A 56,430-nucleotide genomic window follows, 5' to 3' on the forward strand; every position below is an offset into this window, starting at 1 on the left:
AAATAGCTAGAATATTCTAGCTATTTTTCTTATTTCCAGAAATCATCAAAAATTGTGATTGGAAGATGACGTTTATGTTGACCCTTATACCACCAATTTTCAATGATCCCTCGAGACTTGTCCGAAACTACCTTCCCTTCAAGATAAGCATCAATTTCTTGGTAGGTTACTCCAAGTGCTATTTCATCAGCGATTCCTGGTTTATTTTCTTCTAAATCTGCGGTTGGAATCTTTTCGTACAAGGCTTTATCAGCACCAAGTTCAGCTAATAACTGTTTTCCCTGACTTTTATTAAGTCTAAAGAGAGGTAATAAATCAGCACCTCCATCACCAAATTTGGTGAAAAAACCTGTAATATTTTCTGCAGCATGATCAGTACCAATAACCGCTCCAGCATATTGACCTGCAACTGCATATTGACTAATCATTCTTTGACGAGCTTTAATATTTCCTTTATTAAAGTCTGTAATCTCTACTCCTGCTGCATTAAGAGCTCTAACTTGGCCATCAACAGCTTCTTTAATATTAATAGTCAAAGCAATATCTGGCTTGATAAAATCTAATGCTTTTTGTGCATCTTCTTCATCGGCCTGAATGCCATATGGTAAACGAATAGCTATAAATTGATAGTTTTCCCCTGTATCAGCACGCAACTCTTCAACTGCTAGTTGAGCTAGACGTCCTGCTAAAGTTGAATCTTGCCCCCCTGAAATACCCAGTACATAGGTCTTTAGAAAACTATGTTTTAATAGATAGTCTTTTAAAAATTCTACGGAACGACGGATTTCTTGACTTGGATTAATAACAGGTTTTACACCGAGTTCTTTGATAATTTGATCTTGCAAAGTCATCTTACTTCTCCTTTTGCCAAAGCTTCTTTACGGATACGATCAATCAGGTCCATTTTATTTTGCCAAACATCGCGTGCCAAATCAACTGGGTAATCCTGTGGATTCAGAACACGTTTATACTCATCCCAAAGCTGATCAAATTCTTTGCGTCCGTACTCTTGAATTTCTTGAAGACTTGGTAATTGATAAACTAATTTCCCTTTGTCAAAGATATCTACCAGTAAGGGTACTGCGTCAAAATCACGGACTGTTTTATTGATATAAGTATAAGTTGGATGAAACATTTCAATTTCATCTAATTGTGTCACATCAGTGTCTGCAAATGTGATGTAATCACCCTCAGATTTCCCTTTAGCTCGACTGGTGATACGCCAAACTTGCTTTTTCCCAGGTGTTGATACTTTTTCAGCATTGTTTGATAGTTTAATTGTATCTCGCATACTACCGTTGTCAGTCTCAATAGAAACAATTTTATAAACAGCACCTAGCGCAGGCTGATCATAGGCTGTAATTAATTTTGTTCCGACACCCCAAACATCAATTTTAGCTTTTTGCATTTTTAGGTTGAGGATTGTATTTTCATCTAGATCATTCGAAGCATAAATCTTTGCATTAGGAAAACCGGCGTCATCTAACTGCTGACGAACTTTCTTAGACAAATAAGCTAAATCACCTGAATCAAGGCGAACTCCCAAGAAGTTAATCTTTTCGCCCATCTCTTTTGCAACTCGAATAGCATTAGGCACACCTACACGAAGGGTATCATAAGTATCCACTAAAAAGACGCAATCTTTATGAGTTTCTGCGTAAGCTTTAAATGCCTGGTAATCATCGCCATAAGTTTGAACTAAAGCATGTGCATGCGTTCCTGATACTGGAATATTAAAGATTTTACCAGCACGAACATTGCTTGTTGCGTTAGCACCACCAATAATCGCTGCCCTAGTACCCCAAATGGCTGCATCCATTTCTTGAGCACGTCGTGTCCCAAACTCTAATAGCGGTTCATCTTCAATAACAGAACGAATACGAGCTGCTTTTGTAGCAACAAGTGTCTGGTAGTTGATGATATTTAAAATCGCTGTCTCTACTAACTGACATTGTGCTAAAGGACCTTCAATTTGAACTAATGGTTCATTAGCAAATACAAGGTCACCTTCCTTAGCTGATTTGACAGTCAGTTCCATTTTTAAATTTTTTAAGTAATCTAAAAATTCTTCAGGATAACCTAACTCTTCTAAATAGGATAAATCACTATCAGAAAAGCTCAGATTTTCTAAATAACGAACAATACGCTCTAAACCTGCAAAAACAGCATAACCATTTTCAAATGGAACCTTGCGAAAGTAAGCTTCAAACACCGCTTTTTTATTGTGAATACCTTTATTAAAATAAACTTGCATCATATTGATTTGATATAAATCAGTATGTAGTGTTAAACTATCGTCTTTATACATCAGACAATCTCCTTTTAATCATGAGCCTAGGATAAGGCTATATGTCTAACATTATAGCATATTTCTATCTCGGTAGTTCAGTTTATCACCTTACTTTCATGAAAATAAAAAGAAAGACTAATCGTTTTTCGATAGTCTTTTCTACTTTTAGTATTTCTTAGAAATGCTCAGTTATATAGTTATAGACACCCTGTCCAGCGATAGCACCTTCACCAACAGCAGTCGCAATCTGACGTAGATCTTTTTGACGAACATCCCCAATAGCATATAGTCCTGGAATTGATGTTTTCATATTTGTATCAGTTAAGACCCAGCCAGTCTCGTCCGTAATACCTAATTCTGAGACCATGCTAGAATGTGGTTTCAAACCAACGTAAATGAAAGCACCTCCGAAAGTCATCTCTGAGATTTCTCCAGTCTTTAGATTTTCAACAGTTACACCAGATACTTTAATCTCATTTCCTTTAATCTCTTTGACCACTGAATCCCATACAAATTTTATTTTTTCGTTAGCAAAAGCTCGGTCTTGAAGTACTTTTTGAGCTCTCAATTGATCACGTCGGTGAATAATAGTAACACTTTTAGCAAATTGAGTTAAGAAGACAGCTTCTTCAACAGCAGAATCACCGCCACCCACAACTAAAAGATCCTGATCACGGAAAAATGCACCATCACAAACCGCACAGTAAGAAACGCCACGGCTAGTATATTCCTCTTCACCCGGAACTCCTAAAAGGCTGTTTTTAGCTCCAGTAGCAAGGATTACTGTTTTGGCTTCATACGATTCATCTTCGGTGATAACACGCTTTACATCACCATCGTTCTCAACTCTTTGAACTATACCATAAATATGCTCTACTTCAAATTTTTCCAACGGCTCATACATCTTCATTGATAATTCTGGACCTGAGATATGATCGTAGCCTGGATAGTTCTCAATTTCAGCAGTATTATTCATCTGTCCACCTGGAGCACCTTGTTCAATTAACCCAACTTTAAGGTTTGAACGTGCAGCGTAAAGCGCTGCTGTCATACCACCAGGACCTGAACCTATTATTAAAGTATCATACATTACTATTTCTCCTTTGAATCTTATGGTTTTATTCTATAGCAAAGCGTCTATATTTCCAACTAATCTGACTAAGCTTTTATCATTAAAATGATAGCTACAAATGCAAAGGCAAGTATTGGAGCTGTCATAAGAGCTATCAGAAGAACGTCATAAAGAACAGATTGGCGTTCTCTAGCTGTTTTATCTATATTTTTCTTGGCACGCCAAAAGACCCAAATTATACCAACTAAAATAACAGTTATGCTGGCAAGCCCTAAACCTTGTAAATAAACTTTTGCTATTTCTAAAAACATCCCTATCCAACAAGCGATTGTCAAAACATATCGCAGCTTTCTTATATACTTAGCCTAACTCAAGAATAATTAAAAATGAAGATTAGACATTCTAACCTTCATTATATCAAAATATTTTAGCTTATAGGTACGATTTGTTATAACTAGCGAAGAATTCTTTTGTACGTTCTTCTAAAGGATGGTTAAATAATTGTTCAGGCGTCCCAGACTCTAAAATACGACCTTTTTCCAAAAATAAAACTTTATCTGCTACTTGGTAAACAAAATTCATATCATGACTAACAAGTACCATGGTTTGCCCCTGCTTAGCAGCATCTGCAATAGATTTTTCAACTTCTCCAACTAATTCTGGATCAAGTGCTGATGTCGGTTCGTCTAAAAGAAGAACATCAGGTTTCATGGCTAATGCGCGTGCCAAAGCAACACGTTGTTTCTGTCCACCTGATAAATGTCTTGGATAATATTTTTCACGATCTGCAAGTCCGACCTTTGCCAGTTCGTCTCTTGCAATCCGTGTTGCCTCTTGATCTGACATCTTTTTGACAATTTTCAAACCTTCTTTTACATTATCCAAAGCTGTACGACGCTCAAATAGATTGAATTGTTGAAAAACCATGGCTAACTTACGGCGTAATGTTAGTATGTCATCTTTACTGATTGATTTAAAATCAACTTTAAAATCATCAATTTCAATTGTTCCATAATCAGGCTCTTCTAAATAATTCATACTACGAAGAAAGGTTGATTTTCCTGCACCTGAAGCACCTACTAGAGCAACAACTTGACCTTTTTCAATATCTAAATCAAGTTTATCTAACACTTTTTGACCAGAAAATGATTTAGTCAATTGTCTCAATTTTATCATTAGCGTACTCCTCCTGGAATCTCATCAGTTAAATGGCGTGGAGCCTTAATTGCCATTTTTCGTTCAATAGCATTTCCCAATTGTTCAATTAAGAAACTAACCGCCCAGTAAACAAGTGCCACAGAGATATAACGTTCAAAATAGCGATAATCGCTACCACCCATAATTTGTGCTTGGGCAAACATTTCAACAATACCAGCATTAAAAGCTAAAGAGGTTCCCTTAGTTAGACCAATTAACGTGTTTATCAAAGTAGGTGTTGCGACTACTGCTGCGTTTGGAATAATAACACGACGATAAACTTGCGCTGAGGTCATCCCTAAACTACGTGCTGCCTCAATTTCACCTTGATCAACCGACAAAATCGCCGCTCGTATAGTTTCACTTGTATAAGCCGCTTCATTAAAAGCAAATGCAGTAATAGCAAATACAGAAGCCGGTATAGCATTAATGTTCCAATCAAAACCATATTGTTGGTTTAAAAATTTCAAGAAAAGTGGAATTCCATAATAACTCAGCATTAATTGAACAAGTATTGGAGTCCCACGTAAAAAACTAACAAATAAAGCTTGAATCGGATATAAAATTTTGACACGGTTAATTTTCACTACTGCAAAAATCAAAGCTAAAATGAGTCCAAATAAGGCTCCTGCTACTGTCAATAATAGTGTTATGGGTAATCGCTCTAAAATTGAGGGTATTGCATCTAAAACAGCCTTCCAACTAAATAATTTCCCCGCTGGAACCTGACTAACCAAATTATTATACCAAGGCCATCCCCCCGTCAAGATAAATTGATTCATTCCTTCTACTTTCCTTTTCTAAACTTTCTTATCTCCGTTATTCTATCACGCAAACTCTCACATGTAAAAAGATAAAACTTATAGTCTCACTGATTTATTTATCAATGTTTGAAACGTAATCTCCACCGAAATATTGTTTACTTAAACGTGCCAAAGTACCATCTTCTTTCAAAACTTTAATACGCTTATTTATAAATTTCTGTAGAGTTTTACCTTTTTTATCTTTTGGTAAAAGGAGGTATTCTAATCCATCCTTATTATTACCAATTTTACCTTTCAAAGGAGAAACGCTTAAGTTTAATGATTGATCTTTTACAATATAGTCAGATGAAATGGCATCATATAGGATAAAGTCAATTTTCCCACTCTCAATATTTTTTAATCTGCTAGTAACACCAGTTGTCCCAGAAACATATTTGATTTTTATTGGTTTTTTATTAGGATGATTTTTATTCCAATTTTCTAGAACCTGTGCATAGTTAACGCCAGATAAAACTTCTGTTGATTTTCCAGAGAGGTCACTTAATGATTTGTAATGGCTCCCCTTCTTCCCTACTACGGCATAATTTGAACGGGATATAGGATCTGAGAAGAGGTATTTTTCTGCTCTTTCTTTATTATATGAAAAATCATTAGCTGATAAATCAAATTTTCCTGCATCAATACCTGTTGAAATAGTATCAAAAGGAACTGTCTTGAAAGTTACTTTGTACTTACTACCTTTAAAAACAGCTTTGACAACATCAACGTCATAACCTTTGAATTTCCCGTCTTTTTGATAAGTAAATGGTGCCGTGTCAGAATCTGTAGCTACTTTAAGTTCTACTTTCTCTGACGCCTGAACTGATACTGCTAGGCTGGCGGTTGCGGCTATAGTTGCAATAGATAATATTATTTTTTTAAACATAAGAATTCTCCTAAAATATCATATTACTAGTCTAACACTCTAAAATCTATCTGTATAATAGTATTTCCTTATCAGGTGATAAAGATTTTATATCAATAAAAAAGCCTGAAACGAGCTGATTTCAGACTTTAATAATTTTAAAAACTTTGTTTTTTAGCTTTGCGCTCCGCACGCCCCTTAGCACGATTACTTGCTCTACGCTCTTTACGACGCTTTTCATCAACTTTCCATTGAATTTTTTTCTTGTAACCTGGTTTTATTTTTTCTTTTCTTTTTCACAAGTCCAATCATTTCTGTATCTAATTTTTGATAGGACTTTTCACGGTTATTACGACGATCACGGTCGTATGTATCTTGAAATTCACCGTTTTTAATGACTTTAGGAATAAAATTAATACCTAGTTTTTCAAGTTCACGAATATCAGAATCGTCACTTGGCTGATATAAAGTTATAGCAGTACCAGATAAGCCATTGCGACCTGTGCGACCGACACGGTGGACAAAGAAAGATAGGTCTTGAGGGATGGCATCATTGATAACATGGCTAACACCTTCAATATCAATACCACGCGCTGCTAAATCTGTTGCAACGATATATTCAAATTCGAGGTTTTTAACCTGATTCATAATACGTTTACGTTCACGAGGTGCAATCCCACCATGAATTTTAGCTACTTTTAATCCATTACTAGAAAGATACGAGTGTAATTCGTCTGCACGCTCTTTCGTATTAACAAATATCATTGCAAGATAGGGCTGCATTAGTTTAGAGAGTTCCAAAATTTGTGCATTTTTATCACGTCCTTTAGTGGACAAAAGCCAGTTATCGATGGTATCAGCGATAACTGTTGCTGTTTTGATTTTTTCCATTAGAGGATTGGTCAAATATTTCTTTAAAAATGGCTGTAATTTTTGTGGAATCGTTGCTGAAAAAACTAAAATTTGGACATCCTTGGGTAAAGACCCTGCAATCTTATCAACGGTATCAAGGAATCCCATATCCAGAGTCATATCTGCTTCATCAACAACAAAAGTATGCGCCTTATGAATAGCTAAATCACCTGACTTCACCAAATCATAAATACGTCCTGGGGTTCCAATGACAATATGAGGTTGGCTTACTTTCAACTTTTCAATTTGACGTAATTTGTCAGTACCACCAACATAGTTAACCACCCGTACTTCTTGCTCTGAATGCTCAGCAATTTGTTTAGTTGCCTGATAAATTTGTGTTGCCAACTCTCTACTTGGTGCAGTAATAACAACTTGAACATCATCACTACTTTCATCTAGCTTCTCAAAAATAGGAAGTAAAAAGGTGTGGGTTTTACCAGAACCAGTTTTCGATTCCCCCACAAGATCGCGGCCTGAACGAACAACTGGAATCAATTTAGCTTGAACATCAGTTGGATCGACGAATTTTAACTCATCAAGAGCACTCTGAATGTATGGTTTAAAATTAAAATCTTTAAATGACATGTCTATTTCCTTACTATTATTATGTTCATTATACCATTAAAGGCTACAAGAAAGCAAAAGGGAATCTGGCAGTCCATACCACATCCCCTAATAAAGTTTAAAGATATAAAATAGCAAGTGTAACAGCGCTCGTGAAAATACCAATAGCCCATAAAAAAGCATCTACTTTCCATTCGCTCCATTTATTACCTTTACCAGACACACCACCTAATTCTAAATGGTGATGAAATGGTGTCATTCGGAAGATACGTTTCCCAACACCAGTTTTCTTCTTAGTATACTTAAAGTATGCTACTTGCAACATCACTGAAGACGTCTCAAAAACATAGACAAAGCCGATAAAAAGCAAGGTCCATTCCTGACGTAAGGTAATTGAAATGGCTGCTAACATAGCACCCAATGCAAGTGAACCAACATCTCCCATAAAGACTTTAGCTGGTTTATGATTAAAGACAAAAAAGCCAAGTAAAGCACCAATCATGATAACGATAATCAATAAAATATCAAATTGCGTTTGATTATAAGCAATGATTCCATAAGTAATCAAACTGATAACAACCGAAATAGAAGCTAGACCATCAATTCCATCTGTTAGGTTCACAGCATTTGAAAAACCAACAACCCAGAAAAGAACAAAAAAAGCGTATAAGTATCCTACTTCAAGGTTAAAACCAAAAATATTTATCGCAGATGTACCACTTGGTAACACATGGACAAAATAAAAAATTAGACCCGCAATTAGTTGGAGCGACATTTTTTGCTTTGGAGTCAAGCCCTCATTGATTTGTTTAAAAATTTTCAAAAAATCATCTAAAAAACCAATAATCCCATAGATAAGAACAACAGATAAAATACCAAAAGTTGCACCTAAATTACCACTATTTTCTTTAGATAAAATAATACTAAAAATAAGTGAGACAAGAAGAGCAACAACCAAAAATACCGTTCCTCCCATTGTCGGCGTACCTGCTTTGGCTAGATGTTGTTTGACATCTTCATGCATTTGTTGCCCGCCAATTTTCTTCAATTGGTAAAACTTAATGAAGCGTGGAATGGCAATAACTGTCAGGACAAATGCTATGACACTTGCCATTATACTTAAAAACATGTTAATCTCCTATTGTAATTTTGATTTTTTTAATTTTATTGATGGATTTTCCAACATCAATACTTTGTTTTCTTACTTTACCTGAGGTTGAACCTTTATAGGTCACTTTTATACCTGTCCATTTAGCAAACTGTTCAACGTTTGCTCTAGACCAACCATACATATCAGGTAATTCAGTCAGTTTATTTGTTAATACTAGTAGCTGTTCATTCTCAGCAAGATTAGCTCCTGGTCTTTTAGATACTTTAGAAACTTTACTACCATTTCCTAAAATAATTGGCTGAACCAGATTACGACGTAATTCTTCCGCTACATGACCTGGATTTTCACCAACTATTTTTGATAGTTTATATTTTGTCTGATGTTCTGAGTCATTCAATCCCGGTTTTAATATCGTTTCTTTCATTGCTGTTGCTTGTTCTAAAACAGGATTAACAACATCTTTCCAGAATGTGATACTAAATTTTTCGGGTTGTTGGATGGTAACATACATGATGAAGTCAGGATTTTCCGATGGCACCATAGCCACAACTGAGTTAATAGTATCATTTTTTCCTTGCAGATAACCACCACCACCTTCCTGGGCTATTTGGGCAGTACCAGATTTTACTGCAACTGATTGATTCCCCACCTGAATAACTGGGGCACCTGCTGCGTATAATGTACCATAATAAGGATCTGTCCCAACAGTAACCATATAATCACGTGTTTTACTAGCTGCTTCTTTGGAAACTGGTTTTCCAACGACTTCTTTTCGTGCTGTACGAGAAGTCCCTGTATTTGGATCATAAATACTGCTAATAAACTGTGGTTGTAACATAACACCATCATTCGAGATAGACGTAAATGCGCGCAACATTTGAACTTGCGTTACACCAATACCTTGACCAAATGAGCTCATAGCGATAGTTACTTCATTGTCAGATGGGAACAAACCTCCACTTTCATGAAGCATCCCAAAACGTGTTGGGTAACCAAATTTAAACTTAGAAAGATAGTTTAACCATTTATCTCGTCCCATTTTTTGTTCCAAGGTTACCATACCAACGTTACTGGAATGTGCAAACCCTTGTGGAAAAGTCATATAACTACCAGATGATAACCCTTCATTGACATCCCAATCTCGAATAACCGCATCTGCAATTTTATATTGTGCACTATTATACACTTCAGTAGAGTTAAAATGCTTAGAATCAATTGCAGAGGCTAGAGTCATTACCTTCATTGTTGAACCAGGTTCAAAAAAGTTATCATATAGTAGTGTGTTATAGGTACCCAAATTTTTCTTATCGTAACCTTTAAGGGTAGAAGGATTATAAGTAGGACGCTGACTCGTTGCTAGAATTTCTCCTGTTTTAGCGTTGACAACTGTAGCACTCGCAAATTTTCCTTTGGTTTTTTCTGCGAAAACATCCATCTGAGTCTCTAAAACAGTCTGAATAGGCTCTGATAAAGTTGTGTAGATATCCTTACCATTAACCGCCCTACGTTCTGTTGTTGCAGTACCTAAAAGAACATTCCCACTACGGTCTTTTTCGTATGTTACTTTACCATCAGTACCTGATAATACCTTGTTAAGTGCCGCTTCAAGGCCTGTATTACCAACTAATTTTTTTCCATCTCCATCATCCTGAGGAAGAGTAAATCCTATAAATTGTGAAGCAAATATCCCATTTGGATAAATACGCCCCGGACTGGTAGAAAAACCAATTCCTTTGATATCTGACTTTTCCATCGTTTTCTTGATGTCAGCCATCTTGGTATAAGACAATCCTGAACCTGAACTTCCAAAGGAAACTTGAAACAATTTCTTTTGATTGAGTTGTTTTAGGACAAGATTTTTCTTCATGCCCAATTTATTCTCTAAGATACTAGCTACTTTTTCATACTGAGAAGGTTGTACATATAGTTTTTGACCTGTAGCTGTCGTATAGTTCTTTGAGATAATAGCGTAGAGACTATAGGTCGTAGCATCCTCAGCGATAGGATTTCCATTACGGTCGTAAATTGTCCCACGCTTCGCCTGTACTGTCATACTTTGTTGATAGACTTTCTTGGCTTCCTTGGATAAATTAACCCCAAATTTACTATCTGTACCAACGATGATGACAAAGTTGATGATAAAAATGAAAAATAGGAAAATGGTTAAAATCATCAGATTTTGACCTACTCTTTCCCTATTTTTCTGCGGCGAACGCCTATCTCTTATATGGATCACATAATCAAGGAAGATTTTTTTTAGCTTTTTAAAAAAAGTCACAGACTAGTCCACCTTCCGATAAATATTGTCGTTTTGAATTGTTAAACCAGCATCTTTAGCAATTTTAGTAATTCGATCACGATTAGAAAGCTCATTTACTTCTTGTTTAGCATTGTCAAATTCTGTCTGTTTATCGTTGATTTTACTATTTAATTGATTTACTTCTTGTTTAACTTGTAAACTATTACTTTGCAAGTAAATAATACCGACTGCCATGATAATAGCAGTAATTACAATAGCGCCATAAAAAGCTTTCTCAATGCGAGAGAAAGTCTTGATGTGACGTTGTAAAGTTTGTGTTACTGCTTCAGTTCGTTTTTCATTTGTCATAAGTTTCTTTCTTATTATCGAATACGGCGCGCTACTCTCAATTTCGCTGAATGGGCACGATTGTTCGCTTCTAGTTCTTCTTGACTTGGTAAGATGGGTTTACGATTAACGAGCTCCATCTTAGGTTGTAAATCATCTGGTATAAAAGGAAGACCTTTAGGTACTTCTACTGTTGATGCTTCTTTAAAAAGTTGCTTAGTAAGACGATCTTCTAAAGAATGAAAAGTGATGACAGATATACGACCATCAACAGCTAATAAGTCCATTGCTTGTTGTATAGATTCATCTGCAGCTCCTAGTTCGTCATTGACTTCAATACGAATAGCTTGAAAAATTTGTTTAGCTGGGTGACCTTTTTTCTTCAGTTCTTTGGCAGATTTAGACGATTTGATAATCTCAGCCAATTCTGTTGTTGTAGATATTGGTTTTTCAGCTCGTACTTGCTCAATTTTTCGAGCAATTTGTTTTGAAAATTTATCTTCGCCATACTTAAAGAAAATCCTTACTAAATCATGATAACTATAAGTGTTCACAACGTCATAAGCTGTAAGGCTCTGCTCTCTATTCATCCGCATATCAAGGGGGGCATCTTGTTTATATGAGAAACCGCGTTCACGCTCGTCCAGCTGTGGGCTTGATACACCTAAATCATAACAAATACCATTAATTTCCGACACTCCTAATGCTTTTAAGTTAGAAGATAGATTTCTGAAATTATCTTTGATAAAGGTTACTTGACCGGTATCCACATATTTCTTTAAACGTATATGAGCATTGTCAATAGCCTTCTGGTCTTGGTCAAATGCGTAAAGGTGCCCATCTGGGCCTAATTGTGAAAGAAGATATTCGCTGTGTCCTGCTCCACCTAAAGTAGCATCTACATAGATACCATCCGGCTTAATATCAAGCATATCCACAGTCTCGTGCAAAAGCACAGTAATATGATGAAAATCGTTTGTCATAACTTTAATTGTACCATAAATCCTAAACTTTAGAAAAGTAAAAGAGAGACCGATAAATGCAATCTCTCCTATTATAGGTCAACTATTCCCTTACTTGACCAGTTCCATTAATATAGTATTTTGTACTTGTTAAAGCTTCTAATCCCATCGGTCCACGTGCGTGTAATTTTTGAGTCGAAATACCAATCTCTGCTCCGAGTCCAAAAACGAAACCATCTGTAAAACGTGTTGAAGCATTAACATAAACTGCCGCTGCATCTACCATATCCTGAAAAATTTCTGCCCTACTGATATTATTAGTAATGATAGCTTCTGAGTGATGACTACTGTATTTATTAATCCAGCTAATTGCTTGTTCAAAAGAATCTACTACTTTTACTGACATAATATAGTCTAAAAATTCAGTAGCATAATCAGACTCACTTGCAGCAACAGCATTTTCTAAAAGTTGTAAAGCTTCCTCATCGGCACGAAATTCAACTGACTGGTTCGATTCTTTGAGCATTTTCTCCAATTGAGATAAAAATCCCTTAGCAATAGCTTGATGAACAACTAACCCTTCAGCAGCATTACAGACACTAGGGCGTTGGGTTTTAGCATTAATAACAATCTTAGCTGCCATATCTAAATCTGCAAATTCATCAATATAGATATGAACATTTCCAACACCTGTTTCGATAACAGGAATCTTTGACTTTTCCTTCACCGTCTGAATTAATTTTGCACCACCTCTTGGAATTAAGACGTCCACGTAGTCTGTTGCCTGCATTAACTCCTCTGCTACAACATGACTAGTATCTTCAACTAATTGTACTATATCTGGGTTGTGTCCTGTATCTTGCAATGTTTGGCGCATACAATTAACCAAGGCAGTATTTGAAAAAATAGATCTTTACCACCACGTAAAATAATAGCGTTCCCTGTTTTAAAAGCTAAACTAAAGGCATCCACCGATACATTGGGACGACTTTCAAATATCATTGCAATAACCCCTAAAGGCACTCTTTTTTTAAGGATTTTTAAACCATCTAAATTTGTATAACCACTAACAACTTGACCAATCGGATCTGCCAAATCTGCTACCTGATAAATACCGTTTGCTATCGCCTGTATGCGGTCTTTGTTTAGTCGTAGACGGTCCACCATAATTTCTGAGATACCATTATCTTTTGCCTTAGCAACATCGCGAGCATTCTCAGTCAAAATGGTTTCAGTATCAGCCACTATGTTTCTCGCTAAGTCCCTGAGTATCTCATTTTTACTAGCTGTACTTAATCGTGCTACTGATTGACTAGCTTTTTTAGCATTTTGCCCTAATATTTCAATATACGTCATAACTCAATCTCACTTTCCTTGAGCAAAATAAGTTCCAATATTATGCCCATCTAACACCTTTAAAATATCACGAGGATTGGCGCCATTCATCAATATCATTTGTCCATTGTTATCAAACACCATTTGTGCACTTTTAATTTTACTAAGCATGCCACCAGTACCAAACTTACTTCCTGCTCCTCCAGCTGACTTAATGATGTCATCGGTGACCTCAGAAACATGACTACGTAAAACAGCATCATCATAAATATTAGGATTTTTATCAAAAAGACCATCAATATCTGACAGCATAATTAATAAATCTGCTTTAGTAATTTTAGCAACGACAGCAGAGAGACGGTCATTGTCCCCAAACTTCGTTTTATGATCCATCTCATCCACGCTGACAGCATCATTCTCATTGACGATTGGCAAAATTCCCATAGAGAGCAGACTCTCAAAAGAGTTTGTTACATTTTGCAAACTCTCTGGAAAAACCACAACGTCACGTGTTAATAAAATTTGGGAAACATGAGTTTGATAGTGCGAAAATATCTGAGAATAAAGACTCATCATGGCTACTTGTCCTACGCTAGAAACTGCTTGTTGTTGTGATATTTCTTGAGGACGCTTATCCATTTTCAAAATGTCTAAACCAAACCCCATAGCTCCAGATGATACTAAAATCACCTCCATACCTTTATTCATAAGACTAGAAATAACAAATGCTAAATGGTCTATTTTACTTAAATTAATTTTCCCACTTGTCTGTACGAGGGAACTGGTTCCTACTTTAATAACAATTCTTCTAGTTGTCTCAAAATGTCTTTTCATAAAAAAATTATATCATAGGCCCTTTAGGAATGCTATCTGAAAACATCATTGAAAATTCACAAGCATTTCCAAGTGTTTTCTTTTATTACTATGCTATAATCTAGAATCGGAAAACGTTTTATAAGTATTAAGGAGATATTATGTCTAGAGAATACATCACCTTGTCAAAAAATATCATCAAACACCTTGGTGGGCAAAATAATATTAACAATGTTTACCATTGTCAAACACGCCTTCGCTTTAGTCTCAATGATCCGACGAAAGTAAACCTTGAGCAATTAAAAACTTTAAAAGAGGTAAAAACTGTCGTTATCAGCGGAGGGCAACATCAGATAGTGATCGGGACTCATGTCGCAAAAGTGTTTGAAGAAATTAACTCCCTCATTGAAACTAACTCAACGACTAAAACAGAACAAACCAAAAAAGCCAAAGCAGTTAGTCGAATTATTGATTTTGTTTCTGGGACTTTCCAACCGATTTTACCAGCTCTATCAGGCGCTGGTATGATTAAGGCATTGCTAGCTTTATTACTAGTATTCAAAATCTTGACACCGTTATCTCAAACATATATATTACTAAATCTTTTTGCAGATGGTGTTTTCTATTTTTTACCTATCTTAATCGCCATCACAGCTGCTCAAAAATTGAAGGCTAATCCTATTTTAGCTTTGGGAACTGTTGTCATGCTCCTTCACCCTAATTGGGCTAATTTAGTAGCTTCTGGTAAACCAGTATCCTTATTCCATACGATCCCATTCACACTTACTAACTATGCATCAAGTGTCATTCCCATTATTCTAATTATTTGTGTTCAGGCTTATATAGAAAAATATTTAAATCAAATTATTCCTAAATCACTACGTTTAGTGCTTGTTCCTATGTTAATATTTCTCAGCATGGGAATTTTGTCGTTCTCTATATTGGGACCAATGGGTACTATCGCTGGCCAATATTTAGCTGTTATTTTTACTTTTTTATCCAAATACGCCAGTTGGGCACCTGCTTTTCTAGTAGGAGCATTTGCTCCTATCCTAATCATGTTTGGTGTTCATAGTGGAATTGCTGCATTAGGAATCATACAACTAGCGAAATTAGGGGTTGATTCTATTTTTGGACCAGGCATGCTCTGCTCAAATATCGCACAAGCAACTGCAGGTACAGTGGTGACTCTTATAACAAAAGAAAAAAAGCTTAAAGAAATTGCTGGACCTGCTGCCATAACAGCTTATATGGGAATCACCGAACCTATCTTATATGGTGTCAACCTTCCGAAACGTTATCCTCTAATAGCCTCACTTATTGGTGGTGGTCTTGGAGGACTCTATGCCGGTATAATGAACGCTCACCGCTTCGCTGTAGGCTCTTCTGGTCTACCAGGTCTGTTTCTTTATATCAGTCATACTTCAACACATCTTTTTATTACCATGCTTATTGCAGTTATCATTACTGTAAGCACAACTGCTATATTGACATTCATTCTAGCACAATATTACGAAAAACAAGTTAGCATCAGACAAAGAGACTAGGTTATCCCTAGTCTCTTTGTCTGATAAGATATAATAGATAGCAATAAAAATCAAATATTTTAGAGCTAAAACTAGCGTTATTAAACAAAGGATTACAGTGGCTGCCTTCCAACCGTAAAGTCCACAACAAGCCTTTATTTTATCCGCTATAACTATCTCAGTTATTAAGCATTATTCTTACTGTATGATTTTTCTAAAATCTTTTTACTAAACAAGCTTCTTCCAAAAATTTTTTAGCAGTAAGTATTGGCAAATTGATAATATGAGCAACCCAATGATAAGGATTATGATATTGACAGCTACAGTATTCCATACCATTGACCAAAAAATACTTATTCCAATAAGAAAACTACCTATTATCATCATTCCAAACAATGAACCAACTAACAGCCATTGGCCTAACCCTCTATTAAATAGTTGCGTAACCTCTTGCCAATTCAAGAACAAATGTTTATAGTCACGTCTATAAATAAACTGGCCTTCGATAAGTCCCATGAAGACTAGACCTAAAATGAAGCTCAATAAAACGAGGATTGATAGTTTAAGTAGAAAGAATCCTACCAAGAAATAAATAAAAGTAGGAACTGCAAGTTGTAATGTTATCAAAGTTACAAATTTATGCTTTAAGAAATACGAAAATGATATAGGCAAACTTTTTATAAAGTAGAAATTACTTTTTTCTAAAGAAATACCTACCCCTACAATGCTAGCTGGCATCACACATAAACTACCTATTAATATTCCTGCTAGAAAAGCTATCCCAAAATAATTTTCATTAAAAAATCGACCAATCTCTTTACCATTATTCAAAATTGGAACAATGAACATTGCTAGATATAATAGTGGCATTAAAAATGTATTTGTCAATAATGTCGCATTTTGTAAACTTGATAAATGGTGTTTAACAAGAGTTTTATTAATTGACTCACGTTTACTAAAATCGATTTGACGATGGACTTTTCTCTGCTTGACCTGTCCATACAACAACTCCTGATAGTAGCGTGGCATAACCCATTTATAAATAGCACCTATCAAGAATAAAATGATTAAGAGCGGGAGATAATAGTTGAGAAGACTCTCCATACTAAACGGCGCTGTAACAATATCATAATAACCTCTGACATAAGGGATTGGAGCGATATCTTGTAATTTCCCTTGTACCATCTTTTGACTCGTCATATTCACAAATAATAAGGGAACTATTGCTCCAAATGTAGCTAGTGAAATTAATATAGTAGAAATAAGTTTCCGATTAGCACTTCGAATAATGGCACGGCCTATTAAACTATTAATATACAATGAAATCACCGTTACCGATAAAAATAAAATAGCAAAATTTATGATTGCTAGGAGGACCGCAAGTGGGCCACCTATTATACGCCAATAAGCCACAATCATTAAGGTTAGGATTGGCATTAGAAAAGTTACAGACATCCCAAATGTTGCAAAAATTTTAGCAACATAGAGCTCTTCAGATTTAATAGGCAAATAAGCATATTGTTTAACATCGTCACTCTCATAGAAAACACTGTACATCGCAATAAAAGAGTAGATAATGGATACTAGTGTAAAGATACCAATGTAGAACGTGAAATAGCCCGGATATTCTTTAAAATCAAGTGATACAAAGAGAAATACATAAATTATTGAAAAGAGCAAAATCTGAAATAACTGATTTCTAAACATGAATTTATAAGCTGAAAATTCTTTTTTAGGATGCTTTTCTTGCTTTTTTCTTAGTGCCGATAGAGTCTGAGGGTTTGAATAAAGGATATTAATTTTTACGAGTTCCCAGATACGTGACCAATTCATACTTTATCCCTCCCTATTAGCTTGACGTCCTGCTAATTCCAAATAGATAGTTTCCAAATCTTTATCTGGATATTGCATTTTTAACTCACCTAAGCTACCGACAAAGATTAATTTCCCTTGTTTCAAAATACCTATTCTGTCGCATAATTGTTCTGCAACTGCTAAGACATGTGTTGAAAAAATAACTGTTTTTCCATTTTTAGCATGTTCTTTCATCATTTCTTTCAAATCAAAAGAAGCTTGAGGATCTAAACCAGTTAATGGCTCATCTAGAATCCAAATGTCAGGATTTGGAAGAAGGGCACCTATAACAATGACTTTTTGACGCATACCATGTGAAAAACTTTCAATAGGATTATAGCGCTGCTCCTCTAGTTCAAATATGTCTACCAATTTTGTGATACGTGCTTCAATATCTTCTGGGGCAACATCATAAATTTTAGCTAAAAAGTACCAGTATTCCTCTGCGGTTAAATTTAAGAAAATATCTGGCGAGTCCGGTACATAACCTATTTTTTTCTTAATTTGGTCACGATGTTCTGTCAAAAGTAGGTCATCAATATAGACTTGGCCATAAGTTGCATCAATAATAGATGTTAGAATACTAATTGTCGTTGTTTTTCCTGCTCCATTGTGACCGATTAATCCAAAAATCTCACCATCTTTAATAGAGAGGGTTAAATCACTGAGAGCTTCTTTTTCCCCGTATACTTTCGAAACATGTTCAAACTTAATCATAAAAATCTCCTTTTATCTCCTAATGATTCCCAAATACTTTAGAAAGCAATCCCGTTGTTACCTTATTTTGCTCATATCTCTCAGACAATTTTTTAGCAGATTGTTTCAATTCCTTAACTGTAGCTAATGACTCGAAAGATTTTTCTATCTCATTATTTTCCAATTGCTGAGTTAACTCATAAGCAACACGAGGTACATCGCTAGTTTTTATCAAACCATTCGATGCTGATAATAGTATTGATGATAGCACTGCATCTTCACGGACAGATATATCATTGTAAGTATGCTGTATCTGCCGATAAAAATCACGACACTCCTTCTTCATAAACAAACCTTTCTAAAAAGATAATTAATAATAGTTGTATTATTTTATATATACAATAGTTTTATCAATTATACTGCGCTATGGAATGTTTGTCAAACGTTTTCAAAAAAGAGTGCTTTCCATCACTTATCAGTCTATCAAAACTATTCTCAAATCCATCCTATATCTTACAAAAAAGAAGTTGAGGTATTTTTCCCAACTTCTTCATGCTCTTAAAGTTCTTTATATAGCGATACAGCATTCTCAACTGTAAAGCCATACTCTTCGAAAATTCTGTTACCTGGTGCTGATGCTCCCCAAGTATCAATAGTAAGTGTTAGCCCATTTAAACCAACATATTTACCCCAACCGAAGCTTGATCCTGCCTCAATAGCAAGACGTTTTGTAACAGCTGATGGAAGCACTTGCTCTTGATATGAAGCCTCTTGTTCATCAAAAATGTTTTGTGCTGGCATAGATACGACGCGAACATGGATGCCCTCTGACTCAAGTTTGTCTTGAGTATCTAAAGCTAATTTAACTTCTGAACCTGTTGCAATGATGATACCATCAAGTTCACCTTTAGCTTCTGATAAAATATAAGCACCTTTATTAACCCCTTCTTGGGCTAATTCTGATGTTCCTTCAAGAACTGGTAAGTTTTGACGTGTTAAAACAAGCATCGTTGGTCGATCTGTCTCTGATACAGCTCGTTGCCATGCAGCGTTTGTTTCATTACCGTCTGCGGGACGGATAACGTTCAAATTAGGCATTGAGCGTACTGATGCTAATTGTTCTATTGGCTCATGAGTTGGCCCATCTTCTCCAACAGCAATAGAATCATGTGTCATAACATAGACAGTTGGCAAGTTTTGAAGTGCAGCCATACGTACTGCTGGTAACAAGTAGTTTGAGAAGACAAAGAACGTACCCCCATAAACACGAGTCCCACCGTGAAGCGCAATTCCATTCATTGCAGCAGCCATTGCAAATTCACGTACACCAAACCAAATGTTACGCCCAGCGTAGTTACTTGCTTGGAAATCTGTTTCTGCTGCTACCATTGTGTTATTAGAAGCTGAGAGGTCTGCTGAACCTCCCCAGAGGTTTGGTAATTGAGTCGATAATTGTTGAATAGCTTGTTGGCTTGAAACACGACTAGCCACTGATGAACCTAGGTCATGAGCTTTTAATTCAACTGTCTCAGCTTGGCCAGCAAAAGCTTCTTTGTATTCAGCTGCTAATTCTGGATACTCAACTTCATATTTAGCAAAAAGATCATTCCATGCCTCTTCTGCCTTCGCACCACGCGCTTGAAGATCTGAGGCAAATCGAGCTGCAACTTCAGCAGGAACAGTAAAGTCTGGATATTCCCATCCATAAGCCTTCTTGGCAAAAGTAATACCTTCTGCACCAAGTGGCGCTCCATGAACTGAAGATGTTCCCTGTTTCTCTGCGCCAAATCCAATAATAGTTTTAACTTCAATAATGGTTGGTTTATCAGTTTCAGCTTTAGCAGCTTCAATTGCTGCAGCAATCGCTTCTAAATCATTACCATCTTTAACTAAGATATGTTGCCAACCATATGATTCAAAACGCCCTTTAACATCTTCTGTAAATGATTGAGACGTTGGACCATCAAGTGAGATATCATTTGAATCATAAAGAAGGACCAATTTACCAAGTTTTAAGTGTCCAGCAAGACTGGCAGCTTCTTGGCTAACACCCTCCATCAAACAACCATCACCATGAAGTGTATAAGTGTAATGATCAACTAAATCAAAGCCTGGTTTATTAAATTTAGCAGCCAAATGAGCTTCAGCCATTGCCATACCAACAGCATTAGCAATACCTTGCCCTAAAGGTCCAGTTGTTGCTTCTACACCATCAGTATGGTTAACTTCTGGATGTCCAGGTGTTTTTGATCCCCATTGGCGGAATTGTTTTAAATCATCAATTGATAAATCATAGCCAGCTAAATGAAGTAGGCTATAAAGAAGAGCTGAACCATGCCCAGCTGATAGCACAAAACGGTCACGGTTTGTCCAATTGCGACTTGTTTTTGGGTTTACATTTAAGAATTTATTCCAAAGCACATAAGCCATAGGCGCAGCTCCCATAGGAAGACCTGGGTGCCCAGAATTTGCTGCTTGGATAGCATCAATAGAAAGCGTGCGGACTGTATTAACCGCTAATTGATCAATGGTGTCAAATGTCATGATAAAACCTTTCTGTTTTTAACAACTAAATTTAAAATTGTTCGTCTTTGATATTATAACATAAAATACGTAAACGTTTTAACAATTTCTGGAGGGATTAAAACCATTCAATTAAGTAATGGGATTAATTGTCATAAATAAGTGAATCTATTTCCTGTAGTTCTCGCTCTGAAGCTCCTTTATTAAGGCAATAGGTTAGTTTGGCTTTATAAGGTCTTGAACGACTCTGATAAATAACCATATCAAATCCCTTTCCTTCGTCATAAGGTTCGACTTGAATAGAATTATTACCAGAGAAATGTTGTCGAATGCGATATTCCAACAATGACTGTTCCACAGCATTACCTGTCATATCTAGACCAATCCTAAAGGGCATTTTTTGACTATTTTTCGAGAAAATAAGCAATTCCAACAAATGTAAAGTCAGCAAAGAACAACCATCTTCTGTTAAAGGTCTAATTCGATTAACATTTGCAATAATCTTCTTTGAAATATGATGCAACTTATCCCTCATATTATGATCAATAAGTCGATACGTTTGTTCTAAATCAGGTTGTTCAACTAAAATATGACCTTTAAAGAAATAATAATGGCTATATAACTGACCAAGTTGGTAAATAACCTGATCTGATGTCTCGTCAGCTAAAATACTCTCCTTTTTAAAGTAGATGATTGTTTCGGTTACACAATCAATAATCGGGCCTCCAAATCCCATGATGTATTCCATTGTATTGATTGGTAAAATATTTTGTGAATGTAGAAAAGCAAAAGTTGCCAGAACTTCTCCTTCCCTATACTCAAGAGCAAAACGACTCATATACAAAACTAAGGCTGCGTCTAACCGTTTATAAAAAGCATTGCATTGATAATGTTCCACAATGGGCTTGAGATTATCAGATATTTTTTCCATAGCAAGGAGACGATGATGACAAATACTAAACCAAAGTCCCAGATTTTGCTGAGCTTCTCGAGTTAAAGTATGTTGAGCCAAGCGCTCTATTAATAGAATTAATGAGTCTAAGTCTAATTTCTTTATCATATTTTGGCACTTGTCATAAGACCATAGTTGCTTGAATAATTCATAATAAAAATAACGCCATTGCAATTCATCACCAATCTGTTTTCCTTGTGAAATAGCAATATCAAATTCCGCTAACAATTCATTGAGATGAGCAAGATGACGATTTAAAGTAGCCTCACTAACCATCAATTCTTGAGAAAGACCAACGATTGTGAACTGACGCTGATTAAATAAAGATATTAAGATAGTGTATTTAATACTATCTTTCATCAGAGCTTTCAACACTTCTTGATTGGATAAGTTATAATCCTCTTCTAAAAATAACTTATCCTTATAATAAACGATTCGACAATTAACTTTTTCTTGTTCAAAGTAGCTATTAAGATTATTGATATATTTAAGCAAAGTTGCTCGACTTAAACCAGTTTCTAATAAAGCTAACTTTAGTGCTATTGCCTGAGGAGAGCCTCTTAAAAAAGAAAGTAGCCGATATTGAACACGCCTTTCTTTTTCCATTAGAGCTTCTATTCGCATAGCCCAATCCTCTTTTCATAAAGGTTGATAGCTGCTTGATGCAACATATAAGCCATCTCAGATTCTCTAGCTGTATAAATGAAATCTTGAAAAGCCAAATCAAAATCTGTCATATCACACGATATAGCTTGAACAAGCTGATTGGCAGTAGCCAAACAATTTTCCTTTGAGATTAATTGAGCCCCCAATAAATGGCCCGTTTTTTGATTAGCAATCAATTTTATCCTTAAATCATACTGTTCTTTAGGGAAATAAGTAACACTAACGGTATCCTCGTAAAGACCAGCTTCCAACTCAGTTAATCCAATATTAGCTCTATAATAGCCAAAGTGTTTAGATCCTGTAGCGCGTGTTATTTTTAATTTTGGAACAGCATGTCCCGATAAATGGTATGCCAACATTTGTGCCGAACGGATTGCTTGGTTAATTAAGGGCATATAATAAGCACTATTAAGACCTTTAAAATACGACCAAATCAAATCGCCAATAGCATAGATATTAGGGTCACTCGTTTGGAAATAATCATTTACAACAACACTATTATCAACACTTAAATCAACCAATCCAGTTAAAAGACGACTATCCGGACGAAAATTAACAGCTAATATGACAGCATCAACTGTAAAGGTATCTCCTGTTAGCGTTTGCAAACAAAGTTTTTCTTCTCGGGTTACAGCAATTTTCTCAACCTTTTGATTTTGGAAAAAATGTAGTTTTGATTCAGCCATCGCATCAAGTAAAGGAAGGGACATATCAGGATCTGTATGCCTGAAGTCTGGTCTTTCTTGAGCTTCTAACAAAGTGACCACCTTCCCTGATTCATGTAAACTATAAGCAATATCTAAGCCGATGATACCTGCCCCAACAACTGCTACCTTATGACTTTTATCTAATACTTGCTTAGCATTTTGACTAGTTGCATAAGTTTTTGTTGTTAAAACACCTTGCGCATCAGCCCCATCAATATAAGTTGATTCTGCTTGGGAGCCCATGGCACAAATCAATTGATCATAATAGACAGAAGAACCATCTGATAACATTAATTCCCTATCTTCTTTATTAATTTTCTCAACTTTTAGACCAAATAGACAGCGTATATTCTGCAACCGTTGCTCTTCTTCTGTCTGCCACATGGCCTGATTTAAACCACTAATTTCGTGACGATAATACCAATTTAAGCCATTTGGAACATAATCTGGATGAATTTCTTTATCAATCAAAACGATATCCCAATTAGGATTTAATTGGCGTAATTTCTGCGCACAAGTCATACCAGCAAAAGAAGCTCCTAAAATGACAATTACTTTATTTACATATTTTTCTGTCATAATTACTTATTATAACAAAAGAAGTTATTTTTGAAAACGGTAACAAAAAACTGAGACCATAAAGTCGGTCTCAGCATCAAAAATCTCTTACATCATAGCAAATATTAAGGCTGCTAAAATAGCTCCTACCATAGGTCCTACTATCGGAATCCATGAATAAGTCCAATCAGAATCACCTTTGTTCTTCATCTGTAACAAGGCATGCAATAAACGAGGACCAAAATCACGTGCAGGATTAATAGCATAACCTGTTGTTCCACCGAGCGATAGACCAATCCCAACCACTAACATACCAACACTCATCGTACCAACTCCTGGAGGCATATTGTATTTTCCGATGGCAAAAATAGTAAGTACAAGAACAAGCGTTCCCAATACTTCACTTAAAAAATTGGAAAAATTATCCTTCAAAGCCGGACCAGTTGCAAAAGTTCCAAGGATATCTGCTTTATTTTCTGCAGCCTCATAATGGGGTCTAAATTGCAAATAAACAAGAAGTGAACCTAGCATTGCACCAATAATCTGTGCAATCATATAAAGAATAGCTGTTCCCCAAGCTAAATCACCTTTGATCGCAAAAGCTAATGACACAGCTGGATTCAAGTGGGCAGGGCTAATATTGCCAGATACTAACGCTGCAATAGCTACAGCAAGCCCCCATCCAAATGTGATAACAATCCATCCAGAATTATGATTCTTCGTTTTAGGCAAAACAACACCTGCTACAACACCATTACCAAGTAAGACTAAGAGAGCTGTTCCTAAGAATTCTCCAAAAATATCCATTATTATCTCCTTCAATTATCCTTCAAAGCTGCCAAGTCATTGTCTTTTAGAGTCTCATGTAATTCTTCTTCATAGAAGGTTTTGTCTTGATCAGACCATTGATAATGTTTAGCCATCTCATCAATAACAGGCTGAATCAAAGAATCTAAATTATCTCTCATGAAAAGCATATGATTCGTACGTCTTAAGAAGAAATCCGTTGGGCTAAGCGCCATTTCATAATCCATAGCATAGTGAAGTGACAACGTTTCTACCAAGCTCAGACCTTCTGCTTCTGTAATTTGGCGTGTCAATGCAAATAATTTTGGTGCATTTGACCCATAAAGGTTAGCAATATAACGTGCATCCTCAATACTTAAACCACTTAGTGTGCCCAATTGAGCATAAGCTTCAATTTCAGAATCAACATTAGATGGGTTAATCTCTCCTCCTGAAACAGGATAGGTTTTAGAATTGATTAGTTTAAACTTGCGATTATATTCTTTATCCAAAATGTTAATAATAGTTTCCATGGCACCTTCTGCCATTTTTCGATAATCAGTAATTTTACCACCAGCAAGTGTTAATAGGCCATTATCATCACGCTCAAAACTTGATCCTCGAGAAACAGCTGATGGGTCCAATTCTTTTTCAGAAGTACTAGATTCTACATGAGAAATAGCTTTTTCAACATCCTCACGATGATTTTTATGTGCAATATAATCCTTAACGGAATCAATTAATTCTTCAAAACTTTCATCGCTTAGTTTTCCACTATTGCCTCCATTATAGTCAGAGGCACTATTCCCTGATAGTAGTGGACGCAGACCTGCCCATGAACTCTCAATATCATCAATAGTAAGCTCTGCTTCTGGGAAACGTTTGTTTACAATATTAAGGAGGTAGTCAACATCTTCTTTAGTTACCGTAGGATGTTCTAAGTCTCCATGGTAATCAGTATCTGTGGTTCCAAAATAAGTCTTATCTTCACGTGGCAAAACAAAAATCATGCGACCATCATTTAGACCTGTATCAACATAAACAGGTTGAGAAACATTTAATTTTTGGCGATCTACAACTAAGTGAACTCCCTTAGTTGGACGTAATTGATGAATTTGTTTACCTTCATTGGAGAAGTTGCGAACGGTGTCACTCCAAGGTCCAGTTGTATTGATAACAAGCCTAGCTTTTATATCGATAACTTGGTCAGTCAACAAATCACGCGCACGTACTCCTATAATTTGATTGTTGTCATCAAATAAGAAGTCCTCAGCTTTGACATGACTGGCAATATAAGCTCCATCCCTATTAGCACGTTTAATATTTTCAATCACTAGGCGTGCATCGTTATTACGGAAATCTAAATAGACCCCTCCTCCTAGCAAACCTTCTTTTTGTAAATCAGGCTCACGCTTAAGAACATCTTCTGCGCTCAAAACTTTATTGGCTGCGGGTGTATTTGTCACACCTGCTAATAAATCATATAAATCCATAGCCACTTTAAGGCGAAACATACTAAAAGTAGAACCCGGCTCATCGTAAACCGGTAAAAGCATTGGATCTGGCTTAGGAATGTGTGGTGCAATTTGCTGCACGACTGCACGCTCTGATACTGTATCAGAAACAACTTCTACATCAAATTGCTTCAAGTAACGAAGACCACCATGGACCAATTTTGTTGAGCGACTACTTGTCCCTTCTGCAAAATCTTGCATTTCAATAAGTCCAGTATCTAATCCACTAGCTGCTGCTTGTAAAGCGACACCAGCGCCTGTGATACCCCCACCTATGATAAGTAAATCCAGAGTACGATCTTGCATTCTTTGTAAGGCTAAACGTCGTGTTTCTCGTGAAAATTCCATCTCTACACCCCCTTAATCCTCTTGAGCAAATACTTGTGTCGCTTTGACAGCTTTTCTCCACCCTTTATACAGTTTTTCTTTTCGAGACTCATTCATTGTTGCTTGGAAAAGTTGTCCTGTTGCGTTCAGTTCTTTTAGTTCATCCATACTTTCCCAATAGCCAACTGAAAGTCCGGCTAAGAAAGCTGCACCCAAGGCAGTAGTTTCAAGGTTCTTCGCACGAGCAATATCAATCCCTAAAATATCCGCTTGGAATTGCATTAATAAATTATTCATTGCAGCTCCACCATCTACACGAAGTTGTTGGATATCAATTCCTGAATCAACTTGCATAGTGTCAATAACGTCTCGTACTTGATAAGCAATTGACTGAAGTGTAGCTTTAACAAAATCTTCTTTACTTGTCCCACGAGTTAATCCAAATACTGACCCTCTAACATTTGAATCCCAATACGGTGCACCCAAACCTGTAAAAGCTGGAACCACATAAACCTCATCGTCACTTGTTGATGATTGAGCAAGGCCTTCTGACTCACTTGACGTTTCAATCATTCTAAGACCATCACGTAACCATTGAATAGCGCTTCCTGCAATGAAGATTGATCCTTCAAGTGCATAATGAACCTTACCATTAATGCCGTAACCAATCGTTGTTAATAGATTATTTTGAGACAGTTGCATCTCTTCGCCCGTATTCATGATAATGAAGGAACCTGTACCATAAGTGTTTTTTACCATACCAGGTTCAAAGGCCAACTGTCCAAATAATGCTGCCTGTTGGTCACCAGCCATACCAGAAATTGGCACCTCTCCACCGTAAAAATGGAATGGAGTAGTTTTCCCATAAACTTCAGAATTAGATTTTACTTCTGGTAACATTGCTTTAGGAATATTCAGTAACTCTAAAATTTCATCATCCCATTTAAGTTCTTTAATATTATAAAGCATCGTACGAGCAGCATTTGAATAGTCTGTAACATGGACGAGACCATCAGTTAACTTCCAAACTAACCAAGTATCAATTGTTCCAAAAAGCAACTCTCCTTTTTCAGCACGTTCCTGTGCTCCAGGAACATGGTCTAAAATCCAACGAACTTTTGTTGCCGAGAAGTAAGCATCAATGACAAGACCTGTTTTCTCATGAATCATATTAGTATGACCTTCTTGCTTCAATTGATCAGCAATCGGGGCTGTTTGTCGCGATTGCCATACAATAGCATTATAAATTGGAAGACCTGTTTTTTTATCCCAAACAACAGTTGTTTCACGTTGATTGGTAATCCCAATAGCCTCTATCTGTCCAGGTTTGATGCTTGATTCAATAAAAGCTCCAGCAATGACAGATTGAACAGAATTCCAAATCTGATTCGCATTATGCTCTACCCAGCCTGCTTGAGGAAAAATTTGGGGAAATTCTTTTTGGCTACTCGCAATTTTTTCACCTTTTTTATTAAAAATAATTGCTCGAGAACTTGTTGTTCCCTGGTCAATCGCCATAATGTATTTTTCTTCTGAAGACATAAACTTCCTCCTTAAAAGTAAGCGTTTTCTTTTTGTAATTCTATTATACCTAAATCAGTCTATCCTGCACTATCAAAAATTTAATATGCCCCTAAAATTTTTGATAAGATATCATCAATAACACCAAATTAGCCAAATAATAGCTAAATCAATAATCATTCCGATATACCAAACTAGTCTAAAATACCATTTAGTCGTTTTATGTCGAAAAACTTCTCCACCTAGGAATGCACCAAATCCCCCTAATAATAAACTCTCTATCAACAATGTTTTCTCACTAATACGCCATGCCCCTCTAATTGCACGCCTTTTATCAATAGCATAGGTTGCAAATACTAAAATATTCCATAACAGTAATGCTAATAGTAATTCAATCATTATTTTTTCCTTCCTAATAAAAAAGGCGAGACAAAGATTATCTTTTGCCCCACCCAAGTGTTGACTTTAATCTAAAATTGTCTCACCATTAAGAATTTGGATCATCCAAACTACGACCATGTAGTCCTTTTTCTCTCTGGACTTGACGAAGTTTTTCCGGGGTAACATCATTGCCCTCATCATCCACTAATTTAATTCCTTCAACGTGGTGACGGACTGATCGGCGGAAACCTTCAATATACTCTTCACGGAGCTTTGCTTGTTCAACCTTCTCTTCTCCGGTCAATCCAACTGTTTTTTTCTTTTTTGAAAGCTCGTTAATACGAGCAATTTTTTTAGGATCCATAAAATGCCTCCTTATTTTGTGTTTAATAAGTTAAAAGCAGCGACTGTTCTTGCCTTTGCAACAAGGCTATTGAGTAAAGCCAGACGATTTTGTTTCATTTTTTCATCATCTGTCATTACCATTGTATTATCAAAGAAATCATTAATAATTGGACTAAGTGCGAAAAGCTTATCTAAGTTGTCATGCATATCCTCAGTCAGTTCAAGTGACAAAATAGCTTGATATAGCGCCTTCTCCTGATTATTTTCAAACAATGAAGAGTCCACCGATACAGAATGAGTAACTTTTTCAGCTAAATTAAATGCACGTGACAAACTTTCAACGGAAACTTTATATTGAGCATCCTTGCTCTTTTGCACCAATGCTTGGCTAGCTTCTAGAATAAGGCTAACAATATAAGTGTCTGATTCTAAAACGGCTTCTCGAATATCTTTAGGGACCTTAGAGCCAATCATCTTTTCAATACGAGCTGAAATAAAGGCCATGACCTCTTTTTGATTAGCATAATCTAAACTAGCAAACGATAGACCATAGAGATTAGTTACTAATTCATCAAGTGGGATATCCCAACCAAAAGCTTCCAAAATGCGGACAATCCCCTGAGTAGCTCGACGAAGAGCATATGGATCATTTGAACCACTTGGAATCAAACCAACTGAGAAGAATGAAAGTAAGGTGTCAAATTTATCAGCTAAAGCTAGAATTGCACCAACTCTGGTTTCTGGAAGCTCTCCATCGGCCGATGTCGGCATATAATGTTCACGTATCGCTGCTGCTACTGCGGGCTTCTCCCCTGCAAGTAAGGCATATTTCTCACCCATAATACCTTGTAATTCATCAAACTCATCAACCATTCCAGTTAAGAGGTCAAATTTATAAATACTTGCAGCTCGAAGCACAGCTAATTTTTCTTCATCAGAAAGATCTGCCTTCTCAGCCAAATATTGTGAAATAACTTTTACACGATCCATATGTTCATAAAGTGAACCAATTTTTTCATGGAAAGTTACTTGTTTTAATTTCTCAACTAAATCTGCAATATTAAGTTTCTGATCTTCTTGCCAGAAGAATTCACCATCTTCAAGACGAGCCACTAAAACTTTTTCATTGCCTTTTATAACATTTTCGATATGCCCAGCATTTCCATTACGCACAGAAATAAAGTTTGGTAACAATTTTCCATCCCTGTCGCGAACAACAAAATAGCGTTGATGATTTTTCATTGAAGTGACTAAAACTTCTTCAGGTACATCAAGGTATTTCTCGTCAAAAGAACCCAAGAATGCTGTCGGATACTCAACTAAATTAAGCACTTCATTTAGTAAATCTTCGTCAATTTCAACTGAAATATTTTTCTTTTCTTCGATAGCATGAATTTGATCAACGATCATTTGCTGACGTTCTTTTGCATCAGCAATAACAAATTGTTGTCGCAAGTCATCTTCATACGAACTGGCAGATGAAATTTCAGTGTCAGAACCCAAGAAACGGTGTCCTCGACTAATACGCCCTGAATGAATATCAAGGAAGTCTAGCTCTAAGGCTTGATCATCTAATAATACCACTAAAGTGTGAACTGGACGAATATATTCAAAACTATTATTTGCCCAATGCATGTTCACTGGGAAAGTCAATTCTGCTAATACCTCTGTCACACTTGCTAAAACATCAATCGCACTTTTTCCAGTTTCATGCTTAGTGATATAAACATATTCTTCTCCCTTAACTTCACGAAATTCGATATCATCAACACTTAAACCTTTTCCGCGAACAAAACCTTGGGCTGCTTTAGAAAAATTCCCTTCTGCATCCAAAGCAATTTTCTTAGAAGGACCCTTGAAATCTTCTGTTAAATCTGTCTGCTGGTCTGCCAATCCTTTAACACGAACAGCCAAACGACGTGGAGTTGAAAAAGTTTGAACAGTTTCAAATGATAAACGATGATCCTCTAAAAACTTGACCATTTTTTGGCCCAATTGCTTCTCACTCGGTGTCACAACATAAGCTGGCAACTCTTCAAGGCCAAGCTCCAATAATAAATCTTTAGTCATTTCCTACTCCTTACTGTAAAACGCTTCAAATGCTTCTCTTAAATCCTGATTCATCTTATCAAGAACAACTTGCCTATCTAAAATATCGGTACCTTCTGCACGAACAACACAGAAATCATCAAAAGCCATAAAATCTTTAAAGATAGCTTTTAAATAATGAACAGGAAATTCATATGGACTATACTGTCCTTTAGAATAAATAGAACCCGCAGATTCTAACATAAGCAGACGATAGTCATCTGTCATTAATCCGACTGAACCATTTTCAGTGTACTTGAAAGTCTCACCTGCAATAAAAATATTATCAATATAAGTTTTTGCTCTAGCAGTCACATTGTAATTGTGCATTGGAGAAACAAAGACAATACGGTGATGTGACTTAAACTGTTCAAGTAAATCTTTAGAGATTTTAGCTTGAACAATCTCATCGGCTGTTAATTCCAAACCCTTTCTTTGTTTAGACCAAATCGAAAGTAGTACTTCTTTCGTAATTTCTGGCAAAACACAATCATATAAATTTAAAATAGATAACTGATGGTTAGGGAAATGCTCATTATAAAGTTCAATAAACTTTTCTTGTAGAATAGTTGTAAATGAGTACGGATTCGAAAAATCAGGATGACTATTAACAATGAGTGTGTTCATTAGTCTTCCTCAGCAAGTAATTTGATACGAGTTTCCTCATCCAAAAGTGGGAAACCAAGTTTTTTACGTTCGGCAACAAAGGTTTTAGCAACAACACGTGCTAAATTCCGAATACGTGCAATATAGCCTGCACGCTCAGTAACAGATACTGCTCCACGTGCATCTAATAAATTAAAGGTGTGTGAACATTTAAGGACGTAGTCATAAGCTGGATGAACAAGTCCTTCTTCTAAAGCACGTTTTGCTTCTCTTTCAAATTTCTCAAAGTTTTCAAGTAACATTACTTGGTCTGATATCTCAAATGAATATTTTGAATGCTCATACTCTGGCTGAGTAAAGATTTCACCATATTTAACACCTGGTGCCCACTCAATATCATAAACAGAATCTACCTCTTGAATATAAGAGGCTAAACGCTCTAGTCCATAAGTAACTTCAGAAGTTACAGGACCTGTTTGAAGTCCACCTACTTGTTGGAAATAAGTAAATTGTGTTATTTCCATTCCATCAAGCCAAACTTCCCAACCTAATCCAGCTGAACCTGTAGATGGATTTTCCCAGTTATCTTCAACAAAACGGATATCATGCTCAAGTGGATTGATACCTAGTAATTCCAAAGACTTCAAATAAAGTTCTTGAATATTTGACGGCGAAGGCTTCATTACCACTTGAAATTGATGATGTTGGTAAAGACGGTTTGGATTTTCGCCATAGCGGCCGTCAGCTGGACGACGTGATGGTTCAACGTATGCAGCATTCCAAGGCTCAGGGCCTATAGCACGTAAGAAAGTATAAGGGCTCATTGTCCCTGCTCCTTTCTCATTATCATAAGCTTGCATTAACATACAGCCTTGGTCATTCCAAAACTGTTGTAAAGTTAGAATAATTTCTTGAAAAGTTAATTTCTTAGACATCATTTTCCTTCTTTTACACTTTATTACAGCTGTTGGGAAGGTGACAACAATTGACTTAAAACGGACAAATGATAAAAACCACGTCCTACACCACCTATGCCCAACAGCACAGGGGCGTCAAAGACGCGGTTCCACCCTAATTTATTACTTCATTTTTGATTGTACTTTTACTCACTAAAAAGTGCCAATATTCATCCTATTCTACCCAACTTTCACTACCTTGAGCTCGCTAAAAAAACAGCTGATGAACACCTCTTCTTACTGAGACAGTATAACAAAAAATGACTTTTATGTCTACTATTTATCTTATTCTGTTTGTGTCTATTTTTTTGAGAATAATCATCAAGCCTATAAATCAAGAGATTTCTCTGTTGAATTTTTTCAAAAAAAATACCGAAACAAAGGTTTCCTTGCTTCAGTCTTGACTTTATTGGCTTTTTTGTGTTACAATAACTTCAGACTGATTAAGCAAAGTGTAGTTTTGTCTTAATCGGTGGAGTAGAAGTTACCAGCTTCTGCTCCTTTTTTGATTTTCTATAAAGGTATTATAACAAAATTGTCAGAAAAATGCAAACAAAAACAACTTAAAAAAGCCTTAAAATCCAAAAAATTTTAAAGTTTTTAATACTTAAATTTTTGGCGGTCAAGAGAAGTAAATTTCCCAGCACGTTGAAAAATTTTGCGTGATTTAAATATCGTTTGTTCCTTCGCTTCTCGGAGATAACCAACGCTTAAACGTTGATTTTGATAGTATTCGTACTCTTTTCGCCAATTACCAAAAAATAGATCATCAACAAGATTAATTCTATCTAGAATAATTAATCTCGACATTGTGTAAGCACCTTTCAAAGACCAATACATTCCTCTATGCTTCATGCGATAAGTAATTTTTCGATGCTGACTCTCCATGACACCTATTCCTTTGGCTGATAAATTTCTTAATTTAGCAGGCTTTGTGTATTTGAAATTATTAAGAATTTTTCGGCGAAAATTAAAATAATTATAGTGTTCTTCATCATCTCCATCAGCAATTAAAGACTCAACAGTATCAAGAACGGTTTTCATCAGCTCTCTTTTATGAGTATTAATTGCCTCAAAAGCTAATTCCTTTAATACAACTGGATATTTTTTGAAAAATATTTTTACCTTTTCATGTAAGTGATAAGGATCCCAAAAGTGCTCGTGTCTCTTGATACCAAGCGCTTTTTTTATCTCCTGAAAAACTTTTTTAGTATATCCTTTGCCATTGTCAGAATTAGTAACTAAAGTTGTCTCATCAGTAAACTCATAATGATTATAAAGATAGTCTAGCAGTTCTTCTTTTGCCTTGTCATAATTTGTATGGATTATCTCATGTTTATTTTCCAAAACATAACGATTTTTAGTAATTTTTTTAGAACCAGTATGAACAAGAAAGTGTGCTAAATCAACATTTCTTTTGTCATCTCTAGCAGAATCTGATGATTTCACCATCACGCCATCGCCTTCAATATAAAGGATTTTTGGATTAATTTTCTTGGTCGGTTCTTCCTCTAGCCAAAAGCGAAATTTTTCTTTTTCAGATAGCAATTCCCCAGCTCGCTTAACGGCTTTTAAAACAGTATCCTTAGTAATCTCAAGATGATAAAACTCTTTAACAAAATGACACACTTGACGATATGACATTACTGTAGCCATTTTAGCTACATGGCAAACCAATTCAGGAGAAAAACGCATGTACTTTTTGAGTCCTAGCCATTCATCAACAGGACAACGTGTTTTGCTTCCTTTTCTCCAGCGAGACCTTGAAAAAGTTACTTCTCCAAAAGTAAAAGCAACCGTTCTCTCTGTTTGATTGATACGTTTGTATCCAGCTATCCGCATTGCTGAGGCAATATTTGCATCATACGTTTCAACTCTTTTTAAAAAGTCATATTTACGTTTATCTTCTAATTCAATAACAAAACTCTTTTCATCAAATCTCATACCTGTCATACAGATATTTTACCTAATTTTGGATAAACTATCACAAAAAAACTCCTCATGGAAATGAAGAGTTTTTAAATATAACTATATTTATATTTGTGTTTATAATTATAGTTATATATATAATTATAAATATTTTTATAAACACAGTTATATATAATTATAACGAAAAACCTTTTGTTTTGTTTGGCTTTTTATGGCTATCATCAGCACTTTTACTTTTGTTATTGATAACATCTCTGTCTTTGCTATCGTTTATTTTCCCTGCAAATCCTTTGTTTTTAAGGTAATTTGCATAAAATTTTTGTTCGCTAGCAAAATAATCAATTAAGGGTTGATGGTTATCATAAGCTTGAAATTGTTCTAGTGCATTGTAATAGCCTGCTTTTCTGGTGTCATCAACAATGAATGGAGTTATTCCTTCTTTTAAGCATTCCTTGTAAAGAATTAAACGTCCTACACGACCATTACCATCAGCGAACGGATGAATTTGCTCAAAACGTGCATGGAAAGATGCTAGATAAGCTAAATCTTTTTCTTTTTTGAAATTATACCCTAAAAGAAGTGAATACATCGCTTCTTCAACTTGATCAACAGCAGCTGTAGCAATCTGCCCTACTTCGTTTTCAAACACCTTATAACGTCCAACTGGGGCATATTCATTATATTCTGAGCTTGTTCCAGCTTTTAAAATGCTATGTAGTTTTTTAACGTAGTCTTCTGTTAGCTGCTCATCAACTGTATTAATAATATAATCAAAACATTTAAAATGATTAGTAGTTTCAACAAGATCATCAATTTTGATACCTGTTCCACCAATATTTGCGATTGTTTTTGTTTCATAAATGAAACTCGTTTGCTCTTCAGTTAAACAACTGCCTTCAATCTTATTTGAATTAAATGCAAAACGCTTCTGAGTAATATCATAAATGCCACCATGAACTCTGCCATCTCGTTCAACTTTAAGTCTTGTAATTAAATCCATGATTATTCTCCTTTAATGGGCAGTATATTCATATTTATAACATTCAATATAAATATATGTGTAAATATATTTATGATTATATATACTATTTTATGTACAATCATAAATAAAATGATATTTACAAGTCAAAATTTTTAAAATAATCATTTAAAAATGATGATGCAGATCGATAACCACGAGAATGAGCAATTTGTGTAATTTTTTCTCTAACAGATGGTTGTAACGAAAACATAAATTGTTTAGTTCTTTCAAACTCAAAATTTGAATTAGTACTATTTTTAGGTGTAGTGTCAGTTGATTTTAAAAGATTACTAATTTTGTCTTGGTTATTATCAAATGCCATATTTTTCTCCTCTATGTTCAATATAATTATATTTATAAATATATCTATAAACATAATTATAAATACCAATATAAATATATTTACATTACTATTTTATCAGTAATTGTTTTGAATGTACAGTCAATACTATCAAAGAATTTTTTATGTTTTTGATATAGTACTTTATCTTCTTTCATCTCTGAAAGAGACACTTTATCTAATGTTGAGCGATTGAACAACTCTTTATAAGGAATAGTTGATAGAACATTATCATTGCCTTGAAGCTGTTCTACAAGTTCTCTTGAAGAATTGGTATTGTGCTTAATCATATTTCCTAAAAAGTATAAATCAGCTGTAACATAGCTTTTACGTGTTTTAAAATCAAATGTTTCAGCTTTTAATTCTTCAAGACGTTCTTGAATATTGAATGTTGCTGAATAGCCAAATTTTGATGGAACAACAGGACTTAAAACAGCGTGACTTACTACGACAGCATTACGTGTTGCCGTTGAAAAATCAGGATGGCAATCAATTAAAATAAAGTCATATTTACCAAGATTTTTAGGTTCATAATTATCTTCTAGCCACATGTAAAGTAGCATATCTTTATAATTTTTGGTTTCAAGCTCTTTTTCTAAGCTATCTAAACGAATATAACCTGGTATTAAATCAATGTTATCTTTAAGATGATGAATAGCAACGTCTCCTTTTCGTTTAAAGATATTAGCGACTGTGTTCTCACTTTCAAAGACATCATACGTTTGAGTTAGATTACATTGATGATCTAAATCAATCAAAAGTACTTGATAATTGTGTTCAGCTAACCATTCAGCATAATTATATGCTAAAGTTGTTTTTCCTACTCCACCTTTAATGGCAGCAAATGTAATGATTTTCATGTGATTCTCCTTTACTTTTTCAATATATTTATAAATACAATTATATATATCGTTATAAATACAAATATAAATATATTTATGTTTGTATTATCTCAACAACAACTAATTCTTCTTCAATCCATTCAATGATATTTTCTGCTAAATCATTGATAATTATTTTCCATGCTTCTTGAAGTGTTTTAATATTTTGATTATCAAAATCATCCTCAATTTGATCTAATTCACTTGTATTTTTTAGGCATTTTCTTAACAAGTCTCGTAAATCACTAAAATTTTTAACATTATTATCTTGCGAGAAAATGACAAGTGTAATTTCACAATCATTAGCTATTTGATTAAAATCAACTAAATTTAAACGAATTAATTGATAACGTTTTGAAATAGATTTTAGCAAGTTTTGTAAATCTTTTAAATTAATCGAACCTGCTATACCAAACTTTATTTGCGTTCTTGTCATTTATTACACCTCGTTTCATTTTCTAAATATATTATAGCACTTTTATATATAATTGTAAATATATTTATATATATAATTGTAAATATTTTTATAAATATCATTATGTATATAATGATATTGCCTATCTATGAACATCAAACTTTTTTCGATAACGTCTAAACGTTCGTTCATTAATTCCCGTCAGTTTTGCAACATCTCTATCTGATTTTCCTGAAAGAAACAAACTAAAAGCATGTTGCAATCTGCTGTCATCAGCTGAGAATAATGGCTTTCGTCCTTTATATTTTCCCTGAACTTTTGCAATAGCAATCCCTTGTGCTTGACGTTCTTTAATACGCTCTCTTTCAGCTTGTGCTTGATACTTGTATAGTTCTAATATCAGATTATTCAATAGACGTCTTAAATTAGCATCTTCAATACCTCGAAGAGTGGGAAGATTGAGAACTTCTAAAGTTGCTCCTTTTGATTTTATCTCATCCATAACTTCAGTTAATTCCTTATTATTTCTTCCTAGTCGCTCTAATTCGGTTACAACGACTATATCACCATCACGAATATAATCCAGCATTGCAATCAATTTTGGGCGCTCTCTACTTGCTCCACTAATTGACTCTTGAAAAATTTTTTCAACGTTATCTAATTGTTTTAACTGTCTATCTAAATTTTGATCAGCAGAACTGACCCTAGCATAACCGATTTTTGCCATTTTTTCTCCTCTATTTTGCCTAACTCTATTGTCCTATTCAAAAATCCTTTAAAATCAAAGTAAAACAAAAAGGACAATAAGGTATACTTAAATGTCCTTTTTGTTTTACAAATGCAATGCACTCACAAAACCAATTCTTACAAAATAATATGAAAATCCATCCTTGTACGGATATGGAGCTGGCGCTAATGTTTCTCCAAGAACTTGAAAATCTAGAAGCACACCAAGCTCTTTTTTATTTCTTCGAAACATATCATTATAAGATAGCTTTAATTCTATCCGAATAAGATTTTGACTAGTATTTTCATCTTTTAAAAACAAATAATTAGGAAAATTGATGATGACATCTGCTTTTTCATCAACCAAAATATCTCCCATAGACAATGGCAGATTTGAAGCAATATAAAGTTTGCTATCATCATCCCAGCTTACTTCTTCGATTTTTACACTATCCAGTGAGACATCAACTGCTTCTCCTCTTCCCTTATTTTTAAAAAGTACATGAAAAGAAGTCATACATTTCATTTGTTCTTCAAAAATTCTTTCTTTTTGCCCTCTTAAAGGATCATCATTAAAATACCATACTGGAAAACGAACACTTAATTCTCGATTTACAATAAAATCGGAATATTCATTCTCTACTGAAGCAAGTTTTATGATTGGTTTATATTTAATTGCGTCATCCGCTTCTGATTGTTTAGTCTGATAATTCAGAGTCATAACAACACCAACCAAGGTAATAATACCACCTAACAATGAACCATAATAAGAAAGTAAGTCACCTGCTCCCCACTCAGCAATAAATAATGGAGCTAAATACACTTTAAAGGAAAGATTGATAAAGATAGGAACAATAACAACTAAGATAACACTTACAAGTATAATAATTTTTTGTTTTTCATATTTATATATTATAACCTTTTTCCTGAAGTAAGCATCATAATTTCTTACTATTTTTATGTGCCATTTCCTCACGCTCTTCTTTCATCTCTTTTGCAAAGTCATAATCTTTTACAATTTTATCTCTGTGCTTTTTGAGTATGTCACGTTCAATCTGAAGCTCTTTAATTTCTTTTTGTAATTCTTCTAGTTTTGTATTCTTATCAATTTTACCTTTTTCAAGAAGTTCAAGACTTACTTCTGAAGGAACTATATTATTTTGATAATCTGATAAAGCACCCATAAGTTTATTAAGATAAGTCATCTTTTCATCCAAGAACTCTAAAGTCTTATCGGTTTCATCCAATTGTTCCAAAAATTGATTTTGTAATTCTTCAAATTGTTTTGAATTGGTAACTTTGTTAATTGCCAAAAAGTTAAATTCATCAACTAATCTATCTAAATTTGTAATATTTTTGTTTTTAGTCAAAATCATTTCACCATTTTGAGCAGATAGTTGCTTGATTAAAGTTGTTCCGTTAATAAAACGATTTTGTTCAGAATGGTCAGCATTCAAAAAGTAAAAGAAATCATTCTTTTTAACAAAAGCTGTAAATGTTCCATCTTCATTTTGGTCAAGCATTCTTGCAGAAATAGAGACTGTACCTTTTCTATCTAATCCAAAAGTAATTGGAACATAAATAGATTGACTGGTAAGTTGCTGCACTTGCCAAGGTTCAATTGTGATTTGTAACTCAAAATCATCTTGTTTACTTTCCTGTTCTTCATCATATTTTTCCTTTATGACGTTTAAATTATAAACAACTTCATTTGTCGCAATTTGTTCTTTGATTTTTTCAAGTGAGAACTTACCTTTTTTAGATAATGTACGATCACGAACAAAACGCTCTTGTGGTTGATCCAGTAACATATATTTAACGTACTTACCACTCGTATCAATTTGCAAGTTTAAAGCTTTTGCTTTTTGTAAAAAGTCATTCATATCTAACGAGTGCTTTAACAAAAAGTTCAACCGTTCTTTAATCTCAAAGCGATAATTATTTTTTCGTCTCCATGCAGCATATTCAGTGTGAGAGTTTCTAAGCCTTGGTTCTAAAACTTTTGCGCCATATAGCTCAGCATACTTATTTGAAATTTGAAATAAGTTGCGAGCTGTATTTTTTTGCCAACGAAACTTTTTCAAAGTCACTTCGTTAGTTGTATTAAAAATGATATGGTTATGTAAGTGTCCTTTATCCATGTGCGTTGCAACAACAAATTGATAATCACCACCAGTTAACTCTAAAGCGGTTTTTCGTCCAATCTCGTTAACTTCTTCTGGAGTTAAGCCATCTTCTGGTGAAAACGATTGGATGATATGGTGCGCTAAAACACGTTTATCATTTTTTAAATCAGAAAATTCATCATTATTGTACAAAACATCAACAGATTGTTTTAGTAAAACAAAATCTTCATAAATCGTCTGTGGATCAGATACATCTGTTAAATCATGACCAGATACTAATCGTTTCATCACTTGACCATTGACAATTTCAAAAGAATAATTTTCATCACCCTCTAAATGTTCTGTATCTAATTTTAAGGTTGCATTATCACGTGTAATATAATCAATTGCACGTTTTAAATTACGGCTTGTTTTAATCTGAAGAACCTTCGTCACTACCATTTAATTTAGCATGTCCTTTCGTTTTAAATTCATCAAAAAGCAATTTCTTCATGTCATCAATTTCAGCTTGTAAAGCTTTAAAAAGTTCATTATCAATCTCATCAAAAGTGTTAACATAACGAACTAGCTGATTGACGTTTTGACCAATACGATTAACTTCGATTCGTAACTTTTGCAATTCTGAATAATCATAAGTTGCTATTTTTCCATTTTGTAACATCTCTAAAGCATATGCTTGGAATGTTTCTTTTTTTGAAAGCTTAACTCTATTTCTAATTATGTTAGCTTCATCAGGTTTGGCTCTAATAATAAATTGTGTTGAGCGAACTCGTTTTTTTGTTTCCATTACAATGTTCCTTTCTAAAAAAACTGATAAAATGGAGCTTTTTGCCCCGCCTCTGAGAGAGGGCTACCTTTACTCTGGCAAGATTAGCAAGTGGATAGCCACTTACGAAAATAAAAAGCAAAAAAGCCTATTTGTAGGGCACCCCCACAAACAGACTTTTAACTTTTTACACTTTGGGGAAATCCCCAATCCCCTATTTGGCACTTCGTGCATTTTTCAAATTTGACAATTTTTGATAAGTGCATTTTGATAAAATGCAACAACAGAAAAACTGACAATTTGAAAATTGTCAGCATTCCCTCTTATGTCATTTTTCGTTTTTTTTGGCTTGGTTCCCAAGAAAAAACTTCTGTTTTTATCTTTTGATAATTGTCTCCTGATAATTCTTCCAGTGTAGCAATGCTAACTGAAAGCTCATCAAGATAATCATTGTTATCTTCTGTAGACAATTCTTCAAAATCAGATTTTAACATATCCAATAACTCGTCTTTTGATTTTTGGATAATATCAATGTTAACAATTTTGTTTCCTTTGAGCCATTCGCTCATGTCAAAATAATAACTCATCAATAATGTTTCAGTTGTCATCATCATTTCTTCTGTTACCATAACTTGTCTCTCCTTCTACTTTTAAAGTTAGTCCTTTTTTATGCGACCTACACTGCGTTATTGCTTGGTAGGTCGATTGACTTTTTTTGATTGTTCTTCATTGGCAGGCGTTACCTGTTTGCTTTCCTCTTTAGCTTTTTGCAAACTTTGATAAAATGGGTTTGCTGCTTTGGATAATTCTCGTTTTTGACTTTCAGTTAGTTTTTCATTTTTTGAAACTGTTAGGCTTTGATATTTTTCTAAATACTTATCAATACGTTTCATAAGAGAACTTGCTTCTTCTTGAACAATTTCAAGCTGTGCTTTTAGATTTTCTAGTCCATCTGGTTCTTGTGACCAAGAAGCAAGATAGGCAAATGAGTCATTACTTGTATCAAAACCTAAATGATTAGATACAACATAAGCAATTGACTCAGCTTGTAATTCTTTTGAAGAACGTGTCAATTTACCTTCAAAACGTTCCGTTAAACTCTTCTTATTGTGTAATTCAGAATGTGCCATTTCATGAATTAGGGTTGAGAGAGTTTGTTCGTAAGTCATCCCTTTTTTAATTGTGATTTCATTTGTTTTAGGACTGTAAGAACCATCTGATTTTTCAAGTTCTCTAAAACGAATTGGAATACCATTTTCTTTTTGAGAAATATCCCTCAATGAGCGGTAAACATTTTGATAATACTCTTTAGTAATTTGGCTAGGAATGACTTCACCCATTTTAGGTAAATTCAATTCTTTACCTTTTACAGGTGATACTTGACTAATATCAAAAACAGGAACAGGTTTAAAGTAGGTAAGAGTTTCTTTTTCTCCCGTTTCAGAATTAATAATAGGGTTGCCATCAACATCTTTTTTAATAACAGTGACTGGGGCTTGAACATAAAGTGCTTTTTCACCTTTATTAACATGACCGTTCCGCTTCTTCCACTCGTTGAATGAAGCAACCATACTTGCTTCAGGTAATTGAGCTTTGATTAATTGAATGTTTCTTACAGAATAATTGTTGAAGTGTGACATCCCTTCGAGGAAGTTCTTGTAGTTATCACTATCAAAATAATTTTTAATACCTTCTTGTAAATGCTGATTAAGCGCTGCTGTATTTTTAGCTTTAATCATTTCTGACAACGTTAAGTCACGTTTTGCCATTTCTTCTTTTCGACTATCAGGTGTATCTGACGGATTTGTTGCATCTGTACCACTGGCTTTTTCAACGCTATCTAAAATACCGTCACCATCAGAATCTGGACTATAAGGATTAGTACCTAAAGCAATTTCTTCATCATCTGTTAGACCATCACCATCAGAATCTTTTACTTTCTGATTTTCTTCTTGAATTTTTTTGAGCCATACTTCTTTATAAAAATCGGAATTTTCATCAAACAGGTTATCTGCTCTTGCAGCCTTAACAATAACATCAAAATTATTGTCATATCTTTCAGCGTATTCATAGTATTTATCCCAAGCTGGATACAATTCTTCTGGGATATTAGCCCTGTTGTCTTTACCAACTTGAGCACCAACATTGTAAACAGCATCTAAAACTTTAGTAAAGTCTTCAGCAGTCACTTCTGCTTTAGAAAGATTTTCAAATTGGTTATTTTTTACAATTGATAACATTTTTTCACCACCATCTTTGATAATTTCTTCATTGACTGAAAGAACTTTAAACTCTCCATCTTTCTCACCAACAATACCTAAAACGTCTTTATTATTTGCAATTGACAACTCTGACTCAAGCTTATTAGTAACTTTCATAAGAGATGCAGGAAGATATTCACCATCAACATTCCTAAAAGCAATCAAAACATCCTTATCCTCTGTTCGGATAGCTTTTGCTAAGTCCAGGCGGTTCATGCGTTCTACTTCAGATAAATCATCAAAAATAAAGCTATTTGAGTCTACAACAGCTTTAAAATCAGGTAATACTTGAATTTTACTAAAGGTAGCTCCTCGATTGGCAACCATAATGTTTTGATAGTCACCTTTACCAGATGCTAAATCATCCAAAGTTTTAGTTGCACTTTGATCATCATCAATGGCAAAAATACCAACCAAGTGCGGATACTGCTCTGCCTTAAAGGTAACTTTTAAAGCTTCTAAATTATCATTATTTTTATAGAAGTATGTGACATTACTATCAGCCAATTCATTTTTATACCAGTTAGCGTTTTCTTGAATTTGGGCTGCATAGCGGTTTAATTTATTTAACTCCTTTTTATTGACTGGATGATAACCAATCTTATAAATTGACTTTTCAGGTTCTGAAATGGTAAAATGAAGCAAAGGTTGAGACTGAGTTTGAGTCGGTGACGACTCATTCAAAGAGTACTCTTCTTGAGTACTAGGTAGAGGTGCTGCCTCCTGACTTTGCTCAGGTAAATCCTCGATAGGGTTCTCAACCTTTTTTTGTTGCTCTGAATTAGAAGTTATCATCTCTTGAATTTTCTCAAGAGATTTTTCTTTTTTATTGGATAGTCCATATTGAGCAACAATCGCTTCAAATTGTTCGTTATAGTGATTAGTAACTTTATCCCAGGTTTCATCAACGGCAGTTTTTAAATTCTTAAGAAACTGTACCTTTTGATCAAACGTCCAATCTTGATCAGCTAAATACTCTTCAATACTATCGCTATCAAGGGAATTTCCGTCTAGTGAAAGATAACCTGTAACACCATCAGTTGATGATTCTGCCACATAAAGATGAATATCATTTTGATTATACTCAATATCTTTTAGATGATAATGAAAATTGATAAATGCTTCATCAGGTGCATTTAGTTTTTCTAACTCTTCATCATGCCAAAGATAATATGTTTCAGCATCTGTAATATCTGAAATCATTGAATCAATCGCATGTTGACGTAATTCTTCACTCTCACGTTGACTCTTTCCGAAGTCATAAATACCACCAAATTCAAGGACAAAATCACCCTTTTTAAATTCCACTTTTTGCATAGTAGCTAAAAACGCATTAATATCTTTTTGACTATATAAATGATTAGTGACTTGATTATCTTTAACCCAATTTTCAAGATTAACGAGCTCATCTTCAATATCAAAGTCATTGCCCCAATCTTCACCATAAGCCAAATAACCAAGTGATTGACCATTCCTCATGACTTCAAGCGTCCAAGGTGCTGCAACGTCTGTTAGATTTTCTACCTCTTCGTTGCTATGAATAACTAATGAAAGACTATAGCCCTGGTTTAAATAAACCTCATTCATATAAACAACATCAACCGCTTGAGTGCCAACTAAATCACTTTCTTGAGACAGTTGTTCTTGAATATCATCAATATTCCAAGTCTCATCAACAGTACTTTCTTTAGTATTAGTTTCCTGTTTAAGATAATCATTCCAATCCATTTTCTCTTGATTAGCCTGACGTGGTGGTAAATCTGACACTACTGGAATACCATCCTCTTGTAAACCTTTAACAAAATTTTGTCCTGCTTCATCATTATCAACTGCTAAAGTAATCATATCTGGATGCTCTTGCAAAATATTTGTAGTCTTATTTAAAGCATCTAAAGCACCTCTAATTTGCTCATTAGACATGGTTTGAGAGTATTTACCATCAGTTAACATATCAGCGACATAACGACTAATAACGCTCTTTTTCATCCCATCCATAGCTACTAATTTGACATCCTGAAGATCATCTTTATGTAATTCATAATAAGACATTAGATCAATTGGAGCTTCAGCAAAGACTAAACGTTTTGGATTTCCAATATCTAAGCTAAAGCCTGCAGTCCCATCTGAGTTCTTCATCATTTGTTTAAGACGTCCACGTTCGGGGTGCTGAACACGATTTTCAACAATTCCTTGAAGACTTGCACCAATCATTTTACCGTCATTATCACGACTTTTGAATACAATCACAGGTTCAAAATAATCACCTTTTTTACGTGTTGCAGTAGCTAGATTACCAGATGCTAAAAAAGTGTCGATCGTATCATCAGATAAACCACGTTCTTCCTTCAAATATTGTCTACCAATATTAAAATCAGAATGTTCATAACGCTCTAAAAAGTATTCAAATGGTTCTTTTACTGGTGGTTGAACAGTAACTTTATCAAAGTGACCAGTTTCAAGAAAAGTTGCTACTTCTTTAAAGCTTGGTTTTTGACCTGTTAGTTCTTCTCGTACCACTTGAACCAAATCAATAGTATTTGAACCAACGCTTCTTGACCACCAACGAAATGTATTAGTATTAGGATAAATATGGAAGCTATCATGTTCTTCCCAATAATAAGTTCCGCTTGAACCTGGTTTTAGCTTCATTCCTAAGGATTCAGCAACTGCTACAATATCCATACTAACTAGTTTTTGTTTTCGTACTTCAAAGCGTTGAGAAAGTAATTCCTGCATGTTTGCCATAAATAAAACCTCACTATCTTAAAGATTCACGAATAAATTTTTTAGTTTCTTTAATCATCAACTTCACTTCATTTTCGGTATATGTTCCATCAGTGAATTTAGGACTAATTTCTTTACGTGTTTCAGTACCGTAAAAGGTATCGTAATAACTAATATTTATTTCACCACTGGTAAATACTCGAACATAAATCTGTTCATTAGACAAGTAAAGTTTGATTTTACTTCCTAAGCCAGAATAGCGTGCAACTGAAAATTTTGTAGATGATTTTCGTAAACGGTCGCCTTTTTGACTGATTCTCAACAAATAGCGCTCTAATTCTTGAATAAATAAGCGTTTTGTATCAGCTCTAGATAATTTTTCTTCTTCCATATTTTTTACCTCAATATAAATGCTACTATTTACATAAAATAGTAGCATTTATAATTGTTTTCCTTTTTCAATTTGTTTAGTGATAGCCCATTTGATTTTGTTGACGAAGCTTTCTTTTTGAATTTTTCCTTGTCCGATTTGAGCTAATACTTCTTCCCATTTTCCTGTTGTTTCAGGATTAGTATATGCAATCTCTAATTGATCTAAATAGTGAATAAGTAGCTTTCCTCTTTCTGTTGGGAAAAACTGTCCTGTTTTCTTATTCTTAGTGACATAACCTTTGTCCTGAATTAAATCAATCATCCCATCACGAGTTGCAGACGTCCCTAAATTGTATTTAGGTAACAATTTCTTCAATAAAATTTGTTCAGTAATTCGTGTCGGTGGCTTTGTCATTTCCTCTAAGAGTTTGCATTCAACAGTGATAGTTTGCCCTTCCTGGTAATTGGGTAACTCTTTATCTTCTTTTTTTACGGCTAAATAGTTTCGCCATCCCTTATCCTTAGTTACAGCTCCAGTCGCTTTAAATTCGAGTCCATGATTATCGAGAATAACACTGGTTGATTGATAGCGATAGTCAGGGGTAAACATCAGTAAGGTTCTGAAAACTACCTTTTGATAAATGAGTTTTTCATCATCACTTAGCTCATTTAAATCAGGAATATTTTCGGTTGGAATAATAGCATAGTGTTCTAGAACTTTCTTATCATTCACATAATTTTTTCTTGGTGAGCGATTAGGTGTTTCTAATTGCTTATTGATTGTTTTTTGATAATCGTCTATATGTTCAACTAAGTAAGCGAATTCATTAGTTGTAATCAATGTTGAGTCAGTACGTGGATAGGAAAGATAACCTTTTTGATAAAGGCTTTGGACCAATTCTTTCGTTTTAGTGGCATCAAAATGATATAGCTTACTCATTTCTGATTGAAAATTAGTTAAATTATAAAGCTTAGGTGCTTCTTGCACTTTTTCTTCACTCGTAACCGTTTTGACAACTGCTATATTAGCTAACTGTTGTAGCATCTGTTCTGCTTCAGCTTTTGATTGATATTTAATATCGTTGCCAAATGTAACTTTGGCTTCAGGATCAATCAGTTTTAGCTGCCAATAAGGACTCGGTTTAAAATTTTCAATGGCTTCATCATTTCTAACGATTAGACTAACAATAGGTGTTTGAACTCGTCCAACAGACATAGAATGGTCTTTCTTGTCTAAATACCCTTCTTCTTTCATTTTAATGGTTACAAAAGGACTTAGATTAAAACCGACTAGCCAATCAGCATCCCCTCTTGCATCAGCTTCATGAAAATAGTTGATGGAGTCTTTTGGATTTTTAAGCTTTGAAAAAGCTTGCTCTAAACCTTTTTTTGTTAAAGAGTTTACCCACAAACGATACTTAATTTTTCTTAGCGCACCTGGTATTAATTCTAAAATTCGATAAGCAATGGCTTCTCCTTCACGGTCGGGGTCTGTCCCAATAATAATCGCATCAACTTCTTTAACAGCATGTTTGATAGCCTTAAATCGTTTAACGGTATCTTTTTTAGGCTCATAAGCAAATCCATCTGGTAAAGCTGGAAGATTAGCCAAATCCCAATTTTCAAAGTTGGTATATGGATTAATACGTTCAACTAAATGACCAACGGCAGGAGCAACAATCACTTCAGCATTCAATACAGATGATTGAACACGCCAAACACCTTTATCGTTTTTAGGGTTTCCTAAAGCGTTAGCATATTTTTTAGCCTGGTCAGGCTTTTCTGCTAAAAGTAAATATTTCATCCATTTTTCACTTCCCTTCACAATAATAAAAGCTACACCGTTTAACGATGTAGCTTATTTCTTATCTTATAAGTTTAATAGTAATTGTTCAAGTTTAGTAACCAAAGGATCGTCTGGATGTTCCTTTAGATAATGTAATAATTCATCTTCTGAAATTCCCTGTGTTTTAAAAAATGGACTTTGTTTTGATGTAGCCATATAAACCCCCTGGAACTATTATACTTTATTACACGCTAAACTTCACCATAATACTCATCGGCTTCCTCATCTTCTGGTGGAAGTTCAAAGATTTCACCAGTCGCAAAATCCACTGCTTTGATTTCACTTTCTTGTGTCTGAGATTGGCTTTCTACGCTCATTTCAGACAATTGAATGGGTACTTGTTCATAAACAGGCTCTTCTGTGGCTTGCGTGTTTACTTCATCAGCTTGTGCTACTTCAACTTCAGTTAGTTTTGAAGTATCAATATCATTATCTTTAACAAACTGATCATAACCTTTCATATCTGGATACCAGATATTTTTAGGGTCAATTTTTCCATCACGTGCATTATTAAAAAGTTCTGGATCTTCAACCATGAAACGAATGTAGTTATACCATTTCCCATCATTCGGATTGTCAGATAATTCATCTTTCATAGGGTGGTCTGTTACCATAGCCTTTTTATCTCGGAAAACATTTTGTTTTGAGATAAATACTAATGCTTCATCAACACCTATACGTGCAATTTCATCAGGTGTCATCAAGTCACGCTGATGAGCTTGTGTACTTGTAGATCCTGATACACGTTGACCACGTTGTTCAGAATAGCTTTTTTGTGTAATGGTTTGTTTACCAGCACGCATTGAGAAGTAACGCATAGTATCTTCGTCATTAGTCCCTAAGAATAGCAAGGTTGCACAGTTATTAACCATTGATTTTCGTGCTTTATCACCATAAATCGTATCAAGCTGACTAATGGCTTGAATGATGATTTTTACGGACATTTCACGACTGCGAATAGATGCTAAAACTTCGTTAAAATGAGGTATTTTACCAATGTTCGCAAATTCATCAAAAATAAATTGAACATGCACCAAATCATCAGCTGTGTAACCATCTTTCTTTCCTTGAATAATAGCATCGGCGTTGTGTGTTAATTGGTCAAACATGACTGTAAACAAAGTAGATGCTAGGAAACTGTAAGCTTTATTAGTTTCTGAAATGGCAACAAAAACGGCTGTTTTTTCAGTGTTCCAAGTATCCATCTCCATAGTGTCAGCCATAATCAAATTAGTGACAGCTTGGTGATCGAAGATAGAATATTGTGTAGCAACAATCGCAAGAACACTGGTTCTTGTGTCAGCTTCAAAGTTACTGTTAAATAAGTCCCATTGTCGACAAGCATAATTTCCAGGCATGGCTTTTTCGAGATTTGCAAACATCTTTTCAACAGGACTAGGTTCATTTTCATTTGGACGTTTCATGTTACGTAGTAATTCAGAAACCATTGATAGGTTAGGGGTGTAATTTTGAACCTGACTATCAAAATAGAGATAACCAATCAATGCACGATTAAGAAGAAGTTTTGCTTGATTCCAGAAATCTTCACCTTCACGATCACCTTTTTTACTTCCTTCAACGATTGCCTCTGTGATACGGTCAATATCTAGTTCTGATTTCATGTAGTGAAAAGGATTGAACATATCTGATTTAGTGAGGTTAACTAAATCAAATACTTTAACCTGGTAGCCATGTTCTTCAAGCATCTTACCCGTTTCACGAACTAAAAGCCCTTTTGGATCAGTGACTATAAAACTGGAGTTCATTTGCATAAGGTTAGGTTTAACATAAGTAAATGTTTTACCATCACCAGGAAGCCCAACAACAAGAACATTTTTATTCAATTGCCATTGAAACGGAAGATTCTTATTAAACAATCCCATTTGGGCATTCTTTGTGAAAATCATATTGTTTGTTGGCTCTGGATCTTTAAAGCCAGCAATCTCTTGAGCAAACGCAAACTTTGCTGAACCTGCTTCTTCACCATGACGAAGAGTTTCATCAGGTTTTATTTTTAAATAAAACATCATCCCAATAAAGAAACCAACCATTGCAGCTAAAATAGCAAATGGACTGAAGTTAGGATAAAAGTATGGTTGTTCAACATATTTTTCCAGGACATAGGTATATTGACTAAATAAATTGCTCATATCAGGTTTAGGAGCAATGCTATATAACACATAAGCCCTGTGAGTCAAAAAAGCTAAAAATAGACTAATAATCAGATAAGGAATAAGAGGTTTCTTTTGAAGTTTCATCAGATACTCTTTCCTTTCTTCTTAGTTTTGACAGTATCAAGTTTTTCCTTAGTTGCTTTCTTGATTTTGTTAATCTGTTCTTTTGGAGTTAACTCTTGTTCTGATTTCATGTACTTTTCTTTAGCTTTTTTAGGGTCATTAACGATTTCATTAAGAGTATGTCTCAAAGCATCCGCAATAACTTCCCTGTTAGGTGCTTCAAACCAAACTTGTTTCGTACCGTCACCCAAATCTTTAAAAGCAAAGCGAACACCTGATTTTTTAAGCTCATCCGTAAACTTTCTAAGGTTAACATCCGCTTCTAAAAAATCAATATGATCTTTCGTCAAAGATGACTGATTGAAGTTTTTAAAAGACTGTTCCCCAATCTGTTTGTGTTCATCATAAGTTTTATACAGCTGTTGTGCCGCATAAGCTAAAAATTGAAATAACTGTTTACCTGTCTCAAGAGTGACACGTGCACCTCTATCAAAAATTTGTTCTTGATCCATCTTTCTCCCCCTTTATGTTATGGATAAGCAGTTAGTTTAGGAGCTTTTGAGACTAAATAGCCATATTTAGCTTCTTTGTTTTGTTTTACGGTTAGTGTCAAACGTTTGTTAGCGGTTGAATTATCGTCATAGCGACAATTAATAACATAGGTTAAAGTCGTTACTTTTTTAGTCATCACTTCTTTTTCTAACAAAACACTAACTGTTGTTGCTTTGTCAGTATCAAACTGTTTTAAATCAAGCGAATTAGAAATAAAATCCTCACGAGCTGATGAGTTTGCAAAATAATTACTGATGAAATAGCGACAAAAAACATCAGCTCCTTGATTAATGGTAGTCTGTTGTGTTTTATTCTCCTCTTTTTGATACCTACTGTAATGATTAGTAAGAGAAATCGCTAAACTAAAAATTGAGAGTAACAAAGCTATCATTATCCAAAAACGATTAGAAGACTTGGGAGTTGCTTTAACAGATGGCTTTGATTTGCTCATATTTTCGTTTGCGGTTGATAATTCATGTTTTTTCTTTTGAACTCTTTGAGTTTTTTCTTGCTTAGTCCCACGGCTGAAGAAGAATTTCTTATCCTTTTTTAGTCCAAAGTCACCTAAAAGCTCTTTAACGTCTTGTTCCCCAGAAGATGGAATAGTGAGTTCCATTGACTCTAGCGGCTCTTCATTTTTATCAAGATGAAAAAGTTGAAAAGTGGCTGTTGTATTTAGCTGCAAGCAACGATTTTCTTCACCTTCCAAGAAAAATTCTAACTCTTCTCGATTTTGAAAATCGCGCTGTTGACCTGTACTTAATCTTGTAATGCGAAACATTACGCATCACCCCCAAGTTTGTCCTTGTTATCAGCTAAAAAGGCTTCTAAGTCCGATAAACTCATGCCATATTCTTTAAGAATTTCTTGTTGACGTTTGGCTTCAAGTTCTTTAATATCGGCTTCCAGTTGTTTAATTTTCTTTTGAGCCACTTCAAGAGATGCTTTTGCTTTATTGAGTTGTTTCAATTTGTCTTTTAAGCGATCACTTGTTGATTTTTGACGGCGTGCTGATTTAGCAGTGTGATTATTTGTTTCAAAAGTCGTTTCATTCATTGTCTAGTTCCCCTTCTATAGTGATAAATTATCTAAACTATCGTTAACAATAGTTTTTTCTTTAACAGGATAGTCACCTTGATTTTGATTAACGGCAACAATATACCATTTATCAACTTGAACTTCAGTTACTTTATGAGTAACTTCTTTTTTATCTTTATAAGTTCTAGTTTGTAGTCGTCCTGTTACCTGAAGAGTGTCACCTTTAGCTGTTAACGTGTTAAAGTTTTCAGCAGGTGCTCCCCACAAGACACAGTCAATAAAGTCAGCTGGATAAGAACCATCCTCTGTTTTATACTCTCTACTTGAAGCAAGTGTAAAGGAAATAACCGAACGGTCGTTGACTTTTCTTAACTCTGTATTTTTAGTCAGACGTCCTGTAACAATACTTTGATTTAACATTGCCTTCTCTCCTATTCATCATTACTAGCAATAACATCTCCATAAGAATTTTGTGAAGCTGTCGGATCTTGAGAATCTGTAATTAAAAGCGTACTCATGTTATTTACGAGATATTTGCCATCAACTTTATTGTAAGTTAATTGAATAATAGTGTTATTATCTACGCCTGTTTGAGCACCTTCAGTTGAATTCTTTTTCTGAAGTAAATCATTTGTGTAATTAACATAGCAAATAACTTTATCATTGGTTTTATCAATATAAATTTGAGCATCTTTAAACTCAAAATTAACAACAAAGCCTTTATAAGCTTGATTTTGTGCTGTCTCTTCTTCAGAAACAGCAGCATTATACATGCCATCAGTCATATAATCTTTGTATCTGTTACGATTTTCTTCAAGATCTTTTTTAGTGTAATAAGCAATCAAAAACTGCTTAACCCAACCTTCAGTCAACTGATGACCTTCTTTAACCTTTTTGGTTAAAGTTGTATGACTTGAAGATTGATTATCTGTTTTCTTGCTCATTGACCCAAAACCTAAGCCAATGAGAAAGATAATAATAATCCCTACAATCATCATGACCCGTTTGAAAAAAGTCACTTTAAATTCATCTATCATTTTTTTCCTTTCATTTTTAAGGGGTTGCAAACGTGTAGTACGGAGCGTTACGACAAACACGCCAGTGAATTTGGCTTTTGTTACCTGCATAGTTACATTCAGATACCAAAAAACTACCATCAGCATTGACCGCTTCAACGATCATAACGTGTCCATATTGCGGATAGGTACTATCAAATCCACCAGCCGTTGAGCAAACAGCACCAGCCGTTGGCATTGTACTAAACTTCCAACCTTTTGCGACAAGATTTCCTACCCAACTTTTACCATCACCAAGACGACCATAACTTCCTGATAAATCTGTGATTTCACCTAATTCCACCAAACGGTTATAAGCGTACCAAGTACATTGACCTGCAGGATAACCATTACCAGGTTGTGTTGTCATGCTGACACCTGTTGGCATGCTCTTAATTTTGTCCCGATACTCCTCAGGGAAATTCCAAGAGGAAGCCATTGTTCCACCACCTGCGATTGATTGGTGGAACCAAGACAATGCTTGTTTAGCATAGCTTTGACGTTGAGAAAGTGTACCATTGTTGATACCTTCCCACTTTGTTAAGAAGGTTCTGGTAAGACTATCTGTATCAGAATTAGAACTTAACACACTTTTTAAAATGTTTTGATAATAAGGTGAATCACCTTCTAACATAAAGCGAATTTGTGTTTCTAGCTCATACCATTTTTTACCAATAGAATTTGCATAATTGATTAGCATAGTATGACGAGTACCGCCATCGGTGGTATCCGTCCATTGACCAAGTCCGATCCCACGATGAAGGATATTAGGATAACCACCACCGTAGATTGCTGTACCACCCATGTTTAACCAATTTGCATCATCCCAGCACCCATCAGATGCTCCGATGGGTGGGCTAAGATAATCACCTTCGGCTCGTTTTGGGGTAATGGATGACTCAACGGCAAAGTTTCCAACCACGGCAGCAACACCATTATCAGTAGCACTTGGATAAAACTTCTTCATTAAGTCATAAAATTGTTTAGCACGTCCACTCAATTCAGATGATGTTCGCATAATGACAGTTGTTTGAGCGTACTTAACAAACGGGAAATAAAAACCAGGATTAACTAACACCCAAACGTTTGTCTTATTTTTCTTTGTCTGCTCCGTATAACCATATGAAACATCTTTATTTTTTATGTCTTGCAACCACTGAGAATCTTTAGCATCGACTTCACCATAGTTTTTGGCATAGGCAATCTTTTGTGAACCACCAGAAACGGTTCCAAGCTCGGCTCCTGCTTCAACTTTATCACCTGTCTTAACTCGAATAGCTGAAACACCATAATAAATGAAACGTGCATCACTATCTGAAATAATTAAGTTAGTTGTTTTCGTTTCGTTACCTTTTAAATCTTTTGTTGTAACCGTAACCTTACCATCCATGACTACATAAATCTTTTGACCTGATTGAGCCTGAAGCGTTGTCGTTGGATCAATTTTATCTTTAGACGTATATCCATATCGCTTTGAAACAGTTAGATAATCTGTATCGCTTTTTGCATCATCAGCTGAATAAAATGGATTAATCAATTCTTGAGTAGCTAAGTATTTTCCTGTTTCGGATTGACTCTCAAGAATTTCTTTATAATCTGCTAAATCATCTTTATCTAACTTCATCCAGGCTTTACCGTTGGTATAAAGTTCCGCCATGGTTTTTAGATTGTCAATATCACTGTTCTCCTCTTTCCAGATATCATCAAGAGCATCAGAAAAATGATTAAAACCAAGTGCGCCAGTTAATTTACCGCCTGTACCATCATCCCAGTTAGCATCAGGTTCCCATTCACCACCATAGCGGAAATTCATGTAAAGCAAGATTGAGTCAATATCTGTGTAGTACTCGACCTGATCAGACGATTTTTGTCGGTCAACTTGTGAAATATGAAGCCATGACTGATTAAGCGTGAAATCATTTTGTTGAATGACATTACTTGAAAAGATTGAGGAAACAATAATTATCAAAAACAAGATAAAAGCAAGAACAGCGCTGACAATCCATGTAATGGGATTAGCTAATAAGGTTGCTGCAACACTTCCAACAGTTTTAGCAGCCGTAGCTGTCGCTTGAGCAGTCTTTGTAGCCACGTTAGCGGTGGTTTTAGTTGCTACTTTAGCACCTTGCTTAGCTCTTTGATAAGCTCCACGACTAACTTTAACCATGCCTTTACTTTTTCGATAAGCTAATTTGGCACCTCTCCAAGTAACTTTTCCAGCTTGTTTAGCTACCGCTTTTGATTGTCTTGTTCGATATTGTAAATTTTGTAAATCGGACAAGGTATCATCTTGATCCATCGCAGTGGTTTTAAGCTGATAACTAGCATTTAATGCAATGTTTTTACCAGTCCGTCTAGCTTTTTGACCGATGGTTGGATTAGTCTTTCTGACTTTCTTTTTGATTTTCTTAGTAGCTTTCTTTTCAGCTAGTGCTTTCTCTAAGTCGTCTACAATCTTTTCGCCATCAACATCTTTATCAATGCCTTTCTCAGCTCTTCTTAAAGCTGCTTTTGCGTGTTTTACCTTGATCTTAGCTTCATGATGTTCCTTTTTAGCAGCCTTTTGAGCCTTCTTGGCTGATAATTGGTTATGACGTTGAACGCTCTCTTTAATATGACGTTTCCTAACTACACGTTTTCGTAAATCATCTTTATTAGACATGTTTCACCCCCTTTCAGGCATATTTCTTTTAAGTTCATAACACTGCCCCTTTAATCATTATTTATTTTCAATTTGACGATAAGCATCGGTTGCAACTAATCGGAACAGTTCAGTATTTTTAGGAATTGGATTTTCAAATGGCACTGCCGTTTGACCTGCAATGATTAATCCTGTACCTTTCGCTTTTGGTTTTTCAACATAACGAATAAGTGCATCTGTCAAATTGATGGTTTGAGTTAAGTATTGTAAATCAGTTTTCTTTTGCTTCAACAAAACGATAAATTCACTGTTTGAAATTAATTTACGTCCTTCAGTACGTTCAAGTAGTGTTTCAACGTTTTGAGTGATCCCCGTTGGGATTGCACCGTATTTACGAACACGAGCGTAAAGATTAGTGAAGAAAGCTGCTTGATTATCTGTCAAAAACTGATTTTGCATTTCATCAAAGTAAATACGAGTTGTTAGTTTACCTTGATTGTTAACGACTTGGTTCCAGATATAATCTTGTACAACCATCAAGGCAAAAGGTTTTAATTTACCATCTAGTTTCTTCAAATTGAAAATAACGACTTGATTATTCAAGTTAACATTAGTTTCATGAGCAAAAATATCTTGAGACCCGTTCGTATATGATTCAGATTTTAATGCTAAATCTTTGGCAACTTCCTCAGGTTGTTCTATTAGAATGTTGTACCAATCTTTTAGCGTTGGTGTTCTATCAGTGATACGTTCATAACATAGACGTGTGACACGGTCAATAATCGAAAAATCTTCGTCAGTAACTTCTTGAAGAATATTTTCAAAAAGTCCCATGATAAGTGACGATTTTTCACCAATAGGGTCTGCATCTTCAACTGATAGATTTTCTTCATCTGGTAAATCCATCAAATTCAAGTGTGTCTGTGAACCTGGGAAAATATCAATCAACTGAGCATCAAATGCACGTCCAATATCAGAAT

General features: G+C 35.0%; 49 protein-coding genes and 2 pseudogenes. 1 reads left to right on the top strand and 50 read right to left on the bottom strand.

Translation table 11 applies throughout. From position 1 onward, the window contains the following. Nucleotides 1–29: 29 nt before the first annotated feature. From nadE to proB, 14 genes and pseudogenes are all read right to left on the bottom strand, one after another. A complete protein-coding gene (gene nadE / locus HMPREF9171_RS104495; protein ID WP_000174854.1) occupies nt 30–851 on the bottom strand; it encodes an NAD(+) synthase in 822 nt (273 codons plus the stop codon). Then, entirely contained in the window at nt 848–2,308 is a 1,461-nt protein-coding gene (locus HMPREF9171_RS104490) for a nicotinate phosphoribosyltransferase (protein ID WP_000276180.1), read from the bottom strand. The genes nadE and HMPREF9171_RS104490 overlap by 4 nt, the downstream gene beginning before the upstream one ends. A gap of 157 nt (nt 2,309–2,465) precedes the next feature. Beyond that, entirely contained in the window at nt 2,466–3,380 is a 915-nt protein-coding gene (trxB, locus tag HMPREF9171_RS104485) for a thioredoxin-disulfide reductase (protein WP_000272352.1), read from the bottom strand. A 68-nt stretch (nt 3,381–3,448) separates the two neighbouring features. Then, nucleotides 3,449–3,673 (bottom strand): DUF4059 family protein, encoded by a 225-nt coding sequence (locus tag HMPREF9171_RS104480; protein ID WP_000478229.1) that lies wholly within the window; start codon nt 3,671–3,673, stop codon nt 3,449–3,451. A gap of 121 nt (nt 3,674–3,794) precedes the next feature. Continuing rightward, nucleotides 3,795–4,538: an amino acid ABC transporter ATP-binding protein gene (locus HMPREF9171_RS104475; RefSeq protein ID WP_000593862.1), complete on the bottom strand. Its 744-nt coding sequence runs from the start codon at nt 4,536–4,538 to the stop codon at nt 3,795–3,797. Then, nucleotides 4,538–5,341, bottom strand: coding sequence for an amino acid ABC transporter permease (locus tag HMPREF9171_RS104470; RefSeq protein ID WP_001071293.1), 804 nt, complete (start codon nt 5,339–5,341; stop codon nt 4,538–4,540). Before HMPREF9171_RS104470 ends, HMPREF9171_RS104475 begins: the two co-directional genes overlap by 1 nt. A 94-nt stretch (nt 5,342–5,435) precedes the next feature. Further along, nucleotides 5,436–6,248, bottom strand: coding sequence for an amino acid ABC transporter substrate-binding protein (locus HMPREF9171_RS104465; protein ID WP_000473467.1), 813 nt, complete (start codon nt 6,246–6,248; stop codon nt 5,436–5,438). Nucleotides 6,249–6,385: 137 nt separating this feature from the next. Next, nucleotides 6,386–7,727: pseudogene (locus HMPREF9171_RS01730) on the bottom strand (DEAD/DEAH box helicase). A gap of 97 nt (nt 7,728–7,824) precedes the next feature. Then, nucleotides 7,825–8,835, bottom strand: coding sequence for a phospho-N-acetylmuramoyl-pentapeptide-transferase (gene mraY, locus HMPREF9171_RS104460; RefSeq protein ID WP_000480028.1), 1,011 nt, complete (start codon nt 8,833–8,835; stop codon nt 7,825–7,827). A gap of 1 nt (nt 8,836) precedes the next feature. Then, entirely contained in the window at nt 8,837–11,095 is a 2,259-nt protein-coding gene (pbp2x, locus tag HMPREF9171_RS104455; protein ID WP_000142548.1) for a penicillin-binding protein PBP2X, read from the bottom strand. Nucleotides 11,096–11,098: 3 nt separating this feature from the next. After that, on the bottom strand, nt 11,099–11,425 hold the full coding sequence (gene ftsL / locus HMPREF9171_RS104450; protein ID WP_000180568.1) for a cell division protein FtsL: 327 nt from the start codon (nt 11,423–11,425) through the stop codon (nt 11,099–11,101). 14 nt (nt 11,426–11,439) lie between these two features. Further along, nucleotides 11,440–12,387: a 16S rRNA (cytosine(1402)-N(4))-methyltransferase RsmH gene (gene rsmH / locus HMPREF9171_RS104445; protein WP_000180264.1), complete on the bottom strand. Its 948-nt coding sequence runs from the start codon at nt 12,385–12,387 to the stop codon at nt 11,440–11,442. A gap of 82 nt (nt 12,388–12,469) precedes the next feature. After that, nucleotides 12,470–13,722 (bottom strand): annotated as a pseudogene (locus tag HMPREF9171_RS01000000113055) (glutamate-5-semialdehyde dehydrogenase). Nucleotides 13,723–13,731: 9 nt separating this feature from the next. Further along, entirely contained in the window at nt 13,732–14,535 is an 804-nt protein-coding gene (gene proB, locus HMPREF9171_RS104440) for a glutamate 5-kinase (protein ID WP_000820349.1), read from the bottom strand. A gap of 140 nt (nt 14,536–14,675) precedes the next feature. Here proB and HMPREF9171_RS104435 point away from each other — a divergent pair, with 140 nt between their 5' ends. Then, entirely contained in the window at nt 14,676–16,061 is a 1,386-nt protein-coding gene (locus tag HMPREF9171_RS104435) for a PTS transporter subunit EIIC (protein ID WP_001872425.1), read from the top strand. 207 nt (nt 16,062–16,268) lie between these two features. Here HMPREF9171_RS104435 and HMPREF9171_RS104430 read toward each other — a convergent pair whose 3' ends face one another. The 36 genes from HMPREF9171_RS104430 to HMPREF9171_RS104265 all read right to left on the bottom strand — a co-directional run. Then, entirely contained in the window at nt 16,269–17,873 is a 1,605-nt protein-coding gene (locus HMPREF9171_RS104430; protein WP_001104583.1) for a hypothetical protein, read from the bottom strand. A gap of 3 nt (nt 17,874–17,876) precedes the next feature. Further along, nucleotides 17,877–18,611, bottom strand: coding sequence for an ABC transporter ATP-binding protein (locus HMPREF9171_RS104425; protein WP_000589158.1), 735 nt, complete (start codon nt 18,609–18,611; stop codon nt 17,877–17,879). Nucleotides 18,612–18,630: 19 nt separating this feature from the next. Then, the gene (locus HMPREF9171_RS104420; protein ID WP_000711208.1) at nt 18,631–18,936 is read right to left on the bottom strand and encodes a bacteriocin immunity protein; all 306 of its coding nucleotides are present in this window, start codon (nt 18,934–18,936) and stop codon (nt 18,631–18,633) included. Nucleotides 18,937–19,148: 212 nt separating this feature from the next. Next, the gene (tkt, locus tag HMPREF9171_RS104415) at nt 19,149–21,134 is read right to left on the bottom strand and encodes a transketolase (RefSeq protein ID WP_000141859.1); all 1,986 of its coding nucleotides are present in this window, start codon (nt 21,132–21,134) and stop codon (nt 19,149–19,151) included. Between the two features lie 124 nt (nt 21,135–21,258). Beyond that, nucleotides 21,259–22,689, bottom strand: a complete 1,431-nt coding sequence (locus HMPREF9171_RS104410; protein ID WP_001217286.1) for an AcpB/EbpR/MafR family transcriptional regulator — start codon at nt 22,687–22,689, stop codon at nt 21,259–21,261. Then, nucleotides 22,680–24,017 (bottom strand): NAD(P)/FAD-dependent oxidoreductase, encoded by a 1,338-nt coding sequence (locus HMPREF9171_RS104405; protein WP_000137258.1) that lies wholly within the window; start codon nt 24,015–24,017, stop codon nt 22,680–22,682. Before HMPREF9171_RS104405 ends, HMPREF9171_RS104410 begins: the two co-directional genes overlap by 10 nt. A gap of 87 nt (nt 24,018–24,104) precedes the next feature. Next, a complete protein-coding gene (locus HMPREF9171_RS104400) occupies nt 24,105–24,803 on the bottom strand; it encodes an MIP/aquaporin family protein (RefSeq protein ID WP_000350762.1) in 699 nt (232 codons plus the stop codon). An 11-nt stretch (nt 24,804–24,814) separates the two neighbouring features. Then, nucleotides 24,815–26,644, bottom strand: coding sequence for a type 1 glycerol-3-phosphate oxidase (gene glpO / locus HMPREF9171_RS104395; protein ID WP_000396087.1), 1,830 nt, complete (start codon nt 26,642–26,644; stop codon nt 24,815–24,817). Nucleotides 26,645–26,656: 12 nt separating this feature from the next. Then, nucleotides 26,657–28,165: a glycerol kinase GlpK gene (gene glpK, locus HMPREF9171_RS104390; RefSeq protein WP_000093528.1), complete on the bottom strand. Its 1,509-nt coding sequence runs from the start codon at nt 28,163–28,165 to the stop codon at nt 26,657–26,659. Between the two features lie 114 nt (nt 28,166–28,279). Beyond that, nucleotides 28,280–28,543 carry a DUF1294 domain-containing protein gene (locus HMPREF9171_RS104385; protein WP_000571497.1) on the bottom strand — a complete coding sequence of 88 codons (264 nt, stop codon included), beginning with the start codon at nt 28,541–28,543 and terminating at the stop codon, nt 28,280–28,282. Between the two features lie 88 nt (nt 28,544–28,631). Next, a complete protein-coding gene (locus HMPREF9171_RS104380; protein ID WP_000371297.1) occupies nt 28,632–28,889 on the bottom strand; it encodes a DUF896 family protein in 258 nt (85 codons plus the stop codon). Nucleotides 28,890–28,900: 11 nt separating this feature from the next. Next, nucleotides 28,901–30,940, bottom strand: a complete 2,040-nt coding sequence (gene glyS / locus HMPREF9171_RS104375; protein ID WP_000159085.1) for a glycine--tRNA ligase subunit beta — start codon at nt 30,938–30,940, stop codon at nt 28,901–28,903. Nucleotides 30,941–30,943: 3 nt separating this feature from the next. Then, entirely contained in the window at nt 30,944–31,585 is a 642-nt protein-coding gene (locus HMPREF9171_RS104370) for an FMN-dependent NADH-azoreductase (RefSeq protein WP_001094117.1), read from the bottom strand. Then, nucleotides 31,585–32,499, bottom strand: a complete 915-nt coding sequence (glyQ, locus tag HMPREF9171_RS104365; RefSeq protein ID WP_000038755.1) for a glycine--tRNA ligase subunit alpha — start codon at nt 32,497–32,499, stop codon at nt 31,585–31,587. The genes HMPREF9171_RS104370 and glyQ overlap by 1 nt, the downstream gene beginning before the upstream one ends. A 621-nt stretch (nt 32,500–33,120) precedes the next feature. Then, nucleotides 33,121–34,473 carry an ISLre2 family transposase gene (locus HMPREF9171_RS104360; RefSeq protein WP_000147285.1) on the bottom strand — a complete coding sequence of 451 codons (1,353 nt, stop codon included), beginning with the start codon at nt 34,471–34,473 and terminating at the stop codon, nt 33,121–33,123. 151 nt (nt 34,474–34,624) lie between these two features. Continuing rightward, on the bottom strand, nt 34,625–35,449 hold the full coding sequence (locus HMPREF9171_RS1000000113650; protein WP_000364298.1) for a Fic family protein: 825 nt from the start codon (nt 35,447–35,449) through the stop codon (nt 34,625–34,627). A 118-nt stretch (nt 35,450–35,567) separates the two neighbouring features. Continuing rightward, nucleotides 35,568–35,792, bottom strand: a complete 225-nt coding sequence (locus HMPREF9171_RS104355) for a hypothetical protein (RefSeq protein WP_000863339.1) — start codon at nt 35,790–35,792, stop codon at nt 35,568–35,570. 80 nt (nt 35,793–35,872) lie between these two features. Continuing rightward, nucleotides 35,873–36,670: a ParA family protein gene (locus HMPREF9171_RS104350; RefSeq protein WP_000692234.1), complete on the bottom strand. Its 798-nt coding sequence runs from the start codon at nt 36,668–36,670 to the stop codon at nt 35,873–35,875. Between the two features lie 76 nt (nt 36,671–36,746). Further along, a complete protein-coding gene (locus HMPREF9171_RS104345) occupies nt 36,747–37,127 on the bottom strand; it encodes a hypothetical protein (protein ID WP_000198847.1) in 381 nt (126 codons plus the stop codon). Between the two features lie 121 nt (nt 37,128–37,248). After that, nucleotides 37,249–37,833 (bottom strand): recombinase family protein, encoded by a 585-nt coding sequence (locus HMPREF9171_RS104340; protein ID WP_001062584.1) that lies wholly within the window; start codon nt 37,831–37,833, stop codon nt 37,249–37,251. Between the two features lie 105 nt (nt 37,834–37,938). Then, nucleotides 37,939–38,748 carry a hypothetical protein gene (locus tag HMPREF9171_RS104335; protein WP_050540660.1) on the bottom strand — a complete coding sequence of 270 codons (810 nt, stop codon included), beginning with the start codon at nt 38,746–38,748 and terminating at the stop codon, nt 37,939–37,941. A 22-nt stretch (nt 38,749–38,770) separates the two neighbouring features. Next, the gene (locus tag HMPREF9171_RS104330) at nt 38,771–40,399 is read right to left on the bottom strand and encodes a helical hairpin domain-containing protein (RefSeq protein WP_000261843.1); all 1,629 of its coding nucleotides are present in this window, start codon (nt 40,397–40,399) and stop codon (nt 38,771–38,773) included. Beyond that, nucleotides 40,371–40,745, bottom strand: a complete 375-nt coding sequence (locus tag HMPREF9171_RS104325; RefSeq protein WP_000448405.1) for a plasmid mobilization protein — start codon at nt 40,743–40,745, stop codon at nt 40,371–40,373. Before HMPREF9171_RS104325 ends, HMPREF9171_RS104330 begins: the two co-directional genes overlap by 29 nt. A gap of 302 nt (nt 40,746–41,047) precedes the next feature. Further along, a complete protein-coding gene (locus tag HMPREF9171_RS104320) occupies nt 41,048–41,353 on the bottom strand; it encodes a hypothetical protein (RefSeq protein WP_000255675.1) in 306 nt (101 codons plus the stop codon). A 57-nt stretch (nt 41,354–41,410) separates the two neighbouring features. Continuing rightward, nucleotides 41,411–45,730, bottom strand: a complete 4,320-nt coding sequence (locus HMPREF9171_RS104315; protein ID WP_000002618.1) for a PBECR4 domain-containing protein — start codon at nt 45,728–45,730, stop codon at nt 41,411–41,413. Nucleotides 45,731–45,743: 13 nt separating this feature from the next. After that, nucleotides 45,744–46,100: a hypothetical protein gene (locus HMPREF9171_RS104310; protein WP_228475785.1), complete on the bottom strand. Its 357-nt coding sequence runs from the start codon at nt 46,098–46,100 to the stop codon at nt 45,744–45,746. 48 nt (nt 46,101–46,148) lie between these two features. Further along, nucleotides 46,149–47,885: a DNA topoisomerase gene (locus HMPREF9171_RS104305; protein WP_000876323.1), complete on the bottom strand. Its 1,737-nt coding sequence runs from the start codon at nt 47,883–47,885 to the stop codon at nt 46,149–46,151. 66 nt (nt 47,886–47,951) lie between these two features. Beyond that, nucleotides 47,952–48,083 carry a hypothetical protein gene (locus HMPREF9171_RS1000000114200; RefSeq protein ID WP_000235824.1) on the bottom strand — a complete coding sequence of 44 codons (132 nt, stop codon included), beginning with the start codon at nt 48,081–48,083 and terminating at the stop codon, nt 47,952–47,954. A gap of 35 nt (nt 48,084–48,118) precedes the next feature. Next, nucleotides 48,119–50,185 carry a VirD4-like conjugal transfer protein, CD1115 family gene (locus tag HMPREF9171_RS104300; protein ID WP_000775821.1) on the bottom strand — a complete coding sequence of 689 codons (2,067 nt, stop codon included), beginning with the start codon at nt 50,183–50,185 and terminating at the stop codon, nt 48,119–48,121. Continuing rightward, nucleotides 50,185–50,676 carry a DUF3801 domain-containing protein gene (locus tag HMPREF9171_RS104295; RefSeq protein ID WP_000371894.1) on the bottom strand — a complete coding sequence of 164 codons (492 nt, stop codon included), beginning with the start codon at nt 50,674–50,676 and terminating at the stop codon, nt 50,185–50,187. Before HMPREF9171_RS104295 ends, HMPREF9171_RS104300 begins: the two co-directional genes overlap by 1 nt. A 17-nt stretch (nt 50,677–50,693) precedes the next feature. Further along, complete coding sequence (locus HMPREF9171_RS104290; protein WP_000488497.1) at nt 50,694–51,497, bottom strand: hypothetical protein; 804 nt, start codon at nt 51,495–51,497, stop codon at nt 50,694–50,696. Beyond that, on the bottom strand, nt 51,497–51,772 hold the full coding sequence (locus tag HMPREF9171_RS104285) for a hypothetical protein (protein ID WP_001006383.1): 276 nt from the start codon (nt 51,770–51,772) through the stop codon (nt 51,497–51,499). The genes HMPREF9171_RS104290 and HMPREF9171_RS104285 overlap by 1 nt, the downstream gene beginning before the upstream one ends. Before the next feature lie 15 nt (nt 51,773–51,787). After that, entirely contained in the window at nt 51,788–52,174 is a 387-nt protein-coding gene (locus HMPREF9171_RS104280; RefSeq protein ID WP_000934360.1) for a single-stranded DNA-binding protein, read from the bottom strand. Between the two features lie 11 nt (nt 52,175–52,185). Next, entirely contained in the window at nt 52,186–52,791 is a 606-nt protein-coding gene (locus HMPREF9171_RS104275) for a hypothetical protein (RefSeq protein WP_000564600.1), read from the bottom strand. A 16-nt stretch (nt 52,792–52,807) separates the two neighbouring features. Next, nucleotides 52,808–55,471 (bottom strand): phage tail tip lysozyme, encoded by a 2,664-nt coding sequence (locus HMPREF9171_RS104270; protein WP_000066068.1) that lies wholly within the window; start codon nt 55,469–55,471, stop codon nt 52,808–52,810. Nucleotides 55,472–55,528: 57 nt separating this feature from the next. Beyond that, nucleotides 55,529–56,430: VirB4-like conjugal transfer ATPase, CD1110 family (locus tag HMPREF9171_RS104265; RefSeq protein WP_000309604.1), on the bottom strand; the 902-nt coding region annotated here is incomplete at its 5' end.

Origin of the sequence: Streptococcus agalactiae ATCC 13813, assembly GCF_000186445.1 — a bacterium.
Classification (GTDB): Bacteria; Bacillota; Bacilli; order Lactobacillales; family Streptococcaceae; genus Streptococcus; species Streptococcus agalactiae.

Bases quoted from the DNA above. Each gene is read 5' to 3' on its own strand.
- nadE (WP_000174854.1), bottom strand. From the start codon at position 851: ATGACTTTGCAAGATCAAATTATCAAAGAACTCGGTGTAAAACCTGTT.
- HMPREF9171_RS104490 (WP_000276180.1), bottom strand. From the start codon at position 2,308: ATGTATAAAGACGATAGTTTAACACTACATACTGATTTATATCAAATC.
- trxB (WP_000272352.1), bottom strand. From the start codon at position 3,380: ATGTATGATACTTTAATAATAGGTTCAGGTCCTGGTGGTATGACAGCA.
- HMPREF9171_RS104480 (WP_000478229.1), bottom strand. From the start codon at position 3,673: ATGTTTTTAGAAATAGCAAAAGTTTATTTACAAGGTTTAGGGCTTGCC.
- HMPREF9171_RS104475 (WP_000593862.1), bottom strand. From the start codon at position 4,538: ATGATAAAATTGAGACAATTGACTAAATCATTTTCTGGTCAAAAAGTG.
- HMPREF9171_RS104470 (WP_001071293.1), bottom strand. From the start codon at position 5,341: ATGAATCAATTTATCTTGACGGGGGGATGGCCTTGGTATAATAATTTG.
- HMPREF9171_RS104465 (WP_000473467.1), bottom strand. From the start codon at position 6,248: ATGTTTAAAAAAATAATATTATCTATTGCAACTATAGCCGCAACCGCC.
- mraY (WP_000480028.1), bottom strand. From the start codon at position 8,835: ATGTTTTTAAGTATAATGGCAAGTGTCATAGCATTTGTCCTGACAGTT.
- ftsL (WP_000180568.1), bottom strand. From the start codon at position 11,425: ATGACAAATGAAAAACGAACTGAAGCAGTAACACAAACTTTACAACGT.
- rsmH (WP_000180264.1), bottom strand. From the start codon at position 12,387: ATGACAAACGATTTTCATCATATTACTGTGCTTTTGCACGAGACTGTG.
- proB (WP_000820349.1), bottom strand. From the start codon at position 14,535: ATGAAAAGACATTTTGAGACAACTAGAAGAATTGTTATTAAAGTAGGA.
- HMPREF9171_RS104435 (WP_001872425.1), top strand. From the start codon at position 14,676: ATGTCTAGAGAATACATCACCTTGTCAAAAAATATCATCAAACACCTT.
- HMPREF9171_RS104430 (WP_001104583.1), bottom strand. From the start codon at position 17,873: ATGAATTGGTCACGTATCTGGGAACTCGTAAAAATTAATATCCTTTAT.
- HMPREF9171_RS104425 (WP_000589158.1), bottom strand. From the start codon at position 18,611: ATGATTAAGTTTGAACATGTTTCGAAAGTATACGGGGAAAAAGAAGCT.
- HMPREF9171_RS104420 (WP_000711208.1), bottom strand. From the start codon at position 18,936: ATGAAGAAGGAGTGTCGTGATTTTTATCGGCAGATACAGCATACTTAC.
- tkt (WP_000141859.1), bottom strand. From the start codon at position 21,134: ATGACATTTGACACCATTGATCAATTAGCGGTTAATACAGTCCGCACG.
- HMPREF9171_RS104410 (WP_001217286.1), bottom strand. From the start codon at position 22,689: ATGCGAATAGAAGCTCTAATGGAAAAAGAAAGGCGTGTTCAATATCGG.
- HMPREF9171_RS104405 (WP_000137258.1), bottom strand. From the start codon at position 24,017: ATGACAGAAAAATATGTAAATAAAGTAATTGTCATTTTAGGAGCTTCT.
- HMPREF9171_RS104400 (WP_000350762.1), bottom strand. From the start codon at position 24,803: ATGGATATTTTTGGAGAATTCTTAGGAACAGCTCTCTTAGTCTTACTT.
- glpO (WP_000396087.1), bottom strand. From the start codon at position 26,644: ATGGAATTTTCACGAGAAACACGACGTTTAGCCTTACAAAGAATGCAA.
- glpK (WP_000093528.1), bottom strand. From the start codon at position 28,165: ATGTCTTCAGAAGAAAAATACATTATGGCGATTGACCAGGGAACAACA.
- HMPREF9171_RS104385 (WP_000571497.1), bottom strand. From the start codon at position 28,543: ATGATTGAATTACTATTAGCATTACTGTTATGGAATATTTTAGTATTT.
- HMPREF9171_RS104380 (WP_000371297.1), bottom strand. From the start codon at position 28,889: ATGGATCCTAAAAAAATTGCTCGTATTAACGAGCTTTCAAAAAAGAAA.
- glyS (WP_000159085.1), bottom strand. From the start codon at position 30,940: ATGACTAAAGATTTATTATTGGAGCTTGGCCTTGAAGAGTTGCCAGCT.
- HMPREF9171_RS104370 (WP_001094117.1), bottom strand. From the start codon at position 31,585: ATGAACACACTCATTGTTAATAGTCATCCTGATTTTTCGAATCCGTAC.
- glyQ (WP_000038755.1), bottom strand. From the start codon at position 32,499: ATGTCTAAGAAATTAACTTTTCAAGAAATTATTCTAACTTTACAACAG.
- HMPREF9171_RS104360 (WP_000147285.1), bottom strand. From the start codon at position 34,473: ATGACAGGTATGAGATTTGATGAAAAGAGTTTTGTTATTGAATTAGAA.
- HMPREF9171_RS1000000113650 (WP_000364298.1), bottom strand. From the start codon at position 35,449: ATGGATTTAATTACAAGACTTAAAGTTGAACGAGATGGCAGAGTTCAT.
- HMPREF9171_RS104355 (WP_000863339.1), bottom strand. From the start codon at position 35,792: ATGGCATTTGATAATAACCAAGACAAAATTAGTAATCTTTTAAAATCA.
- HMPREF9171_RS104350 (WP_000692234.1), bottom strand. From the start codon at position 36,670: ATGAAAATCATTACATTTGCTGCCATTAAAGGTGGAGTAGGAAAAACA.
- HMPREF9171_RS104345 (WP_000198847.1), bottom strand. From the start codon at position 37,127: ATGACAAGAACGCAAATAAAGTTTGGTATAGCAGGTTCGATTAATTTA.
- HMPREF9171_RS104340 (WP_001062584.1), bottom strand. From the start codon at position 37,833: ATGGCAAAAATCGGTTATGCTAGGGTCAGTTCTGCTGATCAAAATTTA.
- HMPREF9171_RS104330 (WP_000261843.1), bottom strand. From the start codon at position 40,399: ATGGTAGTGACGAAGGTTCTTCAGATTAAAACAAGCCGTAATTTAAAA.
- HMPREF9171_RS104325 (WP_000448405.1), bottom strand. From the start codon at position 40,745: ATGGAAACAAAAAAACGAGTTCGCTCAACACAATTTATTATTAGAGCC.
- HMPREF9171_RS104320 (WP_000255675.1), bottom strand. From the start codon at position 41,353: ATGGTAACAGAAGAAATGATGATGACAACTGAAACATTATTGATGAGT.
- HMPREF9171_RS104315 (WP_000002618.1), bottom strand. From the start codon at position 45,730: ATGGCAAACATGCAGGAATTACTTTCTCAACGCTTTGAAGTACGAAAA.
- HMPREF9171_RS104310 (WP_228475785.1), bottom strand. From the start codon at position 46,100: ATGGAAGAAGAAAAATTATCTAGAGCTGATACAAAACGCTTATTTATT.
- HMPREF9171_RS104305 (WP_000876323.1), bottom strand. From the start codon at position 47,885: ATGAAATATTTACTTTTAGCAGAAAAGCCTGACCAGGCTAAAAAATAT.
- HMPREF9171_RS1000000114200 (WP_000235824.1), bottom strand. From the start codon at position 48,083: ATGGCTACATCAAAACAAAGTCCATTTTTTAAAACACAGGGAATTTCA.
- HMPREF9171_RS104300 (WP_000775821.1), bottom strand. From the start codon at position 50,185: ATGAAACTTCAAAAGAAACCTCTTATTCCTTATCTGATTATTAGTCTA.
- HMPREF9171_RS104295 (WP_000371894.1), bottom strand. From the start codon at position 50,676: ATGGATCAAGAACAAATTTTTGATAGAGGTGCACGTGTCACTCTTGAG.
- HMPREF9171_RS104290 (WP_000488497.1), bottom strand. From the start codon at position 51,497: ATGTTTCGCATTACAAGATTAAGTACAGGTCAACAGCGCGATTTTCAA.
- HMPREF9171_RS104285 (WP_001006383.1), bottom strand. From the start codon at position 51,772: ATGAATGAAACGACTTTTGAAACAAATAATCACACTGCTAAATCAGCA.
- HMPREF9171_RS104280 (WP_000934360.1), bottom strand. From the start codon at position 52,174: ATGTTAAATCAAAGTATTGTTACAGGACGTCTGACTAAAAATACAGAG.
- HMPREF9171_RS104275 (WP_000564600.1), bottom strand. From the start codon at position 52,791: ATGATAGATGAATTTAAAGTGACTTTTTTCAAACGGGTCATGATGATT.
- HMPREF9171_RS104270 (WP_000066068.1), bottom strand. From the start codon at position 55,471: ATGTCTAATAAAGATGATTTACGAAAACGTGTAGTTAGGAAACGTCAT.